Here is a 56154-nt window from a genome sequence, read left to right as displayed (position 1 = left end):
CGTGGCGAGCAGGTTGTGGAGGCCGAAGTCCTCGAACGGGTTGCCGAACAGGCCGTCCCCGGCGTCCGTGCCGAACGCGATCGAGTAGCCGAAGAGGACCCACAGGACGCCGACCAGGGCGAGGGCCCCAAAGCTCATCATCATCATGTTGAGCATCGACTTCACGCGGGTCATGCCCCCGTAGAAGATGGCGAGGCCGGGTGACATGAGGAGGACGAGGGCTGCCGAGACGAGGACCCAGGCGGTGTCGCCAGCGTTCATGGGTGAGGCCTTTCGAGGGACTTTCACGGATCTCGGCCCCCGTCCGCCGTCCCCGGCGACGGTCTGCGGGACCACCTGAACCAGAATCCCGTGGCGGTGTTACCGGTCCGCTCCGTCCGTGTTGCCCCCGTGTTACAGGAATCCCCCGGGGGTTAAGCGTTCGTCACGGCCGTGTTAACGGGGTGTTTCGCGCCCCGCTCCGTGGCCCCACCGTGCCGCCCCTTTCCGCGCCGTGCGCCCGCTTCCCGGTGCTGGCGCTGGCGTCCCGGTGCCGGCCCCGTCGCCGACGCGGGCGGACGACGGCGGGTGGTCCCCGCCGTCGTCCGCCCTCCGCGGCGCTCGGTGCGCCTAGATCGCCGCTGCCCCGCGCTCCCCCGTCCGGACGCGGATCGCCTCGTGCACATCCACCGTCCACACCTTGCCGTCCCCCGCGCGGCCGGTGTTCGAGGTGGTGATGAGCACATCGAGGATGTCGTCCGTCTGGTCGTCGGTGGCGAGCACCTCGATCCGCACCTTCGGGACCAGGTCCACGCTGTACTCGGCGCCGCGGTACACCTCGGTGTACCCGCGCTGGCGGCCGTAGCCGCTGGCCGCGCTGACGGTGAGCCCCTGGACCCCGTAGGCCTCGAGCCCCTCGCGGATGGAATCGAGCTTCTCCGGGCGGACGATCGCGGTGATGAGCTTCACGCCTGGACCTTCTTCCGTGCCGCCTCGGTGAGCAGGTCGTCCGCGTTGAACGCCGCGACCTCGGCCTCGTTCTTCGCCCCGAGCGGGTGGAAGGCCGACCCGGACGAGCCGCCCATGCTGTTGCCGGAGTACGCCGTCTCGGCGTGCAGGGCGATGTCCACACCTGCTTCCTCGGCCTCGCTCGAGACCCGGAAGCCCATGGTCTTGCTGATGATCCAGCCGATGGCCAGGGAGAGGGCGAACGAGTACACGAGGACGGTGCCTGCGCCGAGCGCCTGCTTGCCCAGGAGCTCGAAGCCGCCGCCGTAGAACAGGCCGTGGCCGCCGGAGGGGGCGCCCGGGTTGGCCGCGAGCCCGATGAACAGGGTGCCGATGATGCCGCCGACGAGGTGGACGCCCACCACGTCGAGCGAGTCGTCGTAGCCGAAGCGGTACTTCAGGCCCACGGCGAGGGCGCAGGCCGCGCCGGCGAGGAGGCCGAGGACGATAGCCCACAGGGGTGAGACCGCGGCGCAGGCCGGGGTGATGGCCACGAGCCCGGCCACGGCGCCCGAGGCGGCGCCGAGCGAGGTCGCGTGGCCGTCGCGCAGCTTCTCCACCACGAGCCAGCCGAGGACCGCGGCGCACGGGGCGACGAGCGTGTTGATCCAGGCGAACGCGGCCACGCCGTTGGCGCCCAGGGCCGAGCCCGCGTTGAAGCCGAACCAGCCGAACCACAGCAGGCCCGCGCCGAGCATGACGAACGGCAGGTTGTGGGGGCGGTGGTTGGGGTCCTTGCCGAAGCCGTTGCGGCGGCCGAGGATGAGCGCGAGGGCCAGGCCAGCGGCGCCGGCGTTGATGTGGACGGCCGTGCCGCCGGCGAAGTCGATCACGCCGAGGCCGTTGAGCCAGCCGCCGATGAAGGTGCCGTTCGCGTCCTTGTTCGCGTCGAACACCCAGTGCGCGACCGGGAAGTAGACCAGGATCGAGAAGAAGAACGCGAAGACCATCCAGGCGCCGAACTTGGCCCGGTCCGCGATGGAGCCGGAGATGAGCGCGACCGTGATGATCGCGAACACGCCCTGGAAGCCCACGAAGGCGAGCTCGGGGATGGTGCCGGCCAGAGCCGTGCCGTCGCCCGTGGCGAGGATGCCGTGCAGGGCGAACTTGTCCAGGTTGCCGACGAGGCCGCCGAACCAGTCGGTGCCGAAGGACATCGAGTAGCCGACGAGGATCCAGAGCACGCCCACGAGGGCGATGGCGCCGAAGCTCATCATCATCATGTTCAGGACCGACTTGGCGCGCGTCATGCCGCCGTAGAAGAACGCGAGCCCGGGCGTCATGAGCAGCACGAGCGCTGCCGAGGCGAGCACCCAGGCGGTGTCTCCCGCGCTGAGGGTGGGGGTCATGGTGTGCCTTTCAGGGATGGAACGGGACCTGCCCGGCCCGGCGCCGTTCCCGGCGCCCGAGGGCCGCTGAGAAAAGATTCCTCCCGCGGTGTTTCCGCCGCTGTCGGCCCACATTGCGCGCCCGTTACATCTTGCTCCTGCGCGTTAAGGGGGCGTCACGCACGCGTTTCGACGATGTTTCGCCCGTCCCCCGTGCGGTAGAGCGCGGGCGGTACCGCCGCGCCGCCGCCGTCGTGCCGCTGCCGTGCCGCCGTCGCTAAGGTGGTCCCATGCCCCGCACCTCCCCGCGGACGCCGGTGCCCCGCGACGTCTGGGTCCTCGTCGCCGCCGCGTTCGTCATCGCCGTCGGCTTCGGTCTCGTGGCCCCCGTCCTGCCGCAGCTGGCCACGAGCTTCGGCGTGGGGGCCACGGCGGCCTCCGTGATCGTGAGCGCGTTCGCGCTCGCCCGGCTCGTCCTCGCGCCCGCGGCGGGGTCCCTCGTCGACCGGCTCGGCGAACGGCCCGTGTACGTCACGGGCCTGCTCCTCGTCGCCGCGTCCAGCGCGGCGTGCGCGTTCGCCCCCGACTACTGGACGCTGCTGGCCGTGCGGGGGCTGGGCGGCATCGGGTCCACGATGTTCACGATCTCGGCCTCGGGCCTGATCGTGCGCCTCGCCCCGCCGGATGCGCGGGGCAGGGTCAGCGGCCTCTACGCCGCCTCGTTCCTCCTCGGCAATATCGCCGGGCCGGTGATCGGCGGACTCCTGGCGGCCTTCGGCCTGCGCGTGCCGTTCCTCGTCTACGCGGGGGCGCTCGTGGTCGCCGCGGCCGTCGTGCACTCGTTCCTCGGGCGCCGGTCCGCCGCCCCCGCGCGCACGGGCGCCGGGGCCCGGCCGCAGCTCCTGCTCGCGGAGGCCCTCGCCCACGCGCCCTATCGGGCGGCCGTGGGCTCGAACTTCGCCAATGGCTGGGCCGCGCTGGGGATCCGGATGGCCCTCGTGCCCCTGTTCGCCACAGCGGCCCTCGGTGCGGGGCCCCAGGCGGCCGGGCTCGCCCTGGCCCTGTACGCCGGGGGGACCGCGGCGGCCCTGAGCTTCACCGGGCGGCTCGTGGACCTCTGGGGCCGGCGTCCCGTGGCCATCGTGGGCCTCGTGGGCACCGCGCTCCCGACGGCGTTCCTCGGCGTGAGCGGCTCCGAGCCGGTCTTCCTCGCGCTGTCCGTCGCCGCGGGCTTCGGAGCGGGGTTCCTCGGCCCGTCGCTGCAGGCGACGGTGGCGGACACCATCGGCTCCGGCCGCAGCGGCGGGCGGCCGCTGGCCGTGTTCCAGATGGCCTCCGACGTGGGCAGCATCCTCGGCCCGCTGGCCGCTGGCGCACTCGCGGACAGCCTCGGGTACGGGTGGGCGTTCGCCGTCTCCGGGGCGTGCCTCCTCGCCGCGGTGCCGCTGTGGGCCACGCGCACCCCGGCCAGCGCGCCAGCGGCCGGGACCTCGGAGGCAGACCCGGAGGACCTGGCGGCGGAGCGTCCCGACGCCCCCTGAGGCTGCCCAGCCGCCCGATGCGCGACGGCGCCCGTCCCCGGGAAGGAGGCGGGCGCCGTCGTGCATCCGCTGCACCCGCCTGCCTCGTGTACCCGCAACGCCGCAGAGGCGACGAGATGCGTACCCGAAACGGTGCTGGGTGGGCGGGGTGGCGGGGTGGGGCGGGTTGGTGGGCGCGGGGGTCAGGCGAGGATGGCGTCCACGAAGCCCTCGGCGTCGAACGGCGCGAGGTCGTCCGGGCCCTCACCGAGGCCGACGAGCTTGACGGGCACGCCGAGCTGCTTCTGGATCGCGACGACGATGCCGCCCTTCGCGGTGCCGTCGAGCTTGGTCAGCACGATGCCGGTGATGTCGACGACCTCGCCGAACACCTTGGCCTGGTTCAGGCCGTTCTGCCCGGTTGTGGCGTCGAGGACGAGGAGGACCTCGTCCACCTCGGCCTGCTTCTCGATGACGCGCTTGACCTTGCCGAGCTCGTCCATGAGCCCGACCTTGTTCTGCAGCCGCCCGGCGGTGTCGACCATGACGACGTCGACCTCCTGCTCGATGCCGGCCTTGACCGCCTCGAACGCCACCGACGCGGGGTCCGCCCCCTCGACGTCGGAGGTGACCGTGGGCACGCCGACGCGGGCGCCCCACGTGGCCAGCTGCTGGGCCGCGGCGGCCCGGAAGGTGTCCGCGGCGCCGAGCAGGACGTCCTTGTCCTCGGCCACGAGGACGCGGGCGAGCTTGCCCACCGTGGTGGTCTTGCCCACCCCGTTGACGCCGACCACGAGCACGACGGCGGGCTTGCCGTCGGCCCGGGCGACCTTGAGCGAGCGGTCCATGGAGGGGTCGACGAGCTTGACGAGCTCCTCCCGGAGCATGGCCTTGACGTGCTCGGGGCTGCGGGTGCCCATGACCTTCACGCGGTCGCGGAGTGTGTCGACGAGCTCGAGGCTCGGCTCGGTGCCGATGTCGGCGAGCAGGAGGGTCTCCTCGACCTCGTCCCACACGTTCTCGTCGATGCTGTCGCTCGAGAGCAGGGCTAGCAGTCCCTTGCCGAAGAGGTTGTTGCTCTTGACGAGCCGCTCGCGCAGGCGCTGGAGCCGGCCGGCCACCGGAGCGGGGGTCTCGGTCGGGACGCGTTCGATGACCGCCTCGTCGAGGACATCCTCGGTGGGCGCCGCTCCCTCGGGCTCGGCCGGCGCGGGCAGCGTGCCGACTCCCCCGGGCGGGGCCTCCTCGGCCTCGGAGGTGCCGGGCCGGGGCGGGGCGACGACCTGGTCGTTGGCGTCTCGGGGGCCGGTGTAGGTGATCTTCTTCCGGCGGCCGCTGACGAGGCCGATGACGACCCCGGCGACGACGAGGATCACGATCGCGACGATGATGATGACGGGCAGCAGGGCGGAAAGGTCTGTCACGGTTCCTAGCTTCTCACAGGGCGGCCCACCGCCCGGGGCGGCCGCGGCGCCGCCCCGGCGCCCGGTGCCTAGGCCTCGACGCGGTCGAGCTTCTGGCTGATCACCGTCGAGACCCCGTCGCCGCGCATCGAGACGCCGTAGAGCGCGTCCGCGACCTCCATGGTGCGCTTCTGGTGCGTGATGACGATGAGCTGGCTCGACTCGCGCAGCTCCTCGAAGATCGTGATGAGCCGGCCGAGGTTCGTGTCGTCGAGCGCTGCCTCGACCTCGTCCATGACGTAGAACGGGGAGGGCCTGGCCTTGAAGATCGCCACGAGGAGTGCCACCGCGGTGAGCGAGCGCTCCCCGCCGGAGAGGAGCGAGAGCCGCTTGATCTTCTTGCCCGCGGGGCGCGCCTCCACCTCGATCCCGGTGGTGAGGAGGTCCTCGGGGTCGGTGAGCACGAGCCGTCCCTCGCCGCCGGGGAAGAGACGGCCGAAGACGCGCTCGAACTGGACCGCAGTGTCCGCGTACGCCTCGGCGAAGACCCGCTGCACGCGCTCGTCCACCTCGGCGATGATCTGGAGGAGGTCCTTGCGGCTCTTCTGCAGGTCCTCGAGCTGGGTCGCGAGGAAGCGGTGGCGCTCCTCGAGGGCCGCGAACTCCTCGAGGGCGAGCGGATTGACCTTGCCGAGCGCGGCGAGGTCGCGCTCGGCCTTCCTCAGCCGCTTCTCCTGCTCGGCACGGACGAACGGCACGCCGTCCTGGAGGGGGTTGCCGTCGTCGTCGACCTGCATGCGGAGCGCGGCCCACTTGTCCCCGCCCTCCTCGGGCGGCACCGGGACGGGCCGGTGCGGGCCGAAGTCGCGCACGAGCTCCTCGGCGGCCATGCCCAGCTCGTCCACGACGCGTTCCTCGAGCGCCTCGAGCCGGAGGCGCTGCTCGGCGCGCGCGAGCTCGTCGCGGTGCGCGGCGTCGTTGAGGTCGGCGAGTTCACGGGCGAGCTCGTCGTTGCGGTGGCGCAGCGCGCCGAGGCGCTCGTCCAGCTCGGCGCGCCGCTCCTCGGCGGCGTCACGCTCGCCGGCGGCGCGGTCGACGGCTCCGTCAAGCCGGGACAGGCCCTCGCGGGCGGTGGCCGCGACGGCGCCGGCGCGTGCGGCCTCGCGGGCGCGGCGCTCGGCCCGGCGGCGGGCCGCCTCGGCGGCGCGCCGCTCCGATTCCGCGGCGCGCTCGAGGGACTGGGCGCGCGCCTCGAGCGTGCGGTGCTGCTCCTCGGCCGCGCGGAGGGCGAGCCTGGCCTCGAGCTCGCGGGCCCGGGCGGCGGCGGCCTCGGCCTGGAGCCGGTCACGGTCGGAGGAATCCGGCTCCTCGGCGTCCGGCGCCTCCTCCGCGAGCTCAAGCCGCTCGGCCGCCGCCTCGAGCGAGACCTGCTCCGCCTCGAGCTGGGTGCGCGCTGCCTCGAGGGCGGCGCGCTGGCGCTCCTCCTCTGCCTTGGCGCCGCGCAGCTGGGTGCCCAGGGCCGCGAGCTTCTCGGCCACCGCGGCGAAGCGCGCGTCCGAGTCGTGCAGCGCGGCAAGGGCCGCCTCCGCGCGCCCGCGGGCCTCACGCTCGCGCTCCTGCGCGCCGGCCAGGGCGAAGCCGCACCGCTCGTGCTCCGCCTGGGCGGCCGCGAGGCGATCCCGGGCGGCGTCGAGGAGTCCTTGCAGCTCGATGGTCGAGGGCGCCCCGGCAGAGCCGCCGAGCAGTCCCGCGGCGGTGACCACATCGCCGTGCGGCGTGGCGGCGGCGAGCTGCGGGTGGTCGGCGACGAGCGCGACGGCGGCCTCGAGCGTCGGAACGGCCGCGGCGTCCCGCAGCAGGCGGGAGACGGCGGCGGCCACCGGCGGCTCAGGCTCGGCGACGTCCGCGAGCCACCGGGCGCCCTGCGGCAGCGCGAGTACGGATCTCGCCCCAGATTCCCCGTCTCGGGTACGCATCTCGTCGCCGATCCGCGGTTCCGGGTACGAGGGGCCCCCCTCGGGCGAGCCGACGAGCAGGGCCGCCTGCCCGGCGTCGTCCGCCTTGAGACCCGCGAGGGCCTCCGCCGCCGCGGCCGTCCCCGCCATCGCGAGGCCCTCGGCGAAGGGCCCGAGGACAGCCGCAACGGCGGCCTCGTACCCCGGTTCGACGCGGACCAGGTCCGCCACCCGGCCGAGCACCCCGACGGCGGAAGCGGCGACGGATGCCGTGGCGTCGCGGTCCTTGAAGCCCGTCAGGAGCGCCTCGATCCGCGCCTCCTGGGCCTGCCGGTCCGATGCGGCGCGCCGCCGGCGCTCGAGGAGGGACTCGCGCTCCGCCTCTGCCTCCTCGAGCTCTGCGGCGGCCTCCTCATAGGCCGTGTCGAGGTCCTCCTCGCCGGCCTCTACCCCGGCGATCTGCGACTCGAGGGCCGTGAACTCGGCGGCCGCGGAGCGCTGCCGCTCGGCGGCACCTGCCAGCGTGTCGCGGAGGCGCCCGACCTCGCCCTCGGCCGACTCGACGCGGCTGCGGGCCGCCGCGACTTGGCCTGCGAGCCGGGCGAGGCCCTCGCGCCGGTCGGCCTGGGCGCGCAGGAGTGCGGTGTGGCGGCGGTCCTCCGCAGAGGCCGCCTCCTCGGCCGCCGCGCGCGCGTCCTCTGCCTCGGCGAGGGCCTCCACCCGGATCTCGACGCCGTCCGTGACGGTCTCGAGCTCGTCGCGCAGCTGGCGTGCCTGCCGTTCGAGGGCCTCCGGGTCCCGCCCCCGGACCGGGGGCTCCGAGGACCCGAGCAGGCGCCGGCGCTCGTCCGCGAGCGATCCGAGGGCCCGGAGCCGCTCCCGGCTCTGGGAGAGCCTGTACCACGTGTCGCGCGCGGCGTTCACGCGCGGGGTGGCCGCGGCCGCGGACCGCTCGACGTCCGCCTGGGCGCGGCGCCCGGCGTCGAGCTCGCCCTGCGCTGCCGCGCGCCGGGCGTCGAGCGCCCCCTGGTCCGCCTCCTCCTGCTCCATCGCGGCCCGCAGCGTGGCGATGTCGTCCGCGAGGAGGCGTGCACGGGCGTCGCGGACGTCAGCCTGGATGGTCTGCGCGCGGCGTGCGACCTGCGCCTGCCGGCCCAGGGGACCGAGCTGCCGCCGCAGCTCCGCGGTGAGATCGCCGAGCCGGGAGAGGTTGGCCTGCATCGCCTCGAGCTTGCGGACGGTGCGTTCCTTGCGCCGGCGGTGCTTGAGGATGCCGGCGGCCTCCTCGATGAACCCACGCCGGTCCTCGGGGGTCGCGTGCAGGACCCGGTCGAGCTGGCCCTGCCCGACGATCACGTGCATCTCGCGCCCGAGCCCCGAGTCGGAGAGTAGCTCCTGGATGTCGAGCAGCCGGCACTGGCTGCCGTTGATCGCGTACTCGGACCCGCCTGAGCGGAAGAGCGTCCGCGAGATCGTCACCTCGGCGTACTCGATGGGGAGCGCGCCGTCGGCGTTGTCGATCGTGAGCGAGACGTGCGCCCTGCCCAGAGGGGGGCGCCCTGCCGTGCCGGCGAAGATGACGTCCTCCATCTTGCCGCCGCGCAGGGTCTTGGCGCCCTGCTCCCCCATGACCCAGGCCAGGGCGTCGACGACGTTCGACTTGCCCGAGCCGTTGGGCCCGACGACGGCCGTCACGCCGGGCTCGAACTCGAACGTCGTGGCCGAGGCGAACGACTTGAAGCCTCGGATCGTCAGGGTCTTGAGGTGCAAGGGACTGCGGGTCTCCTCTGGGCTGGCCGGAACGGCAGTGGCGGGCGGGGGCGGTTGTCCGTCATTGTGCCACCGGACACCGACGGAACCGGGCCTACCAGCGGGCGTTGCGCGGAACCGGCTGGCAGCGCGTGCAGCGGTAGGAGGAGCGGTTCATGAACGGTTCCCGGACGATCACGCCGCTCTCCCCCGCCGCCGCGCACCGCCGGCACGCGCGCCCGGCGCGGCCGTAGGCGTCCAGCGAGCGGGAGAAGTAGCCCGAGGCTCCGTTGACGTTGACGTAGAGCGAGTCGAAGCTCGTGCCGCCGGCCACGAGGGCCCGGCCCATGACGTCCCGGACGGCGTGCACGAGCCGGTCCGTCTCGGGCCGGCGGAGGGTGTCGGTCGACCGGGCGTAGTGCAGGCGCGCGCCCCAGAGGGCCTCGTCGGCATAGATGTTCCCGATACCGGACACGAGGCGCTGGTCCAGGAGGGCCCGCTTGATGCCCGTGCGCCGCGCCCGCAGGCGCCGGTGGAACGCCTCGGGATCGAACAGCGGATCGAGCGGGTCGCGCCCGATGTGGGCGGCCTCACCCGGGATGAGCGCGAGGTCGGAGTCGCCGCGGCCGCCGGGCCCGCCGTCGTGCGTCGCCACGAGGGGCACCACGGCGAGGCCGCCGAAGATCCGCTGGTCCACGAAGCGCAGCTCACGGGGCATGCCGGGGGCGTCGCTGAGGGTGAGCCGGACCTTGAGGTGCTTCTCGTCGGGCGCGTCGGGCTCCTCGACGAGCAGCTGGCCGCTCATGCCCAGGTGCGCGAGGAGCGCGGTGTGCGGCGGCGCGCCAGAGTCCGGTGCGGCGGGGTCCGACAGCGGCAGCCAGAGGTACTTGCCGCGGCGGACGGCGTCGAGCACCCGGGCTCCCCCGAGCTGGCCGCGGAAGTCCTCGGCGCCGAGCGCATGGCGCCGCACGGAGCGGGCGTCCACCACGTCCACCGCCTGGACGGTCCGCCCCGCGACCCAGGAGGCGAGGCCGCGGCGGACCACCTCGACTTCGGGCAGTTCGGGCATTGCGGCTCAGGCCTGCGCGGAGGCGGCGGAGTCGGTCCCGAGGACCTTCCAGGCGTTCGCCGCCGACTGCTGCTCGGCTTCCTTCTTGGAGTTGCCCGTTCCGGTGCCGTACTCGGTGCCGCCGATGAGGAGGGTGGCCGTGTAGGTGCGCGCGTGGTCCGGGCCGTCCCCGACCACCGCGTAGTGGATCGGGCCGAGCTGCCGGCTCGCGGCGAGCTCCTGGATGTGCGTCTTCCAATCCGTGCCCGCCCCGAGCACCGCGGCGTCCGCGAGGAGCGGCTCGATGAGGCCGACGACGAAGCGGCGCGCCGGCTCGAGCCCGTTGGAGATGTAGGTCGCCCCGATGAGGGCCTCCATCGTGTCCGCGAGGATCGAGGACTTGTTCTTCCCGCCGGTGACCTTCTCGCCCTGGCCGAGGTAGATGAACTCCCCCACGCCGAGGCGCCGGGCAATCGAGGCGAGGGCACGGGTGCTCACGACGGCGGCACGCCGCTTCGCGAGGTCGCCCTCGCTCAGGTCGGGGTACTCCCTGTAGAGGTGCTCCGTGACGGAGAAGCCGAGGACCGAGTCGCCGAGGAACTCGAGGCGCTCGTTGGTCGGAATGCCGCCGTTCTCGTACGCGAACGAACGGTGTGTGAGGGCAAGACGAAGCGTCTCGGCGTCGATGTCGACGCCGAGACGCTTCAAAAGCTCGTCATGAGGGCTCATGCGCGAGATTCCGCCGGATCAGACGTCGGCGACCTTGCGGCCCTTGTACTCAAGGAACAGCTCGGTCCCGGCCGAGTCGGTGACGACCTTGGCCTGGTGGGGGAGGCTGTACGTCACGCGGCCGTTCTCAACGGTCTTGACCAGCGTGGGGACGGAGGCCTTCCACTGCGAGCGGCGGGCGCGGGTATTCGAGCGAGACATCTTCCGCTTGGGAACAGCCACGGCTAACTCATTTCTCTCTTAGTGCCAACACTTACTCATCGTCGTGCCGGTCTGGCTTCGCCAGATCTGCCAAGGCAGCCCACCGGGGGTCGACGACCTCATGGTGGTGCCCCGGCTCGTCCGCGAGACGCACTCCGCATTGGGAGCACAGGCCCTCGCAGTCTTCCCGGCACACCGGCTGGAACGGCAGCAGCGGTACCACTGCGTCCCGCAACACCGGCTCAAGATCGATGGAATCGTGCTCGACTCGACGTTGCTCTTCATCGTCTTCTCCGTCCGAGAGCCCGAGGGCCTCGAAGAAGAAAAGCTCTTGCACCTCGGCGTCGAGTCCGTACTCGATGGGATCCAGGCAGCGGCCGCACTCGCCCGTTACCGTGACGTGCGCGGTCCCCGAAACCAGGATCCCCTCGTGCACTGACTCGAAGGTCAGGTCCAGGTCCACGGGGGATCCTTCCCTGACGCCGATGAGCGCCACGCCGAGTTCACCCGGCGCGGGTACATGCTCCTCAAGGGTCCGCATACTCCCCGGGCTGCGCCCGAGGTCCTTGACGTCGAACATCAAAGGCGAACGTGCTTCCCGCTTAATGAGAACTCCTGTAGAACATAGACCGACACACTATCCTAGCCGCTGCGGCATCGAGGCCCAAAACGAGCGGTGCCGCTGCGCACCGGGACAGTGTCCAGCGTGCGGTGCCCGTTCATTCTAGCCGCTCACGCGGCATCCTCAGTGCTGCGGGCGGGTCTCGGCGAGCCGTGCGAGCACCGATCGGGGCACGTAGTCCGCGACGTTGCCGCCCAGATCGTGGACTTCCTTGACGAGGGTCGAGGACAGGTGGACGTAGTGGGCCTCGGCGGGCAGGAAGACGGTCTCGACCCCGGTGAGCTGCCGGTTCATGATGGCCATCGGCAGCTCGTAGTCGAAGTCGGAGGACGAGCGGAGCCCCTTCACGATGGCGCTCGCTCCCCGTTCTCGGCAGAAGTCGGCCAGGAGGCCCTCGCCCATCGGCTCGACGAGGATCCCACTGATGGCCCCGAGGGTCCGGCGCGCCATCGTGAGGCGCTCCTCGAGGGCGAAGCGGTACTTCTTGGCGTAGTTGGTCGACACCGCGACGATGACCTCGTCGAAGAGGTTCGCGGCCCTGGCGATGACCTCAAGATGCCCGTTGTGGATCGGGTCGAAGGAGCCAGGGCACACCGCGCGTCGCATAGCGCCAACATACTGCATGGCCCCTCCCCCGCCGCCCGCGCGCAGCCACCGGCGTGGCCTGCGCCGATAGCATGGGCGGGTGACTTCCTCAGGGCAGGGACCAGCAGGACAGCACGCCTCGGCGTGGCAGCGCACGGCGGCCGGGGCGAACCTCCTCGGCGCCGACGGCAGGCTCGGTGTGACGATCTTCGAGGAGATGACGGGCCTCGCCGTCCGGCACGGCGCGATCAACCTGGGCCAGGGATTCCCCGACGAGGACGGCCCGGCCGAGATGGCGGAGGCCGCCCGGTCCGCGATCCTCTCGGGCGCGAACCAGTACGCCCCGGGGCAGGGCATCCCGCGGCTGCGCGAGGCGGTCGCGGCGCACCAGGCGCGCTTCTACGGGATCGGGCTCGACCCCTGGCGCGAGGTCATCGTCACCACCGGCGCCACGGAGGGCATCGCGGCGGCCGTCCTCGCGCTCGCCGGCCCGGGCGACGAGGTCCTCACCTTCGAGCCGTTCTACGACTCGTACGGGGCCATGATCGCCCTCGCCGGCGCCGAGCACGTCACCGTCCCGCTCGGCGCTCCCTCGTTCCAGCCCGACCTGGCCGAGCTCGAGGCCGCCTTCGGCCCGCGGACGCGGGTCGTCGTGGTGAACAACCCGCACAACCCGACCGGCGCCGTGTTCGGCCGCGACGTGCTGGCCCGGATCGTTGAGCTGGCGGCGGAGCACGACGCCGTGATCGTCACCGACGAGGTCTACGAGCACCTCGTCTTCGGCCCCCGCCACGTGCCGGTGGCGTCCCTCCCGGGCGCAGCAGAGCGCACCCTGACGATCTCCTCGGCCGGGAAGACGTTCTCCTTCACCGGCTGGAAGGTGGGCTGGGTCACCGGGCCTGAGGAGCTCGTGGCGCGCGTCCGCACGATCAAGCAGTTCCTCACCTACAGCTCCGGGACGCCGTTCCAGGAGGCGGTGGCCCTCGGCCTGGGCTACCCGGACAGCTTCTTCGAAGGAATCGCCGCGGCGCTGAGGGCCAAGCGGGACATCCTCGCCGAAGGCCTGGAGGCGGCCGGCCTGGAGGTCTTCCGCCCCGAGGGCACGTACTTCATCACGGCGGACACGGCGGGGCTCGGGTTCGACAGCGCGGTGGACCTCGCGCGCCGGCTCCCTGAGCTGGTGGGGGTCGCGGCCATTCCGGTCTCCGTCTTCTGCCATCCCGAGGGCGCCGAGCGCACCCGGTCGCTCCTGCGCTTCGCCTTCTGCAAGAAGGAGCCGCTCCTGCAGGAGGCTGCCAGCCGGCTCTCACGGCTCGCGGAGCTCGTATGACGGCCGGCCCCGGCCCGAGCCGGTACCTCCGCGGGATCGGAGCGCACGCTTCCGTGGAGCCGGACCCACTCGTGCCGGGGGCGTACGTGCTCTCGATCGGCGGCGCGGAGCAGTCCCATGTGGACCTCGCGCGCCCGGGCCACGTCTTCTATGCCTACCTGCGCCGCATCGCGAACGTAGTCGACGCCATCGCCCCGCCCGGAGTGCCGATCCGGGCCCTGCATCTGGGCGCCGGCGCGCTCACCCTCGCCCGGTATATCGCGGCGACCCGGCCGGGATCGGTCCAGGCCGCGGTCGAGCTGGAGCGCGAGCTGCTCGACTTCGTGCTCGAGCGCCTCCCGCTGGCACCGGGGACCGATCTGAGCATCCACCTGGGCGATGCCCGGTGGCAGCTTCCGCAGGCCGCCGCGCGGGGGCCGTTCGACGTGATCGTGCTGGACATCTTCTCCGGGCCCGAGGCACCGGGGCACCTCGCAGAGCCCGGCTTCTATGCCGAGGCGGCGGAGCTCCTCGCCCCGGGAGGCGCCCTCCTGGTCAATATCGGCGATGATCCTCCGCTGACCCTCGTGCGCTCGCAGCTGGCGGCCCTGCGGTCGGTGTTCGGGGAGGTCGCGGCCCTGGCCGAGCCGGCGATGTTCACGGCCAGGTTCCCGGGCAATATCGTTGCGATCGGGCTCCGGGGCCCGTGGCCGGAATCGTGGACGGCCCAGCTGGCCGCCGCCGGGCCGCACCCGACGCGCCTGGTCCGCGGGGTCGACCTCGACCCGCTCGCGGGATGACCGTCAGCTCGCGAGCTTCTGCTCGGCGAGGCGCTTGACCCACTCGGGGGTCGGCCGGTTGAGCCGTTCGTCGAGGACGACCCGGAGCTTGGCCGCGGCGATCTGGACCCGGCGGTCCGAGGCGCCCGGACGCCGCTCGCCGGCCTTCTCGCCGGTGTGCCGCCCCGTGTCCTCGCCGGGAAGCGCCTCGTGTTTGCTCACGGCTCCTCCTTCTCGTGCCTGACCGTCCCCGCCGCGGAGGGCCCGCAGGGCAGGGCCTGCGCCGCAGGCTCCCTTCAAGTATCGCCTCAGCAGGCCCCGACCGTCCACGGCCCCCGGCGGCCCGCGCCGCGGCCGTCGACCCCCGGTCCGGGTCGCCTAGGGCCTGTCGGGGCCTCGCTCGTGTTCGGAACCGTCGTCCTCGCCGTCGCCGAGCTCCTCGTCGAGGCCCGCCTCCTCGGCCTCTGCGATCGGGTCGATCCACACGGCATCGAGCAGCTGCAGCTCCTCGTCGCTGGCGATGAGGTCGCTCTTGGCGAGACTCGCCAGGACCATGGTGCCCATGGCCGCGAGCTGCGGGTCCTGGGACGTCGAGGCCTCGAGCGCCCATTCGGTCCGCCGCCAGAACTCGGCGCGGCGGTCCGAGTAGGAGCGTTGGCGGATGGTCCCGAGCCCGACGACGGCCGCAACGAGCGCGGCCGCGAGCGTGCCCACGGGGGCCAGCGCGGCGACGATCTCCCACCACTGCGGTGCGGCGGCGAGGTCGGCGGAGGGCACGAGCGCGGGCAGGGCGGCGGCGAGCTGGGCGCTCATGGCGACACGGCCTCCGGGGACCCTGGCGGTGCCGCCGCCCCGTCGGCCGCCGGCTCCGCGAACCACAGGCGCGTCTCCCCGTACTTGCGTTCCCCGAAGTGCTCCAGCCCGTGCGGCCAGTCGGGCTCGGGCGAGCGGGAGGAGCGTTCGACGACGACGAGGGCGTCCTCGGCCAAGTGGGGCGCGAGCGCCTCGAGGACGCGCGCGAGCTGGTCCTCCGCGAGCGGATACGGCGGGTCCATGAAGACGAGGTCCCAGTGCCGGCCGGGCCCGGTCGCGTCGAGGAAGGATCCCACCTTGCCCCGGTGCACGGTGACGGCGCGGCGGCCCACGGCGTCGTTGACGAGCCGCGCATTGCGCTGGCACACGCCCACGGCCTTGGCGTCCGCCTCGACGAGCTCGGCGGTGGAGGCCCCTCGGCTCACGGCCTCCACCCCGAGGGCGCCGGAGCCGGCGTAGAGGTCGAGGACGCGGGCCCGCGAGACCATGCCCAGCGCGTCGAGGCGCGAGAAGAGCGCCTCCTTGACGCGGTCGGTCGTGGGGCGCGTCGCCGATCCCGGCACGGAGGCCAGGGGCGTGCCGCCGATGATGCCGGCGATGATCCTGCTCATCGGGCGGCCCGAGTCGTCTCAGCCACGCTCGAGGAACACCTCCTTCTCCGGTTCCAGGTAGGCGTCGATGGCGGTCTTCAGCGCGGGGTGCGCATCGAGCCCGGGGTCCTCGGCCACGATGCCGAGGGCGTCCGCGCGGGCCCGCTCGATGACGTCGGCGTCCCGCAGGACGCGCAGGAGCCGCAGGGTCGAGCGGCGCCCGGACTGGGACGCCCCCAGGATGTCGCCCTCCCGGCGGTGCTCGAGGTCCTTCTGGGCCAGGACGAACCCGTCCGTGCTCGCGGCCACGGCATCGAGGCGTGCCCGGCTCGGGTGCCCCGGCTCGAGCGAGGTCACGAGGAGGCACGTCCCGGCGTGCCCGCCGCGGCCCACGCGCCCGCGCAGCTGGTGCAGCTGGGCGATGCCGAAGCGGTCCGCGTCGAGGATCACCATGAGTGTCGCGTTCGGGACGTCGACCCCGACCTCGATCACGGTGGTCGCGACGAGCAGGTCGGTGGCTCCGGCGGCGAAGCCCTCCATCGCTGCGGCCTTCTCGGCGCCGTCGAGCCGGCCGTGGAGGGCGGCGATCCGGGTGCCGCCGAGGGCGGGCTCCCCGGCCAGCTGCTCCAGAGTGGCCGTGACGGAGGCCGCTGGGGTGCGTTCTGCGGGCGCTCCGAGCGCGCTCCCTCCCCAGGTCGCCTCGTCGAGCGCCTCGAGGTCGCCCTCGTCCTCTCCCGACTCCCCGATGGTCGGGCAGACAACGTAGACCTGGCGTCCGGCATCGATCTCCTCGCGGGCGCGCGCCCAGATGCGCCGCCCCCACGACGGGTTCTCGGCGAGGCCCACCACATGGGTCGCGATCGGCGAGCGACCGGCGGGCAGCTCGCGCAGCATCGAGGTCTCGAGGTCGCCGAACACGGTCATGGCCACGGTCCGCGGGATGGGGGTCGCCGTCATGACGAGCAGGTGCGGGGTGGCGAGGCTCTTGGCACGCAGGGCGTCCCGCTGCTCGACGCCGAAGCGGTGCTGCTCGTCCACCACGACGAGGCCGAGGTCGGCGAACTGCACCTGCTCGGAGAGCAGGGCGTGGGTGCCCACCACGATCCCGGCCTCACCGCTGGCCGCGGCGAGGAGGGACCTCTTGCGCTCGGCACCGCTTTGGCTGCCGGTGAGCAGGACCACCTCGACGCCCTCGGCCGATCCGAGGAGCCCGTCCCGGGCGAGCGGTCCGAGCGTGCGGCGGATCGACTCGTAGTGCTGCGCGGCGAGCACCTCGGTCGGGGCCAGGAGCGCGGCCTGGCCGCCGTCGTCGACCACCTGGAGCATGGCCCGCAGGGCCACGACGGTCTTGCCGGAACCGACCTCGCCCTGCAGGAGCCGGTTCATCGGGTGCGCGGCGGAGAGCTCTCGGGCGAGCACCTCCCCGACCTCCCGCTGCCCCTGGGTGAGATTGAACGGCAGCGCGCCGTCGAACGCGTCGAGCAGGCCGCCCCGGCGCGCGGGGCTCGGCCGCGACGGGAGCTCGGCGTGCTGCGCCTTGCGCCGCGCCAGCGCGGTCTGGAGCACGAGGGCCTCCTCGTACTGGAACCTCCGCCGGGCGGCGGCCCACTCCTCGGCGGTGGCGGGGACGTGGATCATCCGGTAGGCCTCGGCGATCCCGGGCAGGCGGTGCTTGGCGCGCAGCTGCTGCGGGAGCGGGTCCTCGATGCTCTCGAGGTCGACCTGCCCGAGGACCGTCGCGACGGCCTGGGCGATCCGCCAGCTCGGCAGCTTGGCCGTGGCGGGGTAGACCGGGATGGGCTTGCCGGCCAGTTCCTCGGCGCTCGCGCCGTCCTCGGCCTCGCCGTCGAGCAGTACATAGTCGGGGTTGGTCAGCTGGAGGCGTCCCCGGTAGGAGCCCACACGCCCGGAGAACATCGCCACCGTCCCCGGCCTGAGCTGCCTCGAGGCCGCGAAGCTGTTGAAGAACGTCAGGCTGATCGTGTCGAGGGCGCCCTGGGCGCCGTCCGTCACCACGACGTCCGTGATCGTGCCCTTGCGCGTGGCCATCTTCCGGCTCGTGGCCTTCACCACCCGCGCCAGCAGGGTCACGTCGGAGTCGAGCGGCAGCCCGGCGATGCTGGTCAGCTCGCCGCGCTCGGCGTAGCGCCGCGGGAAGTAGTCGAGCAGGTCGCCCGCTGTGACGAGGCCGAGGTGGTCCTTGAGCTTCTTCGCCGAGGCGCCCCCGACGAGCCGGGTGAGGTCCCGGCCGCGCTCAGTGGCCACGCCGGCTGTCCTCGGCGACCTGGCCGGCCGGGTCCTCCGCCCCGGTGCCGGGGCCCTGTGAGCGGAGCTCCGTGAACGCGACGCGCTCGGGCTCGCCGATCTCGCGGATGAGGCCCACGGCGGCCTCGGGGTCTGCCACGTGGACGTGCACCCGCCAGCGGCACAGGCCCGCCTCGTCGTCGAACGCGCCGACGGGGCTCATGATCACCGACTCGCCGATCTCGTCCAGCCGCTGGCGCAGGACGGCGGCGTCGAGCGGGCTGAGCTGGATCGTGCACATGATCTCGACGCCGACCGCCTCGGGCTGGGTGCCGTGGATGTGGGGGTCCTGGACCCGGAAGCCGTGGAGCGTCTCGAGGGTGTCCTCCGGGATGCCCTCCCCCAGGACGGTGGTGCGCAGCGCGGCGAGGACGAGGAGCAGGCCCACTCCCCCGGCATCGACGACGCGGGCATTGGTCAGGACGCCCAGCTGGGCCTCGGTCTCGACCACGGCGCCGAGCGCCGCCTCGACCGCGCCGTCGAGCGCCGCCGCGAGGGCGAGGTTGCTGTCCTCATGGGCCTCGGCTCCGACAGCGGCGGCGGCCCCGCCGGCCGCGGCCTCGAGGACACTGAGCATCGTCCCGCCGACCGGCTCGCTCAGCGCGGACCACGCGCGGATCTGGGCGCGGTGCAGGGCGCGCGCCAGGAGGGGCGCACTGAGCCTCGTGTGGCCCGCGAGCGAGGCGGCGAAGGCGTCGAGGAAGACGGCGAAGAGGGTGCCCGAGTTTCCCCAGGCCTCCTCCATGGCGGCCTGGCCCGCGGAGCCCAGGAGCAGGCCGAGGTCCGTGCCCTCGGTCGCCGCCGCGGTCGTGGAGGCGGCGCGGACGGTGTGGTACAGGTTCGTGCCGGTGTCGCCGTCGGCCACGGGGAAGATGTTGATCGCGTTGAGCCGGTCGCTGTGGTTGGCGAGCGCGGTCTCCGCGTCGGCGAGCCACCGCCGCATCGCAGCGGCGTTCGAGGCGATCTTAGCGTGCAAAGTGGTCCCATCCGCTCGGTTCCGCGGGGCGCCCGCCGATGGCCACCCCACCCGGCCCGCCGGCCGGAGGCACCACCGAGCCTATCGCAGTGAATCCCTCAGGCAGCTGTGAGGACGGCGGGAACGTCGCGAGGAGGCCGTGGTCCTCTCCCCCGCCCACGACCCAGCGGAGGGGATCAGCCCCGACGGCCGCCGCGGGTCCGGCCAGGAGCGCGGCGTGGGCGGCGAGCACGGCGGCGTCGAGGTCGAGCACGACGCCGCTCGCCCGCCCCAGGCGGTCCCCGTCCTTGAGCAGGCCGTCGGAGAGGTCCATGAGAGCGGTGGCGCCGGCGCGCGCCGCGGCGGGTCCGGCCGCGAGGGGCGGTCGCGGGCGGCAGAAGGAACGGATGACGCCGCGCGCCTCCTCGCCGAGCTCGGCGTACCGGGGGCCGTGCTCGAGCAGGGCGAGTCCGGCGGCGGCGGTGCCGAGCCGTCCCGCCACGGCCACGACGTCCCCGGGCCGCCCCCCCGAGCGGAGCACGGGCGCGCGGCCCTCGAGGCTGCCGAGGACCGTGACGGTCACCGACAGCTCGCCGCCGAGGCCGAGGTCGCCTCCGGCCACCGTGCAGCCGCGGGCCCCCAGCCCGGTGATGGCCTCGACGAGGCCGTCCGCGAGGCCCTCCACCCAGGCCACCTCCGTCTCGGCGGGAAGGGTCAGGCTCACCACCATGCCGGTCGCGACCGCTCCCATGGCGTTGATGTCGCTGAGGTTCTGCGCCGCGGCCTTCCAGCCCACGTCCGCGCCGGTGGTGCGGTACCCGTCGGGCCAGGCGAGCCGGAAGTCCTGTCCCTCGGTCTGGGTGTCCGTGCTCACCACGACCCGCCCGTCCGGGGCCGCGAGCACCGCGGCGTCGTCGCCCGGGCCGAGGATCGGCGATCCGAGCACCGCCAGCCGCGGGAAGATCCGCTCGAGCAGCTCACGCTCGCTCACCTCGCGCACACGCGCCGCCAGACGCTGGGAATCCGTCACGGTCCCAGCCTATCGGCGCAGGCGGCCCCGTCGGCGGCGGTAGTCTGGAGGCACCCCCTCGGCCCCCCGGATGGAGAAGCATGTCCGCACGAAGCCACGCCCGCGCAGCCCGGTACGGCGTCCCGGTGGCCCTCCTGGGCCTCGTCGCCGCGCTGGCCGGATGCTCCGCCCCGGTCTCCGTGCAGCCCGCCGCGGACGCGGCCGATCCCGCGTGCGCACCGCTCATGCTCGCCCTCCCGGACACGATCGGCGACGCCAAGCTGCGCACCACCACGAGCCAGGCCACGGCGGCGTGGGGCGACCCGGCCGCCGTCGTGCTCCGCTGCGGCGTCCCCTCGCCGGGCCCGACCACGGACCGGTGTGTGAGCGTCAACGGCGTCGACTGGGTGATCAGGCAGGACTCGGCCGCGAGTGCCGGCACGCCGTCGCCCGCCGCGAGTGCGGGAGCGCCGTCGCCTGCCGCGAGCGGGAGCGCGCCCGGGCCGGGCGACGGGGGGACTTACACGCTCACCACGTTCGGGCGCCAGCCCGCCACGGAGCTGCTGCTGGACACGGCCCGGGCGAGCTCCGCGACCGTCCTGGCCAGCCTCTCCCCGGCCGTGGCGAAGATCCCGGCCACCCGCCACTGCGTGGGCCAGGAGGACCTGGCCACGCTGCCGGCGAACGGCTGAGCCCGCTCGCCCGCTACCGCAGGCCGGTGGGGCGGTCGAGGGCGAGCTGGATGAGCTCGTCGATCAGCTCCCGGTAGCCCAGGCCGGTCGCGGCCCACATCGCCGGATACATGCTGATCGGCGTGAACCCGGGCATGGTGTTGATCTCGTTGATGACGAACTCGCCCTCGGGCGTGTAGAAGAAGTCGACCCGGCTGAGCCCCTCGGCGGAGACGGCGTCGAACGCGGTCGCGGCGAGCCCGCGGACCCGCTCGATCGCCTCCGGCGGCAGGTCGGCCGGGCACGAGAGCGACGCCGCATCGTTCTCGACGTACTTCGCGGCGAAGTCGTAGAACGTGTGCGCGCCGCCCTGGACCACGATCTCTCCCGGGAGCGACGTGCGGGGCGCCTCGCAGCCGCGGCCCTCGAGCACCCCGCACTCGATTTCGCGGCCCGCGATCGCGGCCTCGATCACGAGGCGCAGGTCGTGCCGGCGCGCCTCGGCGATCGCAGCGTCGAGATCCTCCGGGCGGTCCACCTTGGAGATGCCCACGGAGGAGCCGGCCCGGCACGGCTTGACGAAGACGGGGTAGCCCAGGCGGTCGACGGCGTCGCGCACCCCCTCCGGGTCCCGGCGCCACTGCTTGTCGGTCACCGTGGTGTAGGGGCCGACGGCGAGGCCCGCCGCCGCGAAGGCGACCTTCATGAAGTGCTTGTCCATCCCGACGGCGGAGGCGAGGACGCCGGCGCCCACGTACCGGACGTCGGCGAGCTCGAGGAGGCCCTGGATCGTGCCGTCCTCGCCGAAGGCGCCGTGCAGGAGCGGGAAGACGACGTCCACGTCGCCGAGCTCGCGCGGCACCTGGCCGGGCTCGTTCACCACGAGCCTGGCCGCGCCGTCGTTCTCGGCGAGCCGGACGGTGGCCCCGCTGGCCTCGACCTCGGGCGGCGTGCCCGCATCGAGCGCCCACTGGTGCCAGTCGCTCTGGGAGAGGACCCACTGTCCGGCCCGGGTGATGCCGACGGGCACCACCTCGTACTTGTCGGTGTCAATGGCGCCCATGACGCCCGCGGCGGTCACACAGCTCACGGCATGCTCGCTCGAGCGGCCGCCGAAGAGGAGGGCAACGCGGGTCTTGCTGGTCTCTGTCACGCTTAGTCGCCTTCTGACTTGAGCTGCCGCGCCAGCAGCAGCGGTTCGAGCTTCTCCACCGGCAGCTCGCCCCGCAGGACGGCCACGACCCCGGCGGTGATGGGCATGTCCACCCCATGGCGCTGCGCGAGCTCCAGGACCGCCGGGGCCGACTTGATCCCCTCGGCGACCTGGGTCATGCGGGCGCCCACGGCCTCGGTGTCGAGGCCCTGCCCCAGGAGCCGCCCCGCGGTGTGGTTGCGCGAGAGCTTGGACGAACAGGTGGCCACGAGGTCGCCGAGCCCGGCGAGCCCGGACATGGTGGTGAGGTCCGCCCCGAGCGCCACGGCGAGCCGTGTGGTCTCGGCCAGGCCCCGGGTGATGACGGTGGCCTTCGTGTTGTCGCCCATCTCCTTGCCCTCGCAGATGCCGACGGCGAGGGCGATCACGTTCTTGACGATGCCGCCGATCTCCACGCCGGTCACGTCGGTGCTCATGTAGGGGCGGAAGTACGGCGCCGTGCAGGACTCGGCGATCCACTGGGCGGTGGCGTGGTCGGTGCACGCGACGACGGCGCCGGTGGGCTGTGACCGGGCGATCTCCATGGCGAGGTTGGGGCCGGAGAGCACGGCGATCTGCTCGGGGGGAAGCGAGGTGACCTCGGCGATGACCTCGCTCATCCGCTTGTCCGTCCCGAGTTCGAGCCCCTTCATGAGGGAGAGCACGACGGCGTCGCGCGGCACGTGCGCGCTCCACGCCGCGAGCTGGGCGCGCAGGGACTGCGCGGGGACCGCGAGGACCACGAGCTGCGCGCCCTCGAGCGCCTCGGACGGGTCGAGGGTGGCCGTGATGGCGGCAGGCAGCTCGATGTCGCCGAGGTAGCGGGCGTTGCGGTGCCGGGCCACGTCGGCGACCACTTCGGGGCTGCGGCCCCAGAGCCGGATCGACCGCGGGCTGCCGTGGTTCGCCGCGGCGTCGCCCAGGACCTTGGCGAACGTGGTCCCCCAGCTCCCGGCGCCCATGACGGCGATGCGCGCGAGCGGCCCGCGGGCCTGATGATCAGCGGCCACCCTCAGGCCCCGCCGCGCTCGACGTCGCGCCCGTGGAGTGACTGCTGGTGCTGGGCCGGGTCCCACCGCTCCGCCGGGGGCTGCTCGCCGCGCAGCTGGGCCAGCAGCCCCGTGATCGCGTCCATGATCCGCTCGGTGGCCTCGACGAGGGTCGTCTTGTCCAGCGGACGGCCGATGAGGTCGGACAGGTCCACCGGATCCCCGACGAGGACCACCGCCTTCTTGCGGGGGAAGGGGTAGAGCCGTTTGGCGTAGCGCGGGAACAGCTCGTGGTCGCCCCAGTGGGCGATCGGGACCACGGGAGCACCGGTCTTGAGGGCCAGCCGGGCGGCGCCCGTGTGGCCCTTCATGGGCCAGAGCCCGGGGTCGCGGGTGAGGGTGCCCTCGGGGTAGACGATGATCGCCCCGCCCTCGTCGATGACCTCGCGGGCCACCTCGAGGGAGGTGCCGGCGCCGGTGCCGCCGCGGTCGACGGGGATCTGCTTGGTGCCCCGCATGATCTGGCCCAGCACCGGCGGCTTGAACAGGCCGGCCTTGGCCAGGAAGTGCGGCGGGCGTCCCTGGTTGTAGAGCATGTGGCCCACCGTGAGGGGGTCGATCTCGGTGCAGTGGTTCACGCACGCGATGAAGCCCCCACGCCCGGGGAACCCCGCGAGCTTCTCCGTGCCGCGCCACTCCTTGCGCATCAGCACGTTCAGGAGGGGCCGGACCACGGCGCCGGCGATCGCGAACGCGACCCTCTCGCCGGTGCTCTCCCTCAGGGCCGTCTTCGGCGCGCGGCTCACTGGCCCTCCTCGAGGTCGAAGTCGGCGCCCAGTGCGCCGAGCTTCTCGGTGAAGTACTCGTAGCCGCGGCGGATGACGCCGACCCCGGTGGCGCGGGAGACGCCGTCGGCCGCGAGGGCGGCGATGAGGTGGCTGAAGCCGCCACGGAGGTCCGGAACGTCGAAGTCGGCCCCGTGCAGCGGTGTGGCGCCCGAGATGACGGCCGAGTGCAGGAAGTTCCGCTGGCCGAAGCGGCACGGCACGCTGCCCAGGCACTCGCGGTGCAGCTGGATGGTCGCGCCCATGCGGCCCAGGGCCTCTGTGAAGCCGAAGCGGTTCTCGTACACGGTCTCATGCACGATCGACACGCCCTCGGCCTGGGTCAGGGCGACGACCAGGGGCTGCTGCCAGTCGGTCATGAAGCCGGGGTGGACGTCTGTCTCGAGCACGAGCGGCGAGAGCTTCCCGCCCGGGTGGAAGAACCGGATGCCCTCGTCCTCGATCGACAGGCCGCCGCCGAGCTTGCGGTAGACGTTGAGGAAGGTCATCATGTCGCGCTGGCTCGCGCCCTCGACGAAGATGTCGCCGTGGGTCGCGAGGGCCGCCGAGGCCCAGGACGCGGCCTCGTTGCGGTCCGAGAGGGCTCGGTGCGTGTAGCCGCCGAGCTCGCGCACGCCCTCGATGCGGATGGTGCGGTCGTTGAGGACGGCGATGATCGCCCCCATCTTCTGCAGCACCGCGACGAGGTCCATGATCTCGGGCTCGATCGCCGCGCCCTTGAGCTCGGTGACGCCCTCGGCCCGCGTCGCGGTGAGGAGCACCTGCTCCGTGGCACCCACACTCGGGTACGGGAGCGTGATCTTCGCGCCCCTGAGCCCGCGCGGCGCGGAGATGCTGATGCCGCCGGGGCGCTTGTCCACGACGGCGCCGAACTGCCGCAGCACGTCGAGATGGTAGTCGATGGGGCGGTCGCCGATCCGGCAGCCGCCGAGGTCGGGGATGAACGCCTCGCCGATCGAGTGGATCAGCGGCCCGCAGAGCAGGATCGGGATGCGGGAGTCGCCGGCGTGGGCGTCGATGTCCGCGACCTTGGCGGTCTTCGCGTTGGTGGGGTCCAGCGTCAGGTCGCCGGTGGTCGCGTCCCGCTCGACCGCGACGCCGTGCAGCTGGAGCAGGCTCGTGACGATGTCCACGTCCTGGATCTCCGGCACGTTGCGCAGCCTGGACGGCTCGTTGCCGAGCAGCGCCGCGACCATGGCCTTGGGAACGAGGTTCTTCGCGCCCCGGACCGTCACCTTGCCCGAAAGGGGGATGCCGCCCCGGATGGTCAGAACACTGCTCATGCGCACCTTTTCCTCACTGGCCCCCATAGCCCTGCTGCGGCCCCGCCCGTGCGGAGACCCTGCTAAGCATAGAAGCTCGCGCCCGGGGCAGTGAAAACCCCGGGGCGAGCTCCTCGGCGCGTCGGCCCGCTCAGGCGCGCGCTGGCAGGGTGGTGGGCTTGAAAGAAGCGCGCGAGGCCTCGTAGGCCGTGATGGCGTCCTCGTGCTGCAGGGTCAGGCCGATGTCGTCGAGGCCCTCGAGCAGCCGCCAGCGCGTGTAGTCGTCGATCTCGAACGGGGCGACGATGTTCGCGCACGTGACGGTCTTGGAGGAGAGGTCGACCGTGACCTGCGTGCCGGGGTGGTTCTCGAGCTCTTTCCAGATGAGCTCGATGTCGTCCTGGGCCACGACGGCGGCGAGGAGCCCCTGCTTGCCGGAGTTGCCGCGGAAGATGTCCGCGAACCGGGACGAGAGGACCGCCTTGAAGCCGTAGTCCTTGAGGGCCCACACGGCGTGCTCGCGGGAAGAGCCGGTGCCGAAGTCGGGGCCCGCCACGAGGACCGAGCCCTGGCTGAACGGCTCCTGGTTGAGGATGAAGGACTCGTCCTTGCGCCACGAGGCGAAGAGGGCGTCCTCGAACCCGGTGCGGGTGATGCGCTTGAGGAACACCGCGGGGATGATCTGGTCGGTGTCCACGTTGGACTGGCGCAGCGGCACGCCGATGCCGGTGTGGGTGGTGAACTTCTCCATGGCTGGGTCCTTCCTTAGGCTGCCGCGCCGGCGGCGGTGTCCGCGGGGACGGGGTCGAGGTCCGACGGCGACGAGAGGGTCCCGCGGACCGCCGTGGCCGCCGCGACGACGGGCGAGACAAGGTGGGTGCGGCCGCCCTTGCCCTGGCGGCCCTCGAAGTTGCGGTTCGAGGTGGACGCGCACCGCTCCCCCGGCTGGAGCTGGTCCGGGTTCATGCCCAGGCACATCGAGCACCCGGCGAACCGCCACTCGGCCCCGAACTCGGTGAAGACCTTGTCCAGGCCCTCGGCCTCGGCTTCGAGGCGCACCCGTGCCGAGCCGGGGACCACCATCATCCGCACGTTCGGGTCCTTGGTGCGGCCCCGGACGATCTCCGCGGCCGCGCGCAGGTCCTCGAGGCGCGAGTTCGTGCAGGAGCCGAGGAACACGGTGTCGACGCGGATGTCCTTCATGGGCGTGCCCGCGGCGAGCCCCATGTAGTCGAGGGCGCGGCGGGCGTTGGCCTTGGCGTTCTCGTCCGCCATCTGGTCCGGGTCGGGGACGGACTGCGAGAGGGACACGCCCTGGCCGGGGTTGGTGCCCCAGGTGACGAACGGCTCGAGCTCGTCGGCGTCGAGGAAGACCTCGGCGTCGAACACGGCGTCGTCGTCGGTGCGGAGGGTGTCCCAGTACTCGACCGCCGCGTCCCAGTCTGCGCCCTGCGGGGCGTGGGGACGGCCCTTCATGAAGGCGTAGGTGGTCTCGTCCGGGGCAACCATCCCGGCGCGCGCGCCGGCCTCGATCGACATGTTGCAGATCGTCATGCGGGCTTCCATGGACAGGGCCCGGATGGCCGACCCCCGGTACTCGAGGACGTACCCCTGGCCCCCGCCGGTGCCGATCTTGGCGATGACGGCGAGGATGATGTCCTTGCTGCTCACACCCGGCTTGAGCGCGCCCTCCACGGTGATGGCCATCGTCTTGAACGGCTTCAGCGGCAGCGTCTGGGTCGCCATGACATGCTCGACCTCGGAGGTGCCGATGCCCATGGCGAGGGCGCCGAACGCGCCGTGGGTGGACGTGTGCGAGTCGCCGCAGACGATCGTCAGGCCCGGCTGGGTGAGCCCGAGCTGGGGCCCGACGACGTGCACGATGCCCTGCTCCCTGTCGCCGAGCGAGTGCAGGCGCACCCCGAACTCGGCGCAGTTGGCCCGCAGCGTCTCGATCTGCGTGCGGCTGGTCGGGTCCGCGATCGGCTTGTCGATGTCGATCGTGGGCGTGTTGTGGTCCTCGGTCGCGATCGTCAGGTCCGGGCGCCGGAGCCGCCGCCCAGCGAGGCGGAGGCCCTCGAATGCCTGCGGGGAGGTGACCTCGTGCACGAGGTGGAGGTCGATGTAGAGCAGATCGGGCTGCCCGTCCTCGCCCCTGCGCACCACGTGCGCGTCCCAGACCTTCTCGGCCAGTGTGCGTCCCACGGCCTGCTCCCTCCGCCTCGTGCCAGTGCTGATCGGGCCGGTGGTGATCATCCGGTCCTGATCGTCGAGTGCCGATCAGGCCGGCGCTCGCCCGGCCAGTCTTCTGGCTGCCTTGTATCCAGTGGACCAGCGAGCCGGCCACGCTGGCCACCCCGCCGACTTGCATCTCAGATATTGAGACGCCAATATCAACCTATGGACAATACTAGTGGTGTCGGCGTGATCGACAAGGCCGCCCTCGTACTCGATGCGCTGGAGGCGGGCCCCACGACGCTCGCCCAACTGGTGGCAGCCACGGGCCTGGCCCGTCCCACGGTCCACCGCCTCGCCCTCGCGCTCGTGCACCACCGCCTCGTGGCCCGGGACATGCAGGGCCGGTTCGTCCTCGGGTCCCGCCTCGTCGAGCTCGCCTCCGCAGCCGGGGAAGACCGGCTCATCGCGGCCGCCGGGCCCATCCTCATGCAGCTGCGCGACGCGACCGGGGAGAGCGCCCAGATCTTCCGCCGCCAGGGTGACTGGCGCGTGTGCGTGGCGTCCGCCGAGCGTCCCGTGGGGCTGCGCGACACGATCCCCGTGGGCACCCAGCTGAGCATGAAGGCCGGCTCCGCGGCCCAGATCCTCGTTGCCTGGGAGGACCACGACCGGCTCCTCGAGGGGCTCCACAATGCGCGGTTCACCCCCACTGTGCTCGCCGGCGTCCGACGCCGGGGCTGGGCCCAGTCGCTCGGCGAACGCGAGCCGGGGGTCGCCTCGGTCTCCGCCCCGGTGCGCGGGCCCTCCGGCCGGGTGATCGCCGCGGTGTCCATCTCCGGCCCGATCGAGCGCTTGACCCGCCAGCCGGGCCGCCAGCATGCTGAGGTCATCTGCAACGCCGGACGGCTGCTGACCGAGGCCCTGCGCAAGGGCAACGACTAGCCGGGCCGGCTCCAGCCACTGAAGCGGGCGGAGGGGCTGTGGCCGAATTCGCAGTATTCCTGCGCGGCGTGAACGTCGGCGGCATCACCATCAGGATGGCTGCGCTGCGCGAGGCCCTCGGCGCGCTGCCCGTGAGCGGCGTGAAGACGCTGCTGGCGAGCGGGAACGCCGTGCTGTCGACCGACCTCGACGGGGCCACCCTCAAGGCCCGGGTCGAGGAGGCCCTGCGTGCCTCGTTCGGGTACGACGCGTGGGTGGTCGTGCTCCCGCGCCGGGACGTCGAGGCCCTCGTCCGCTCGTGCCCGTACCCGCCGGACGATCCCCAGGTCCACGCGTACGTGACGCTGTCCTCGGATCCCGCGGCACTCGACCGGCTCGTGGCCCTCCTGGAGGGGGGCGGATCCGAGGGGGCGCAGGACGGCGGCGCCCACCTCCGCCTCAGCCCCGTGGCCCTCGCGTGGCGCTGCCCCAAGGGTGCGACCCTGGATGCGCCGCTGTCGAAGGCGACGGCCAAGCCGGTCTTCAAGGCCACCACGACGACGCGGAACCTCCGCACCCTCGAGAAGGTCCGGGCCGCCTTCGGCTGATGCCCGCGGAGGGGGAACGCGGGGGCACATGCAGAAAGGGCCCGGTCCGAAGACCGGGCCCTCCATGAGGTGACCCCAGCGGGATTCGAACCCGCGTTACCGCCGTGAGAGGGCGGCGTACTAGGCCGCTATACGATGGGGCCTCGCACTGCACACGCCGACGAGGCGTGCACTCCGGCCATCCGCAGCGGATGGCGCTGTTCGAAGGACGGCTGCTGCCGGTCCTTCAGTGACCCCAGCGGGATTCGAACCCGCGTTACCGCCGTGAGAGGGCGGCGTACTAGGCCGCTATACGATGGGGCCGTGGTACTTTACCGTGCTCAGAAGTGAGCGATCCTTCCGTGCTGCCCGAGGGCAGAACATCCGGAGCTGGGATACCAGGACTCGAACCTAGAATGACGGTACCAGAAACCGTAGTGTTGCCAATTACACCATATCCCACCGCACTGTCCGGGCCGTGCCCACCGGATCTCTCCGCTGCGCTCCGTGCCCCTCAGCACGAGTAATTACTTTACCCGAAGCTCCCGTGCGCCACAAATCGGCGGGCCGGCCGCTTCCCGGCCCTCCCCCGGCGGGTCAGGCGAGGCCGAGGAGCGCCGGGATCTGCTCGAGTCCGGTGACCTGATCGGGCACGGAGGGGGCCACGTCGGCGTCCAGGATGGCGGACCGCCGGTTGAGCCAGATGCCCCGCAGGCCGGCCCCGGCGGCGCCGATCACGTCGTGTGCGGGGTTGTCGCCGATGTACACAGTCTCGTGCGCCGCGGTCCCCAGCTGGCGCAGGCCCTCGTGGAAGATCGCGGGATCCGGCTTGGCCGCCCCCACGGCGTCGATCCCCACGAGGATGCCGATGCGCTGGAGCCCGGCCGTGTCGAGCTTGGCGCGCTGGTAGTCGTGGACGTTGTTGCTCACGGCCCCGTAGGCGATCCCGGCAGCGTCGAGCGCGTCCAGGAGCGGCACGACGTCGTCGAACGCGCGGACATAGGTGGGCTGGGCCGCCTCGTACGCCGCGAGCCACCCCGCCGATTCTGCGTCCGAGGCGAAGGCCCGCCCGAAGTGCGCGAGGCAGCGCTCGGCCCGCAGCACGCGCTGCTGCGCGAACGTGATCTCGCGCGCCATGTACCGCTCGTAGATGTCGTCCGAACCGCGGGTGAAGATCCGGCAGAACGTGGTCCACTCCGCCTCGTCGAGGCCCGGCAGCAGACGGGCGCTCACCTCGCGCAGCGCGCGGTCCATGGCGCCCTCGAGGTCCACGAGCGTCTCGTCGATGTCGAGCAGGACCCCCTTCACGAGCGCGGCGCGGTCCGCCGGAAGGCGACGCACGACGGCGGGTGCGGACCCGCCGTCGTGCGTCGCCTCCTCCTGGGCAGGCACAGCGGCTGTGAGCTCAGCCACGGAAGGCCTTGATGCGCGCGAGGGAGGACTCCTTGCCGAGGATGACCATCGACTCGAACAGGGGCGGGGAGATGCGGCGGCCGGAGATGGCCGTGCGGACCGGGCCGAAGGCGAGGCGGGGCTTGATGCCGAGCCCGTCGACGAGGGCGGCACGGAGGGCGTCCTGGATGGCCTCGGCCGTCCAGTCGGCCAGCGGCTCGAGGGCGGCCAGGGCGGCGTCGAGGACCTCGGCGAGGTTCGCCGGCATCCCCTTGAGCGCGTCGTCGGCGATCGTGATGTCCGAGTCCTCCGTGAAGAGGAAACCGAGCATCTCCGGCGCCTCGCCGAGGAGGGCGATGCGCTCCTGGACCAGGGGGGCCGCCTCGGTGAGGATCTCCTCCTGGCGCGCGGTGAGCGTCTCCCCCACGAGGCCGGCGGCGTGGAGGTAGGGCACGAGGCGGTCGCGGAAGTCCGCCGGCTCGAGCATGCGCACGTGGGTGCCGTTGATGGCCTCGGCCTTCTTCTGGTCGAACCGGGCCGGGTTGGGCAGCACGTCGGCGATGTCGAAGTGCTGCACGAGCTGGTCCACCGTGAAGATGTCCTCGTCGGCGGACAGCGACCAGCCCAGGAGCGCGAGGTAGTTCAGCAGGCCCTCGGGGATGAAGCCGCGGTCCCGGTGGTGGAAGAGGTTCGACTGCGGATCGCGCTTGGAGAGCTTCTTGTTGCCCTCCCCCATGACGTACGGCAGGTGGCCGAAGAGCGGCATGTAGCTCGCGACGCCCACGGCGTGCAGTGCGTGGTAGAGGGCCACCTGGCGGGGGGTCGAGGAGAGGAGGTCCTCGCCGCGGAGCACGTGGGTGATGCCCATGAGCGCGTCGTCCACCGGGTTCACGAGCGTGTACAGCGGCGAGCCGTCGGCGCGGACCACCACGAAGTCCGGCACCGAGCCGGCCTTGAAGCGGATCTCGCCGCGGATGAGGTCGTCGAAGACCACGTCCTCGTCCGGCATGCGGAAGCGCAGAACGGGCTCGCGGCCGTCGGCGCGGAAGGCAGCCTTCTGCTCGTCGGTGAGGTCGCGGTCCGAGTTGTCGTAGCCGAGCTTGGGGTCGCGGCCCGCGGCGCGGTGGCGGGCCTCGATCTCGTCCGGGGTCGAGAACGACTCGTAGAGGAACCCGGCGTCCTTGAGCTTGGCCGCGACGCCCTTGTAGAGGTCGAGGCGATGGGACTGGCGGTAGGGCTCGTGCGGGCCGCCCACGTCGATGCCCTCGTCCCAGGTGAGGCCGAGCCAGCGCAGGGCCTCGACGATCTGCTGGTAGCTCTCCTCCGTGTCGCGCTGCGCGTCGGTGTCCTCGATGCGGAACACGAACGTGCCGCCCGTGTGGCGCGCATACGCCCAGTTGAACAGGGCGGTGCGGACCATGCCCACGTGCGGGGTGCCCGTGGGAGACGGGCAGAAGCGCACGCGCACCGGGGTGTGGGGCATGACGGACGGGATCGAGGCGGGATCGAGCAGGGGCTCTGCGGGCGAGGAAGTCATAGTGCTCCCCATTCTAGAGGCGTCCGGAAGCCGCCTCCTGAGGAGCGCCCCGCTACCGCCGCACCACGGGGTTGGCGAGCGCGCCCAGGCCCTCGATCTCGACCTCGACCCGGTCGCCGTCGCGCACGAGGCCGACGCCGGCCGGCGTCCCCGTCATGATGACGTCGCCGGGAAGGAGGGTGAACGCGGCGGACACCGCGGCGACGAGCTCGTTGACGCCGAACACCATGTCCGCGGTGCTGCCGTCCTGCTTGGTCTGGCCGTTGACGGTGGTGGTGAGGCGGAGGTCCTCGACGTCGAGGTCCGTCTCGATCCACGGCCCGAGCGGCTTGGAGGTGTCGAAGGACTTGGCGCGCGCCCACTGGAGGTCGGTGCGCTGCTTGTCCCGGGCGGTGAAGTCGTTGCCCACCGTGTACCCGAAGATGACGTCCGCGGCCTTCTCCGCGGGCACGTCCTTGCAGATCCGGCCGATCACCACGCAGAGCTCGCCCTCGTAGGAGACCTCCTCGCTCCATTCGGGCAGCACGACGGGATCGCCGGGGCCCACCACGGCCGTGTTGGCGACGAGGAACATCGACGGCTCGGTCGGCAGGTCGTTGCCCATCTCCTTCGCGTGGTCGGCGTAGTTGCGCCCGATCCCGACCACCTTGCTCCGGGGGATGATGGGCGCCAAGAGGCGGACGTCCTCGAGCGGGTGCGTCTCGCCCGTGGGCTCGACGCCGTTGAAGAACGGATCGCCCTTGATGGCGGCGACCGTCTCGTGGCCGGGCTCTCCCTGGACCACACCGTAGAAGGGGGCCGCGTCCGCGGCCGAGATGCTGACACAACGGGCAATGCGCATGGGCCTTACCCTACCGCGGCGGCCCGGGCCGCCCGTCGGTGCGGGGACCGGGCCTGCACCGCGCCGGGACCCGGCCGGCAGGAGGGCCGTCTTGGGCGCCCAGCGCCCGCTCCCCTAGAGTCGGACGGGTGGCGACCCCGACTGACGTACCCCTCCTGATCGCCGATTCCGTCGGGAAGGAGGTCGCCGGCGAGCCGCTCCTGGGACCCGTCAGCTTCTCCGTGGGGGCTGGCGAGTGCGTGGCCGTGACCGGTCCCGACGGCTCCGGCAAGACCACCCTCCTGCGCCTCATCCTCGGCCGCGACACGCCCACCACGGGCACCCTGACCTACGGCGGCCCGCTCGCGCGGCGGCAGCGCACCCACATCGGGTCCGCCCTCGGCGCCCCGCCGTTCTACGAGGACCTCACGATCGAGGAGCACCTGGCGCTCCTGACCTTCAGCTGGGGCGGGGAGGCGGCCACCGGCCGGTTCGCCCCGGTGCTCGAGGCGCTGCGCCTGACCGGGATCCTGCACCGCTTCCCCGCGGAGCTCTCCTCCGGGGAGCGCCAGGCCGCCGGCATCACGTTCGCCCTCGTCCGGCCGGCCTCGCTGCTCGTCCTGGACGAGCCCGAGCAGAGGCTCGACGCCGAGCGGAGGCTCGCGCTCGGCCCCCTCCTCGCGCGCCGGCGCGACTCCGGCACGGCGATCGTCATGGCCTCGCACGACGCGGGCCTGGTCGCCGCGGCCGCCGGCGCCACAGTGGCCCTCGCCGACCGCTGAGGAGCGCCCGGGGCCCGCCGGGGCACGGGCGGCTGCACTCCCCCACGACGGACGGCGCGCCCCCGCCGAAGCGGGGACGCGCCGTCGTGCGCCACCGAGCCCGGGTGGGGCCGGGAGGCTCAGGCCAGCTGGGTCAGCCAGCCGTGCAGGTCCTCGACCTTGCCGGTCTGGATGCCGAGCAGCTGCTCGCGGATGCCCATGGCCACGGAGTCAGGGCCAGCCTCGGGGGTGACGAGCGAGCCGCCGGTCGTCTTGAGCTCGCCGATCGGCGTGATGACCGCGGCGGTCCCGCACGCGAACACCTCGGCGAGGGTCCCGTCCGCGACGGCCCGGCGCCACTCGTCGATCGTGATCTTGCGCTCCTCGACAGTGAGGCCCCGGTCCGCCGCAAGCTGGAGCACGGAGTCGCGGGTGACCCCGTGGAGGATGTTGCCGTTGAGCGCGGGGGTGACGAGGGTGCCGTCCTTGAAGACGAAGAAGATGTTCATCCCGCCGAGCTCCTCGACCGCGAAGTCGTTGGTCGGGTCGAGGAAGAGCACCTGCTTGCAGCCGTTTGCCTCGGCCTCGAGCTGCGCCGCGAGCGAGGCCGCGTAGTTGCCGCCGCACTTGGCCTCGCCCGTGCCGCCGTGCCCGGCCCGGGCGTAGTTCTCGGAGAGCCAGATGGAGACGGGCTTGAGCTCGCCGCCGAAGTAGTTGCCGGCCGGGGACGCGATCACCCGGTACGAGACCTCGCGGGCGGGGCGGACGCCGAGGAACGCCTCGGTCGCAATCATGAAGGGGCGCAGGTAGAGGGACTCCCCGTCGCCGGAGGGGACCCAGTCGCGGTCCACGGAGACCAGCTGGCGCAGCGACTCGAGGAAGACCTCGGTGGGGAGCTCGGGCAGGGCCAGGCGGCGGGCGGACTTGTTGAAGCGGCGCGCGTTGGCCTCGGGGCGGAACGTCCAGACGGTGCCGTCGGCGTGCCGGTAGGCCTTGAGCCCCTCGAAGATCTCCTGGCCGTAGTGCAGCACGGCGGCGGCCGGGTCCATGGAGATGGGGCCGTAGGGCTCGATCCGTGCGTTCTGCCAGCCGCCGTTGCCCTCGGCATCGACCTTCCAGTCGATGACCGCCGTGTGGTCCGTGAAGTGGTCGCCGAAGCCCGGGTTCGCCAGGACGGCCGCGCGCTCCTCGGCGCTCTTCGGGGTCGCCGAGAGCCGCCGTTCGAATTCAACGCCGAGGGCGTTCTGAGTCATGATTCCTCCACATCAATCGGGCGGATGGCGTCGCTGCCGGGGCCCGGAGCCTGTCAGTGCCACCAGCTTACGCCTGCGTACTTGCCGGAAGTCGGGCGGACGACGGCGGCCGGGCACCCGGCGTCGTCCGTCCTGGTCGCGCGGTCCAGGGGCCGCGCTTCAGCCGCGCTTCAGAGGCGCGCGGCGATCGCGTCGCCGATCTGGGCCGTGGTGCGGGTGCCGGCCTGGGCGCGGGACTCGACGTCGGCGCGGACCGCGGACTGGATGCGCGCCGCGGCCTCGGCCTGGCCGATGTTCTCGAGCAGGAGCGCGGCCGAGAGGATCGCCGCCGTGGGGTCCGCCTTCTGCTGGCCGGCGATGTCCGGGGCGGAGCCGTGGACCGGCTCGAACATGCTCGGCGCCGTGCCATCGAGGTTGATGTTGCCCGAGGCCGCGAGCCCGATGCCGCCGGTGACGGCGCCGGCGAGGTCGGTGAGGATGTCGCCGAAGAGGTTGTCGGTGACGATGACGTCGAACCGGGACGGGTCGGTGACGAGGAAGATCGTGGCGGCGTCGACGTGCAGGTAGTCGTGCTCGACGCCGGGGAACTCCGCCGCGACGGCCTCGACCGTGCGCTTCCAGAGGTAGCCCGCGTGGACCAGGACGTTGTGCTTGTGGACGAGGGTGACCTTGTTGCGGCGCGTGGTCGCGCGGCGGAAGGCCTCCCGCACCACGCGCTCGACCCCGTAGGCGGTGTTGACGGAGACCTCGGTGGCGATCTCGTGCGGAGTGCCGATGCGCAGCGCGCCGCCATTGCCGGTGTAGGGGCCCTCCGTGCCCTCGCGGACCACCACGAAGTCGATGGTTCCCGGCGCCGCGAGGGGGCTGGGCACCCCGGCGTAGAGGGTCGAGGGGCGGAGGTTGACGCAGTGGTCGAGGCTGAAGCGGAGCTTGAGGAGGACCTCGCGCTCGAGGATGCCCGAGGGGATGCGGGCGTCGCCGGGGGCCGCGCCGACCGCGCCGAACAGGATCGCGTCGCGGCCGCGGATGTCGGCGAGCGTCTCGTCGGAGAGCGTCTCGCCGGTCTCGAGCCAGTGCTGCGCGCCGAGGCTGTAGTGCGTCTCCTTGACCTCGAGGCCGGTGCCCTCGAGGGCGCGGTGGAGGACCTTGAGCGCCTCGGCCGTCACTTCGGGGCCGATGCCGTCTCCGGGGATCACTGCGAGGTCGAGCTGCGTCTGCGTCATGGTGCCAGCCTAGCGAAGCCATCCACATGCTGGGCACGCGGTCTCGCAATCCGGACACGCGCCGGTGCGAGACTACCCTGCCGCAGCACCCTGCTGGTGGTCCCCACGGATCGGGCTAGGTGGGCAGGGCCGCCGCGAGGTAGTCGGCGAAGCCGCCGCGGACCCGCCCGCGCAGCCGGCCCGAGGTGACCACGCGGCAGGCGTCGGTGGCACGCCAGCGAACGCCGAGCGCCTTCGCGGCCAGGACGAGCGCCTCATCCTCCCCGGAGGCCCGTGCTGGGAATCCCCCGGCCGCCCCGTAGACGTCCGCCCGCACACCGAGGTTCGCCCCGAATACGTGGCCGTGTCCGTCGGCGAGCCGGTGGGCCGCGTACCAGGCGGCGAGGCGTTCCGGATCGAGGTCCGCCGGGTCGGGCACGACGGTGCCGAGCACGAGTCCGACGCCGGACTCCGCGAGGGCCACGTGCTCTACGAGCCAGTCCCGCGGGACCCTGCTGTCCGCATCGGTCGAGGCAATCCAGACCCGCTCCCTGCGCGCCTCTGCCCGGGCGAGCGCGTGCCGCACGCCGAGCCGCCGCGCCGCGCCGGCGCTCCCGGCCATGCCCTCGACGGCCCGGACCTGGGGCCACCGCGCCACGACGTCCGCCGATCCGTCGCTGCAGCCGTCCAGGACCACGGTCACCCCCGCACGGACGCGGGGTGCCGCCGCCGCGAGCTCGCGCACAGCCGCCGCGACCGACCGGAGGCACCCCGGCAGGAGCTCCTCCTCGTCCTTGGCCGGGATGACCACGACGACCTCCGAGACCGCATGCCTGCCGCTCATACGAGGCCCTCGCGCTGCGCGACGGACGCGGCGGGCCGCTTCCCGAAGACCTCCAGCAGGAAGTCCCGCTCGCGGTGGTGCACCACCGCCTCGAGGTCCGCCTCGGCGCGCAGCCGCGCGTGCACGTCCTCGCCGGTGAGCTGCCACCCGTCGATGGTGCCGAGCCAGTGGCAGGCGACCAGCGCGCCGTCGTCCGTGAGGCTGCCGAGGCACCGCCGCACGAACTCCTCCAGCTCCTCGGGGCCGAAGTAGTACCCCACCTCCGAGGCGACGATGAGGTCGAAGGGGCCGTCGGGCCACTCCTGCGGCAGGCGGCGGTGCTCCCAGCTGATCGCGGCGGCGTGCGGCAGGCGTTCGGCCGCCCGCTCGAGGGCGTGCGGGCTGACGTCGGTCGCGACGACCTCGTCGGCGCGCTCCGCGAGCTCGCCGGTGAGGACCCCGATCGAGCAGCCCACCTCGAGCGCGCGCCGGTACCGCGCGGCCGGCAGGGCTGCGAGGGTGACGGCCCGTTTGCGGCGCTCGTACCAGCTCGTCGTGAAGTTCCAGGGGTCCGCGCTCGCGGCATGCACGGCATCGAAGGTCGCCCGGGCGTCGCGCCGCGGTGAGGCGAAGTAGAGCTCGAAGCCGCGCTCGAAGTGCTCCTGCATGCCGGGGCCGAGCAGGGCCTCGTCGCCGGGGTGGGCGGACAGCGGCGCGGTCTGGCTGACGTGCAGGGCGAGGGCCCGCTCCTTGGCGTCCCTGACGGCCGGGGCGAGCTCGAGCCGCCTCGCCTCGGCCCACGGAACGTGCGGGCTCCCGGGCGCGGCCCAGTGCCACATCCACACGGGGTACTCCAGCAGCCCGACGCCGGCAGCCGCCGCCACCCCCGCGGCCGCCGCTCCGGCGGCGTCGTGGTCCGGGTGGGCGTCGCGCCGCCACGGTGCCGCGAGCACGACGCCGGCCCGGTCCCCTCCGTGGGCCGCCTCGCCGAGGGCGGCGCGGACGGCCGTTCCCAGCGCCCGCTCGAGGTCCGGTCCCCGGTCGGCGAGGGCGCCGTCGGGGAGGCCGAGGCAGTCGAGGGTGGCCGACGGCGCGAGGGCCCCGACCGCGGCGCGGACCTCGCGCCGCCTGGCCTCGGCGAGCCGGGCCGGGGTGACGGTGGGCGAGTCGGGGTGGGAGGCCTCGCCGTCGGTCGCGACGATCACGTGCACCGTGGCGCCCGACCGGGCCGCGTGCGCGATCAGGCCGCCGGCGCCGAGCGTCTCGTCGTCGGGGTGGGCGGCGAGGACGATGAGGGTGCGGAGCCCCGCGAGGTCCAGCGGCGGCGCGGCCGCCAGGCTGCGGTCGCGGCGCCAGAGGGCCTCGGGAGTGCCCGCGTCGAGGTGGCTGAAGGTCACCACGGCCGCTCCCCCGCCTCGAGCAGCGACCGGCCCAGGGCCGCGGTATCGCGTTCGGCATGGTGCTGGCGGAGGTAGAGCCGCAGGTCCGCGACCCGCTGGGCGTGCTCGGCCTCGAAGGCGAGCGGGGCAGGCCCGAGCGCGTGGTCGGCGACTGTCAGGACGGCCTCGGCGGCGGCCGCGACGGTCCCCCTCGCGCGCAGCGCCCAGAGCGCGCCCGCGCCACCTTCGGCACGGCCCGCGTCGACGGCCGCGGCGGCGTCGCCCAGGACTGCCCGGGCGGTCCCCAGCGCGAGGTCGGCCGCGCCGAGGTGTGTGAGGGCGATCTGGTCGGGGGTCCGCTGCGAGGCCGCGGCCCACAGCCGCCTGGCCACGCCGAGGGCTCCGCCGTGCCAGACGGCCGCGACGCCGATCCCGCCCCAGGCGAAGCCGGGCCGCTCGAGGTACCAGCCGTCTTCGCCCACTGGCTCGGCGGGCACGCCGTCGAAGTCGACAGGGCCGCTCGGGATGCCGGGGAGGCCGAGGGCGTGCCAGCCGCCCTCGCGGACCGCCACCCCGGGGTGCCCCAGGCGGACGGCGAACGCGCGCCTGGCGTCCGGGCCGGTGTGGGCGGTCACGACCGCGTGGGTCAGGGCCCCGGCGAGCGAGCACCAGGGCTTGGTCCCATGCAGGCGCCAGCCCTCGGCCGTCCGGCGCGCCTCGAGCCGGGCTCCGGGGCCCTCCGCGGCGAAGACGCCCCACACGCTGCCGGCTTCGGGCCGGCCGAGGCCTGCCTGGTGGAGGATGGCGAGGGCGTCGAGGTGGGGCTCGACCACCCGGGCCACGGAGAGGTCGGCGGCCCCGAGGGCGGCCAGCACGTCCCACAGCTCGCCCGTGCGGCCCTCGCCGGGGAATGGGGCGGCGTCGCCCAGCCGTCGGGCGAGCCCCAGCGCACGGTCGGGCCAGCGCCCGGAGGCGGTCCCGGCGGCCCGCGCCTCCTGCTCGAGGTCCTCCCCTGCTGCGGATTCGGCGGCCGCGCCCGCTGACGGTCCCCTCGCGGGGTCGATCGACACCATGTCAGGACCGTACCCCGTCGGGCCGCGCGCGAATCGGCGGCCGGCCGGCGTCAGGCGTCAGGCGTCAGCCGCCAGTGGGCCCGGCACCCGATCCCGCCCCCGGCGCCGCCATGTGCTCTCCGGCCCGGCGCCGTCGGGCCTCACACCCCGGCCGGCTCCTCGTAGCGGGGGAAGACCGGCGTCGGGGCGGGCAGCTGGGTGCCGGGCGCGATCGGGGTGTCGAGCGCCGCGAACTGGCGCGCCTCGCCCTCGGGCTGGCCGAGGACGTCGAGCAGCCGGGCCGCGGAGGCCGGCATGACGGGCTGGACGAGCAGGCCCACCTGGCGGACCACCTCGAGCGTGACGTACAGGACCGTGGCCATCCGCGCCGCGTCGGTCTTGCGCAGCACCCACGGGGCCTGCTCGGCGAAGTAGGCGTTCGTGTCCCCCAGGACCGTCCAGACCGCCTCGAGGGCGCGGGAGAACTCCTGCCGGTCGAAGGCCGCCCGCACGGCGGGCAGCAGGGCTGCCGCGGCGTCGAGGACCGCCCGGTCCGCGGCGGTGAACTCCCCCGGCTCGGGCACCACGCCGTCGAGGTTCTTGGCGACCATCGAGAGGGAGCGCTGGGCGAGGTTGCCGAGGTTGTTGGCAAGGTCCGCGTTCATGCGCCCCACGATGGCCTCGTGGCTGTAGCTGCCGTCGGCGCCGTAGGGCACCTCCCGGAGGAAGAAGTAGCGGACCGCGTCGAGGCCGTACTGGGCGATCATGTCCGCGGGCGCCACGACGTTGCCGAGCGACTTGGACATCTTCACGCCGTTGTTCTGCAGGAAGCCGTGGATCATCACGCGCCGCGGGAGCTCGAGGCCGGCGCTCATGAGGAACGCCGGCCAGTAGATGGCGTGGAACCGGGAGATGTCCTTGCCGATGATGTGCACGTCCGCGGGCCAGAACCGCTGGAACTGCTCGGACTGCACGTCCGGGTAGCCCACGCCCGTCAGGTAGTTCGTGAGGGCGTCGACCCACACGTACATGACGTGGCCCGGCGCATCGGGGACGGGGACGCCCCAGTCGAACGAGGTGCGCGAGATGGAGAGGTCCTCGAGCCCGTGCTTGACGAAGGAGATGACCTCGTTGAAGCGGTACTGCGGCGCGCCGAACTCCGGGTGGGACTCGTAGTACGCCAGGAGCCGGTCCTGGTAGGCGGAGAGCCGGAAGAAGTAGCTCTCCTCGGCCGTCCAGGTGACCTCGGTGTCGGTCTCCTTCGAGTACCGCACGCCGTCGCGCACCTCGGTCTCGTCCTCGGTGTAGAACGCCTCGTCGCGCACCGAGTACCAGCCCTCGTACTTGTCGAGGTAGATGTCCCCGGCGTCCGCCATCCGCTTCCAGATGGACTGCGCGGCGCCGTAGTGGTCCGCGTCGGTGGTTCGGATCAGCCGGTCGTAGCTCGTGCCGAGGAGCTCGTGGACCTCGCGGTACACGTCGGCCTGGCGGTCCACGAACTGCTGGGGCGTGAGGCCCTCCCGCTCGGCGGTCTGGGCGATCTTGAGCCCGTGCTCGTCCGTGCCGGTGAGGAAGAAGACGTCGAAGCCGTCGAGGCGCTTGAACCGCGCCATGGCGTCCGCGGAGATGTACTCGTAGGCGTGCCCGATGTGCGGGGCCCCGTTGGGGTACGTGATCGCGGTAGTGATGTAGAAGGGCGTCTTCGAAGATGCGGGACTCACCCTAAGAAATTACCGGATTCGCACGGCGGACCGCCAAAGCACCGCGCAACGCGGCCAAAGTGACCACGGACGACGGCGACCCCCACCGCGGGCGGTGGGGGTCGCCGTCGTGCGTGCCCGGCATCGGCAGGGCGGTCAGTCCTCGAGGTCGACCTCGCGCAGGACTGTCGCGCCGATCTCGCTCTTGACCGTCTCGAGGACGGTGGAGGGGATCGCGGAATCGACGGTGAGGAGGGCCATGGCCTGGCCGGCCACGTCCGCTCGGGCCACCTGCATGCCGGCGATGTTGATCTGGTTCATGCCGAGGATGTGGCCGATCGTGCCGATGACACCGGGGCGGTCCGAGTAGAACATGACCACGAGGTGCTCGGAGATCGGGATCTCGACGTCGTAGCCGTTGATGCCCACGAGCTTCTGGACCTGCTTCGGGCCGGTGAGCGTGCCCGCCACCGAGACCTGGGTGCCGTCCTGGAGCAGGCCGCGGATGGTGAGGACGTTGCGGTAGTCCTCGGCCTCGGTGGTGGTCAGCAGCCGCACGGCCACGCCGCGCTGCTCCGCGAGGACCGGGGCGTTGACGTAGGAGACCTTCTCGGACACTACGTCCGTGAAGACGCCCTTGAGGGCCGCGAGCTCGAGCGACTTGACGTCCAGGTTGGCGATCTCGCCGGCCACCTCCACCTCGATCTGGGTGACCGAGTCGTGCGCGAGGGCGGTGAAGATGCGGCCGAGCTTCTCGATGAGCGGGATGCCGGGGCGGACGTCGGGGGCGATGACGCCGCCGGCCACGTTGACGGCGTCCGGCACGAGCTCGCCGGCGAGGGCGAGGCGGACGCTTTTGGCGACCGAGATGCCGGCCTTCTCCTGGGCCTCGTCGGTCGAGGCCCCGAGGTGGGGGGTGACGACGACGTTCTCGTGGCCGAAGAACGGCAGGTCGGTGCTGGGCTCCTTGGCGAACACGTCGATGCCGGCGCCGCCGATCTGGCCGTCCTCGAGCGCCTGCGCGAGGGCCTCCTCGTCGATGAGGCCGCCGCGGGCGACGTTGACGACGTAGGCGGTGCTCTTCATCTTCGCGAACGCGTCCTTGCCCAGCATGCCGACCGTCTCAGGGGTCTTGGGCATGTGGATCGTGATGAAGTCGCTCTGGGCGAGGAGCTCGTCCAGGGTCACGAGCTTGACGCCCAGCTGGGCGGCCCGCGCAGCCGTGACGTACGGGTCGTAGGCGAGGACGTCCATCTCGAACGCCTGCATGCGCGCGGCCACGAGGGCCCCAATGCGGCCGAGGCCGATCACGCCGAGCTTCTTGTCCAGCAGCTCGGTGCCGGCGTACTTGGAGCGCTTCCACGCCCCGCCCTTGAGGGAGGTGTTCGCGGCCGGGATGTTGCGCGCGAGGGAGAGGATGTGCCCGCACGTGAGCTCCGCGGCGGAGACGATGTTCGATGTCGGGGCGTTCACGACCATCACGCCGGCCTGGGTGGCCGCCTTGATGTCCACGTTGTCGAGGCCGACGCCGGCGCGGGCGATGACCTTGAGCTTGTTCGCGGCGGCGATGGCTTCGGCATCCAGCTGCGTGGCCGAGCGGACGAGGATCGCGTCGACGTCCGCGATCGCGGACAGCAGCTGGGAGCGGTCGGCGCCGTCGGTGTAGCGGATCTCGAAGTCGGGCCCGAGGGCGGCGACGGTGGCGGGCGAGAGTTCTTCGGCGAGGAGGACGACAGGCTTGGTGGTCACGGGGCGGGGGCCTCTCAAGATCAGGCAGGGGTGGGGCAGGTCGGGGCGGAACGGTGGGGCCTCTGGGCGCCGGGGGCCGCGCCCAGAGAGGAGCAGCGGCGGGCGAGGGCCTCGCCCGCCGCTGCGGGGCCGGTGGTCAGCGCGCGGCCGAGCCCTCGGTGTAGTCGGCGTCCTGCTGCTGCCACGAGAAGTGGGCCCGCAGGGCCTTGCCGGTCGCCTCGATCGGGTGCCCGGCCTCCTTCTCGCGCAGGGCCTTGAATTCTGCGGCGCCGTTGTCCTGGTCGTCGATGAAGCGCTTGGCGAAGGCGCCCGACTGGATGTCCGCGAGGACCTCCTTCATGGACTCCTTCACGGCGGGGGAGATCACGCGGGGACCCGAGACGTAGTCGCCGTACTCGGCGGTGTCGGAGATGCTCCAGCGCTGCTTGGCGATGCCGCCCTCCCACATGAGGTCCACGATGAGCTTGAGCTCGTGGAGCACCTCGAAGTAGGCGATCTCGGGCTGGTAGCCGGCCTCCGTCAGGGTCTCGAAGCCCGCCTGGACGAGGTGCGAGACGCCGCCGCAGAGCACCGCCTGCTCGCCGAAGAGGTCGGTCTCGGTCTCCTCGGTGAACGTGGTCTTGATGACGCCGGCACGCGTGCCGCCGATGCCCTTGGCGTAGGACTTGGCGAGGTCCCAGGCCTTGCCCGTGGCGTCCTGCTCGACCGCGATGATGTCCGGGATGCCGCGGCCGGCGACGAATTCGCGGCGCACGGTGTGGCCCGGGGCCTTCGGGGCGACGAGGATGACGTCGACGCCGGCCGGCGGCTGGATGTAGCCGAAGCGGATGTTGAAGCCGTGGCCGAAGACGAGGGCGTCGCCCTCCTTCAGCGCCGGGGCGATGTCGTCGGCGTAGAGGTGGCGCTGGACCTGGTCGGGGGCGAGGATGACGACGACGTCGGCCTCCTCCGCGGCCTCGCGCGGGGTCAGGACGCGCAGGCCCTGCTCCTCGGCCTTCGCGCGGCTCTTGCTGCCCTCCTTGAGGCCGACGCGGACGTCGACGCCGGAGTCACGGAGGTTGAGGGCGTGGGCGTGGCCCTGGCTGCCGTAGCCGATCACGGCGACCTTGCGGCCCTGGATGATCGAGAGGTCTGCGTCGTCGTCGTAGTACAGCTCTGTCACTTGGTTCTCCTTGATTGCGTTGTGAGGTGTGGGGCGGCCGCGGGCGCCGGGCCCGCGGCGCGGGTCAGCTCGCGCGGAGGGCGCGGTCGCTCATGGACCGGGAGCCGCGGCCGACCGCGAGCGTGCCGGACTGGACGATCTCGCGGATCCCGAAGGGCTCGAGGACGGCGAGGAGAGCCTGGATCTTCTCAGAGGTCCCGGTGGCCTCGACGACGAGGGAATCGGTCGAGACGTCCACGATCGAGGCCCGGAACAGGTCCACGGCCTGGGTGACCTGCAGGCGCGTGACGGCGTCTGCCCGCACCTTGATCAGCAGGTGGTCGCGCTGGACCGAGTTCTCCGGCAGCAGTTCGACGATCTTGATGACGTTGACCAGCTTGTTCAGCTGCTTGGTGACCTGCTCGAGGAGATCGCCCTCGGCGTCGACCACCACGGTGACGCGCGAGATGCCGTCGACCTCGGTGGGCCCCACGGCGAGCGAGTGGATGTTGAACGCGCGGCGGGCGAACAGGCCCGCGACGCGGGTCAGCACGCCGGGCTTGTCCTCGACCAGAACGGACAGGGTGTGGCGCGACATGCTCAGTCCTCCTCTTCCCAATCGGGGGTGGAATTGCGGGCCACCTGGATCAGGTCATTGCTGACCCCGGAGGGCACCATGGGCCAGACCATCGCGTTGGGGCTCACCACGAAGTCGATGACGACCGGCCGGTCGTTGATCTCGAGCGCCTGCGCGATGACCGTGTCGATGTCCTCCTCGCGCTCCACGCGGAAGGAGGCGCACCCGTAGGCCTCGCCGAGCTTGACGAAGTCCGGGATGCGCAGGGTGTCCGCGCCGGTCTGCAGGTCGGTGTTCGAGTAGCGGCCGTCATAGAAGAGCGTCTGCCACTGGCGCACCATGCCCAGGGAGGAGTTGTTGATGACCGCGACCTTGATCGGGATGTTGTTCAGCGCGCAGGTCGCGAGCTCCTGATTGGTCATCTGGAAGCAGCCGTCGCCGTCGATCGCCCAGACCGGCCGGTCCGGGTTGCCGACCTTGGCGCCCATCGCCGCCGGCACCGAGTAGCCCATCGTGCCGAGGCCGGCGGAGTTGAGCCACGCGTGGGGGCGCTCGTACTTGATGAACTGGGCCGCCCACATCTGGTGCTGCCCGACGCCCGCCACGTAGACGCCCTCCGGCCCTGTGAGCTCGCCGATGCGCGAGATGACGCGCTGCGGGGAGAGGAGCCCGTCCTCGGGCTCGGTCCACCCGAGCGGGTAGTCGTCGCGCAGCCTGTCCAGGAACGACCACCAGGCCGTGATGTCCGGGGTGCCGTCCTTCGCGTACAGGCCGGCCACCGCCTCGGTGAGTTCGGGGAGGATCTCCTTCACCGAGCCGACGATGGGGACGTCCGCGGTGCGGTTCTTGGAGATCTCGGCCGGGTCGATGTCGGCGTGGATCACCTTCGCGTTCGGCGCGAACGTGCTCAGGACGCCCGTGACGCGGTCGTCGAAGCGCGCGCCGAGGGTGATGAGCAGGTCCGCCTGCTGCAGGGCCGTGACCGCGGCGACCGAGCCGTGCATGCCGGGCATGCCCAGGTGCTGGCGGTGGGAGTCCGGGAAGGCCCCACGGGCGGTGAGGGTCGTGACGACGGGAGCGCCGGTGGCCTCCGCGAGGGCGAGCAGCTCTGCCGAGGCGTGGGCCTTGATGACGCCGCCGCCGACGTACAGCACGGGCTTGGACGAGGCAGCGATGAGGCGGGCGGCCTCGCGCACCTGCTTGCTGTGCCCGCGGGTGACGGGGCGGTAGCCCGGGAGGTCGATCCGGGGCGGCCAGCTGAACATGGTCCTGGCCTGCTGGGCGTCCTTGGTCACGTCGACGAGGACGGGCCCGGGGCGCCCGGTGGAGGCGAGGTGGAACGCCTCGGCGAGGGTGCGCGGGATGTCCTCGGCCTTCGTCACGAGGAAGGAGTGCTTCGTGATCGGCATGGTGATGCCCACGATGTCCGCTTCCTGGAACGCGTCCGAGCCGATGACCGAGCTCGAGACCTGCCCGGTGATGGCGACGAGGGGAACGGAGTCCATGTGGGCGTCGGCGATCGCGGTCACCAGATTGGTGGCTCCCGGACCCGACGTCGCGATACAGACTCCTACACGGCCGGTGACCATCGCGTACCCCTGGGCAGCGTGGCCGGCGCCCTGCTCGTGGCGCACCAGCACGTGGTTGATCTTCGAAGCCATCAGAGGGTCATAGGTCGGCAGGATCGCGCCGCCCGGGAGACCAAAGACATCGTCCACGCCCAGTTCCTCGAGCGAGCGGACAATTGCTTCAGATCCAGTCATCTCTGTGGGCTCAACAACACGGTTGGGCCCCAGGACGGCAGAGGCAGAGTCGACGGTGTCGACAGGATCCGCGGCCTTGGCCGCGGACGGCTTCGAAGCCATCAGCGATGGGCTGATCGGCGTTCCTTTGCTCATCAGTCTCTTCCTTAGGATCTTCGTGGCGAAGGTGTGCTCCAACGAAAACAACCCCTCGGCCGCCTGGCGTTTCGAGGGGTTGCGCGTGACAGATCGTGCCAGACGGGCTCAGTGAGCCACGCGCTGGGCAAGGACGACATCGAGCACCATGCTCGTCGGGGCGATCTGCATGCCCACAGTCTCGCGAATTGAGGTTTTGAGTGTCAATTTGGTCGGAGGCCGTCTCACGATGCGGACATCCATCCACACCGTGAGACATACCGCGGCTGCGGGGCGGCCCTCCGGCTCATCCCGCTCATCCCAGGACGGCCCCCTCGCTCGCGGAGTGCACAAGCTTGGCGTACTTGGCCAGGACGCCGCGGGTGAACTTCGCTGGGATCGGCGACCAGCCCTCGCGGCGTGCCGCGAGCTCGGCCTCGTCCACGAGGAGGTCGAGTCGGCGGTTCGGGATGTCGACGCGGATGCGGTCGCCGTCGCGCACGAAGGCGACCGGGCCGGCGTCGACCGCCTCCGGCGCCACGTGGCCGATGCACAGCCCGGTGGTGCCGCCCGAGAAGCGCCCGTCGGTGAGCAGGAGCACGTCCTTGCCGAGACCGGCACCCTTGATGGCACCGGTGATCGCCAGCATCTCGCGCATGCCGGGGCCGCCCTTGGGCCCCTCGTAGCGGATGACGACGACGTCCCCGGGCGTGATCCGGCCCTGGTCGAGCGCCTCGAGCGCCGCCTGCTCCCGCTCGAACACCCGGGCTGTGCCCTCGAAGGCGTCGGCGTCGAAGCCGGCGGTCTTGACGACGGCGCCCTGCGGCGCGAGCGAGCCGTGGAGGATCGAGAGGCCGCCGGTGGCGTGGATCGGGTTGTCCATGGCGCGCACGATCTTCCCGTCCAGGTCGGGCGGCGAGATCTCGGCGAGGTTCTCCGCGACCGTCCTGCCGGTCACGGTCAGTGCGTCGCCGTGCAGCAGCCCGGCATCGAGGAGCGCGCGCATGACGACGGGCACGCCCCCGACGCGGTCGAGGTCGTACATGACGTAGCGGCCGAACGGCTTGAGGTCCCCCAGGTGCGGGACCCTGTTCCCGATCCGGTTGAAGTCCTCGAGCTCGAGCCGGACCTCGGCCTCCCGGGCGATCGCGAGCAGGTGCAGCACGGAGTTCGTCGAGCCGCCGAAGGCCATGACCACGGCGATCGCGTTCTCGAACGCCTCGCGGGTGAGGATGTCCCGCGCGGTGATCCCGCGCCGGAGCAGGTTCACCACGGCCTCCCCCGAGCGGTGGGCGAACATGTCGCGGCGCCGGTCGGCCGACGGCGGCGCGGCGGAACCGGGCAGCGACATGCCGAGCGCCTCGGCCGCCGAGGCCATCGTGTTGGCGGTGTACATCCCGCCGCACGCGCCCTCGCCCGGGCAGATGGCCCGCTCGATCCGGTCCAGGTCGCCGCGGGACATCTTCCCGGCGGCGCACGCCCCGACGGCCTCGAAGGCATCGATGAGCGTGACGTCCTTCTCGGTGCCGTCCTCGAGCTTGACCCACCCGGGCATGATCGAGCCCGCGTAGAGGAAGACGCTCGCAACGTCGAGGCGGGCCGCGGCCATGAGCATCCCCGGCAGGGACTTGTCGCAGCCCGCGAGCAGGACCTGCCCGTCGATGCGCTCGGCCTGCATGACGGTCTCGACCGAGTCGGCGATGATCTCGCGGGAGACAAGGGAGAAGTGCATGCCCTCGTGGCCCATGGAAATCCCGTCCGAGACCGAGATGGTGCCGAACTGCATCGGGAAGCCGCCCGCCGCGTGCACCCCCTCCTTGGCGGCCTTCGCGAGGCGGTCGAGCGAGAGGTTGCACGGGGTGATCTCGTTCCACGAGCTCGCGATTCCGACCTGCGGCTTGGCGAAGTCCTCGTCACCGAATCCGACCGCCCGCAGCATCCCGCGCGCCGGGGCTGCGTGGATGCCGTCCGTCACGACCCGGCTGCGGGGCTTGGCGTCTGCATCCGCGGGTGCCGCGCCCGTCTGCGACGTGCCTGTCTGCGACGTGCCGGTCTGTGCCGTGCCTGTCTGTGCCGGCCGGGCCTGGCTCTGCTCAGTCATGGCCCACAGTCTAGGGCGCAGGTGTTGCGGGGATCACCCCTCGGCGGCATCCTCGCGGACGATCCTCTCGGCCTCCGCGTGCACCATGTCCATGACGGAGCGCACGGTGGGCCGTGCCGCGACGTCGGCGCGGGCCAGGAGCACCACGCTGCGGCGCGCCTGCACCCCCGTCAGCGGGCGCAGGACCAGGCCGCTGCGCAGGGCCCCGCGGGACGTGAAGCGCGGCAGCAGGCTCAGCCCATGGCCGCCCCGGACGAGGGCCTCCATGGCCCGCAGGTCCGGCATGAGCTGGACGCGGTCGACCACGCGCCCGGCCTGCAGCTCGATCTGGCGCAGCACCGTGTCGAAAGGGAAGCCCGCCGGCACGCCGATCCAGGGCCAGGACGCGACGTCGTCGGGCACGAGGACGTCCTGCGCGGCCAGCGGGTGGTCGCCCGGCAGCGCGACGTCGAGTGGCTCCTCGAGCAGGGGCTCGACCACGAGCCCGGCGCGGAGGAACTCCTCCGGCCCGTTGACGGAGTGTCCCAGGACGAGGTCGGCGTCTGCGGCGAGGTCCACGAACCCCTGCGCGTTCGGGTCCTCGAGGCGGGCCTCGAGGCGCAGCCCCTCGCACTCGGCCACGCGGTCGAGCAGGCCGGGGAGGAACATCTCGGCCGCGCTGGGGAAGAACACCGCGCGCACCCTGGCCTGCTCACCCCTGCGGTAGCCGTCGGCGGTGGCCTCGGCTCGGGCCATCGCGACGGCGACACCGGCGGCCGCGGCCGCCATCGCCTCTCCTGCCTCGGTGAGGCGGACGCCCCTCCCCTGCCGCTGGATGAGGACGACGCCGAGCTCCTCCTGCAGGAGCTTGAGCTGCTGGGAGACGGCAGAGGCGGTGATGCCGAGCGCATCGGCCGTCGCACCGATGGTGCGGCGGTCGGCGAGCTCCCTCAGGAGCAGCAGTCGGCGGAAGTCCATGCGCACAGGGTACTGGCGCGGGCGCCGCCGGAAGGTGCTCGGGCACGGCACCGGGCGCGCGGCCGTCCGCGCTGCGTGGCCACGCGCCCTGCAGGCGCCGAGTACGTAGACTGGCCTTCGGCGAGAGGAGAACCGTGAGCAGCACTGCCCCGACCGGGCGGGCCCCCGAGCCCGACGGCGCCCTGAAGGCCGCGCTCCATTACGTCTTCGACAGCCAGATCCCCAACTACGGGGACTACAACCTCGTGTGCGTGACGGAGTGCGGCGGCTCGGTCTCCGGGCCCCGGCCGGGAGCCCCGGTCCCCACCGGCCTGGTGGTGGGCTACCGCCGCCGGCCGGTGGAGCTCGTCCTCGCCCCGTTCGACCGCGGGACGCTCTCGGGCACCGCGCAGCCGACGACGATCGACCTCACCAATCTGGCCTATGTCTCCGAGCCGTTCCCGGGCGCCTTCGACGTCGCCACGAGCACCGGCAGGGTCGTCACCTTCACGCTGCGGCCGGTCTGCGAGCTTGGAACCGACTCCGCCGTCGCCCTGGCCCAGGAGGACGATGCCGCTGACCTTGAGACCTTCCTGCGCGACCTGGTCGGTCTGTAGTCCGCCGGCCGGGGATCTGCACTGGGTGAGCGTCCGCCGTAAGTCTCTGGACGGGCAGGCTGGAGCGAGGGTCTAATGGCCTCAGCCGTTGCCGACTACTCTCGCAGGGAGGCTGCCGTGGACTGGGTCGTCATCGCCGTCTCGGGTGTGATCCTGCTCGCGCTCGCCGTGTGGACGGTCCTGCGCGAGGACCGCTCGACCGCCCGCCGAGGCCGCCACCGGGGCCGCGCGCCCCTCGTGCGGCCGGTCCCGGCGCCGCCCTCTGCGCCGGCGCCGCCGCGCCCGGCCCCGGGCGCCTGAGGCCATGCGGGCAACCCAGCGGAGGCTGGCCGGTGTTGCTGTGGCCCTGCTCGCCGCAACCAGCTGTTCCGGCTCCCCCGGCCCCGGGCCGGTCCCGGCCCCCGGTTCCCCGTCCGCTTCCGCCTCGGCCGCCCGCACCGTCTCGCCGCAGGAGTCCGGCAAGGTGATCGCCACCGCGTACATCACCGGATACGGATACTGGGACAACACGCCGCCCGGATCCACCATCATCTCCAATCCCGTCCTGCATCAGAGCGCGGGGGGCACCGGGACGTGGCAGGATCCCGTCACCATCGCCGTGGGCCACTCGATCAGCAACGGCGCGGACACCCTGGATTTCCCCGCTGGGACCCGCATGTACATCCCGAACCTCGAGAAGTACTTCATCGTCGAGGATGCGTGCGGCGACGGGGACACGCCGCAGGACATCCCCTGCCACAACATCTCGCGGGGCGCCGCCCGTGGAGCCACGGTGTGGTTCGACGTCTGGATCGGCGGCTCCTCGGGCAGCAACTCGGACTCCAGGCACTGCCAGGCGACGCTGACGGGCCTCCACACCGTCATCCTCGACCCCAGCATCCACGACTACGAGGTGACTGCCGGCGACGTCCTCTCGGGCCAGGTGTGCCACGCGAACTACGGGGAGAACCCGGCGCTGCGGTGACCACCGGGGGCAGACTCTCGGTTTCGCCTCGCGGCGCAGCCCGACTACGCTCGAGGACTTGGCGCACCGGGGGGCCGTGCGCCACCCTCGAGTACAAGAGCCAGAAAGAACCCTGCATGAAGCACGCCAGAACACTGTCCACCGCCGCGGCCGCCCTCCTGCTCACCTTGACCGGGTGCGCGGGTGCCGCCCAGCACGGGACCGCCCTGCCGAGCTCCGCCGGAGCGAGTGCCACCCCCGACGCGACGCCCACGGCGACGAAGTCGCCCGCGGCGGAGCACACCGCCAAGCCCACGACGCCGCCCTCGGCGAGCGCCCCTGCCACCGTCTCCGCCCCGGCGCCGCCTCCGGCTGCCCAGGCTGCCGCCGGTGCGGCGAACCGGCCCGCGGCCCCGGCCCCTGCGGCCGTCCCCGCTGCGCGGATCCCCGCACCCGCTCCCAAGGCTCCGGCAGCCGTCCACGAGACGGGGACCCTCGTCACCACCGCGTACACGACCGGATACGGCTACTGGGACAACACCCCCGCGGGCTCGGCCACGGTCTCCCACCCCGTCCTGCACCGGACGGCCGGCGGCACCGGGACCTGGGCGGATCCGGTGACGGTCGCCGTCGGACACTCCATCACCGGGGGCGTCGACACCCTCGACTACCCGGCCGGGACACGCCTCTACGTCCCCAACCTGCAGAAGTACCTCATCGTCGAGGACACCTGCGGTGACGGGGACACGCCGCAGAACGGCCCCTGCCACACCGGCGCCCCTGCCGGCACCACTGTCTGGCTCGACGTGTGGATCGGCGGCTCCTCCGGGACCCAGGCTGCCGCCGACGCGTGCGGCTCGGAGCTCACCGACGCCAACGGTGCGGCCCATACCGTGATCGTCAACCCGTCCGTCCACAACTACAGGGTGACCCCCGGGGAGGTGCTCTCCGGCGGTGCGTGCCACGCCAACTACGGCAACACGCCCCTGACCCAGTAGTCCCGTCGGGCTTCGTAGGCCCGTCCAGCCCCGCAGCCCGCTCCTGCCCGGCAAGCCATGTGCCGGCCGGGCGGGCGCCGGGGCACGCGCCGTCATGAGCCGGCAGCGGGGGCGACACGGCGCCGCAGGCGGCGTCACGGGCCTGCAGCGCCCTAGAGTGTGACCCATGCCACGCACACCTGTGGCATCGACGCGCCATCAGAAGGCAGTGGCCCGGACCACGGGCCACCCGGACGGAATGGACACTCTGTGACGGAATCAATGACCCTCCCGGAGGGCCAGCGCTGCACCTACGAGGCCGAGCTCGACGTGCACCAGACGAGCTTCATGTCCAGGTGCCAGCTCCGCCTCGGGCACCGGGGAGGGCACCTCGCCGAGCTGCCGGGCCGCCTGGCTCTCCCCGCCGGCCCGGCGAGGAAGCCCCGTGCGGCCCTCTACCCGGCGTCGGGAACGCGCGAGGACCTGCCGGTCCGGCACGACGCGTCCCGCTCGGACGCCGTCCAGCACGAGAAGGAAGAAATCCACTGATATCGATCGTCAAGGCCCTCGCCGTCGCCGCCGGCGGGGTCCTCCTGCTGGGTGCCACGGTCGCCTGGCCGCTGCTTATCCTCGGCTACCACCTGTGGAGGGGCCAGTGACGCCAGGCGCCTCTGAGCGAGCGCTTCCGGACGGCGGGGCCCCGAGCCGCGCTGCTGTCTGACGGCGTCGAGCGTCAGACCGTGGTCGCGACCAGTGCGAGGGGTCCGGCGTCCGATGCCTCCAAGGTCAGCAGCACGCCCGAGAGTGCGACCTCGCCAGCCGTCAGAAGCGCCAGATACTTCGCCAGCCGCTCCCGCGCGGGAATCGGGGCCAGCCACGGCCCGGCATGGTGGAAGAAGGCGTCACGTCCCAAGAGGCCGGCGAGGGCGCCGTCCTGTCTGGCCTCCCAGGCCCGGTGGAAGCGCGCGAGCAGGTCGGGCGTGACCAGCAGTGCTAGGGCCAGAAGCGCCGCGGCCACGGGGGCGATCCGGTCGGTGACGACGAGGAGCCCGAGCCCGAGTCCCAGAACCACCACGGCCGCCCTTCCTGTGGTGTAGACCGCCCGGGCTGCGCGGCGCCCCGCCTCGAGCCCCGCCGCCAGCTTCCGATCCGCTGCGAAGGCCGCCGACTGCACGCTGTCGAAGAGCGCGCGTCGTACGAGCCTCCGACCGTCCGGCAGGTTCTGACCGTTCATCCCATAGCGCCCACCAAGGGGCCGGTTGCCGTGTCCCATCTGTGTCCCCATCATGTCCTGAACTACCAATGCCGGGAATTAAGCTACAGGCCGAAGCTGTGCACCGGCCGTGTCCCGTCGCGCTGACCACCGTGCACGCCCCATACGGGGCCGGCCGCGGCACACCGGACCGCCGCGCCTCCGCCCTTTGGGCCGTAACACCGGTAGCTTCAGGATCACCCGCACTCGCACTCCTCCCGGGCACCCGGGAGGGGCCCTCCGTGGAAGGACCATCATGGGGATCACCCTCGACAAGGTCGAGAAGAAGGCACCGGAGCTTCTCAGCCTCGCGAAGTCCGCTGCGTCCGCGATCGACACCGCCCGACTCAGAGGGCAGCGGGCCAAGGTCGCCCTCGTCCTCGACTACTCCGGTTCCATGCGCAAGGAGTACAAGTCCGGGGCCATGCAGCGGCTCACGGAAACCATCCTCGCGCTCGGCCTGCACCTGGACGACGACGGCGAGATCGACCTGTTCACGTTCGACTCCTCCGCCCGCCATGAGGGCACCGTCACCTTGGACAACTTCCGCGACGTCATCGCCAAGATCGTCGCCAAGCGCCACATGGGCACCACCAACTACGCCGCCGCATTCCGCGCCGTCCTCGACTACTTCAAGCTCGCGCCGAAGTCCGGAGGCGGGTTCTTCCGCAAGTCCACGGGCTACTCGGCCGTGGACGCCCGCGATGGGCAGCCGGTCCTCGCAGTGTTCCTCACCGATGGCTCCCCCGACAGCAAGGCCGAAGCGGTCGCGGAGATCACCCGTGCCTCGTACGCGCCGGTGTTCTGGCAGTTCCTCTCCATCGGAGCCGAGAACATCGCCTTCCTCCAGAAGCTCGACGACCTCGACGGCCGCTACGTGGACAACGCCGACTACAAGCCCGTCCGCGACGTCGACCGCACCAAGCCCGAGGACCTCTACGAGATGGTCCTGGACGAGTACCCCGGATGGCTGGACGACCAGCGCCGGCGCGGCCACATCCGCTGACCGCCGTCGGGCCACGTTCCATTCTCCAGACCTCACGTACCAGCAGACTTGACGGGGACTGCGGGTTCCGGAGGGTCGATGGTGAGGTGGGCCCACGTTCTTGAGGTGGGCCATGTTTGAACAGCACAGAAGGACCGATGCATGATGGCCTCTTTGGCTGGTACGCAGGGAGACGTGTCTCCTGATGCTCCTCGAACCGCAGAGCAGACGCACACTGCCGGACGGTCAGATCTTCGGCAGGCGGTTGCCGCCGTCGCACAGGTCGGTGACGCTGTCTCTGCGGTGCTGACCGGCTCAGGTGCAGTCGGAGACGTTCTGCGCCGCCTGCGTGGCATCGTGCCATTCGACGCAGCCATGCTGTCCGCCTATGACCCCGTCCGCCTCGTCCATCGGCCTCTGGCCATGGTGGGATACGACAGCCGAGTGGCAGCCTTCGCGAACAGCGGCTATCTCTCCTGCCCCAGCTACAGAGCATCGCTCGATTCCGCCGTCCCGATGCGAATGCGCGACTACCCCTTCGACTTCCGCCTCCTGCCGACCTACTCGGAGGTCCTCCAGCCGGCCGGATTCGAGGAGGGCGCGACCGCCATCCTGCGGCGCAGCGGAACCCTCTCGCAGGTGGGCATGCTGGTGATCAGCCAGCGGGACCGGCAGTGTATCGACGATGAGCAGCTCGATACCCTCGCCGCGGTGACACCGATGCTGGCGCGGATCGCCGACGACCGCGCGCGGGTGCGCCTGCTGCGGGCGACGTCCGGCTCCGCGGGACTGACCGTCGTCGTAGCGCCGGACGGAAGCACCCGCCCGATCGACGCTGACTCCGCGCGCCTGTGCCAGGATGTTCCGGCCCTGACGGAGGCGGCCGTCCAGCTGCTGTCCAGCGGCTCCCTCGCCCGCTCCGGGTACGTCTGGCACCGCAGGCAGTGGTGGCAGGTCGTGATGGCAAGGTCCGACGACGTCTCGCTGCCGGAACCCGACGTCGTGGTGGTCAGCGCAAGTCCCAGCCGGGCCCCAGCCGGGCTCACACGGCGCGAACTCCATGTCCTCACCCTGATCGCCGAAGGGGCGTCCAATGCACAGATCGCTGCGTGCCTTGGCCTGAGCGTCCGGACTGTGACCACCCACGTCGAGCACATCATGCAGAAGATGTGCCGCCCGAGCCGTGCAGCATGCGCGGCTCGGGCGGCAGCAGAGGGGATACGCCTGCTCGCATGACCGGTCTCCTTCGACACGGCCCGCGCGGACATCAGCTGGCTGAGCCGGCCACGGCTTCGTAGGCCAGGGCGATTTCGAGGAGGCGTGCCTCGCTCCACGCCGCGCCGACGAACTGGAGCCCAACCGGCATGCCGTTGTCACCCATCCCGCCGGGTACCGAGATGGCCGGGAGCCCCGCCACCGAAATGCAGAAGGTATAGCGGATGAACGTCTCGAAGGTGTCGAGGTTGCGTCCGTTGTGCTGCATCGTGACATCTTCGGCGATCGGGGCAGCGGTCGCCGGCGTCGTCGCCGTCAGGAGCACATCCACGCCCTTCAGCGCCTCGGCGAATCCCTTCCGGATCGCAGGAACGGTACGTGCCATCGCCTGCGCATAGACATGGGCCGGGACAGGCTGAGCCTGGGGGCCGACTTGGCCGCCGAGGGCCGCGCGGACATCAGCACCGAAGGACCCGAGGTTCGCCGCGATTCCGCCGTCCACGCCCGCGGAGCGCAGGGCCTCCTCAGTGAGCACGACATCTTCCGGGATGACAGTGATGAACCCGGTGTGCGTGGCCTGCTCGACATCCTTCACTGAGACGGGGACGAGGATGGCGCCCGCTTCTTCGAGGAGCCGGTAGTTCTCGGCCAGGACCCGGTCGACGTCCGGGGCGTTGTCCAGGGCGAAGTAGCCCTCGGGGATGCCGATGCGCACGCCCTCCAGGTGTGCCCGAGACGGGTCGATCGCCTCGGGGAGTGCCGCACCGGACGGGCCGTTGGAGGCGAAAGGGTCGAGAGGATCGGGGCCGCCAGAAAGGACCTTCAGCATGGCTGCGGCGTCAGCGACCGTGCGGGTGATCGGGCCCAGAGTGTCGTAGCTCCACGACAGCCCCAGCATGTTGCCCCGGCTGACACGTCCGAGGGTGGGCTTGAGCCCGACGACCCCGCAGAGCGCGGCCGGGATTCGCACCGACCCGCCGGTGTCCGTCCCCATGGCGCCCGAACACAGGCGGGCGGAGACCGCCGCCCCGGACCCGCCGCTCGAGCCGCCGGGGATCCGCAGCGGATCGTAGGGGTTGCGGACGGGGCCGAAGTGCGGATTGTTGCTCGTGATCCCGAACCCGCATTCGTGCAGATTCGTCTTGCCCAGGACGAGGGCGCCGGCCTGCTTGAGGAGCCGCACCGACGTGGCGTCCTGAGTCGGGACGAAGCCTTTCAGCGCGGCCGTGCCGCCGGTGGTGCGCGTGCCCGCGGTGAAGAGGGCGTCCTTGACGCCCAGCGGTATCCCGTGCAGCGGGCCGACGATGTCGCCCGAGGCCTGCATCTGGTCCATC

General features: G+C 72.3%; 53 protein-coding genes and 3 tRNA genes (2 of these 56 cut by a window edge). 14 read left to right on the top strand and 42 right to left on the bottom strand.

Annotation, left to right across the window (positions count from 1 at the left end; genetic code table 11):
* The 3 genes from ACYVKZ_RS02490 to ACYVKZ_RS02480 form a co-directional block, all read right to left on the bottom strand.
* A protein-coding gene (locus ACYVKZ_RS02490; protein ID WP_460990429.1) for an ammonium transporter crosses the window boundary here: on the bottom strand, positions 1-261 show its 5' end (the start). 1167 nt of this gene lie to the left of the window's left edge; 261 of the gene's 1428 nt are visible here — the first part of the coding sequence; it begins with the start codon at positions 259-261; its stop codon lies beyond the left edge, outside the window.
* Between the two features lie 348 nt (positions 262-609).
* Positions 610-948, bottom strand: coding sequence for a P-II family nitrogen regulator (locus ACYVKZ_RS02485; RefSeq protein ID WP_066498288.1), 339 nt, complete (start codon positions 946-948; stop codon positions 610-612).
* The gene (locus tag ACYVKZ_RS02480) at positions 945-2336 is read right to left on the bottom strand and encodes an ammonium transporter (protein WP_460990428.1); all 1392 of its coding nucleotides are present in this window, start codon (positions 2334-2336) and stop codon (positions 945-947) included. Before ACYVKZ_RS02480 ends, ACYVKZ_RS02485 begins: the two co-directional genes overlap by 4 nt.
* Positions 2337-2605: 269 nt before the next feature.
* Between ACYVKZ_RS02480 and ACYVKZ_RS02475 the strand changes: the two genes are divergently transcribed.
* Positions 2606-3856: an MFS transporter gene (locus tag ACYVKZ_RS02475; RefSeq protein WP_460990427.1), complete on the top strand. Its 1251-nt coding sequence runs from the start codon at positions 2606-2608 to the stop codon at positions 3854-3856.
* Between the two features lie 182 nt (positions 3857-4038).
* On the opposite strand, the gene ftsY is transcribed toward ACYVKZ_RS02475, so the two are convergent.
* The 7 genes from ftsY to coaD form a co-directional block, all read right to left on the bottom strand.
* Positions 4039-5259 carry a signal recognition particle-docking protein FtsY gene (gene ftsY / locus ACYVKZ_RS02470; RefSeq protein WP_460990426.1) on the bottom strand — a complete coding sequence of 407 codons (1221 nt, stop codon included), beginning with the start codon at positions 5257-5259 and terminating at the stop codon, positions 4039-4041.
* A gap of 68 nt (positions 5260-5327) precedes the next feature.
* Positions 5328-8963 carry a chromosome segregation protein SMC gene (smc, locus tag ACYVKZ_RS02465; RefSeq protein WP_460990425.1) on the bottom strand — a complete coding sequence of 1212 codons (3636 nt, stop codon included), beginning with the start codon at positions 8961-8963 and terminating at the stop codon, positions 5328-5330.
* 94 nt (positions 8964-9057) lie between these two features.
* The gene (mutM, locus tag ACYVKZ_RS02460) at positions 9058-10011 is read right to left on the bottom strand and encodes a bifunctional DNA-formamidopyrimidine glycosylase/DNA-(apurinic or apyrimidinic site) lyase (RefSeq protein ID WP_460990424.1); all 954 of its coding nucleotides are present in this window, start codon (positions 10009-10011) and stop codon (positions 9058-9060) included.
* A 6-nt stretch (positions 10012-10017) separates the two neighbouring features.
* Positions 10018-10719, bottom strand: a complete 702-nt coding sequence (gene rnc, locus ACYVKZ_RS02455) for a ribonuclease III (RefSeq protein WP_460990423.1) — start codon at positions 10717-10719, stop codon at positions 10018-10020.
* 18 nt (positions 10720-10737) lie between these two features.
* Positions 10738-10941: a 50S ribosomal protein L32 gene (gene rpmF / locus ACYVKZ_RS02450; protein WP_066498296.1), complete on the bottom strand. Its 204-nt coding sequence runs from the start codon at positions 10939-10941 to the stop codon at positions 10738-10740.
* 31 nt (positions 10942-10972) lie between these two features.
* Complete coding sequence (locus ACYVKZ_RS02445) at positions 10973-11503, bottom strand: YceD family protein (protein ID WP_460990422.1); 531 nt, start codon at positions 11501-11503, stop codon at positions 10973-10975.
* A gap of 162 nt (positions 11504-11665) precedes the next feature.
* The gene (gene coaD, locus ACYVKZ_RS02440; protein WP_307003557.1) at positions 11666-12148 is read right to left on the bottom strand and encodes a pantetheine-phosphate adenylyltransferase; all 483 of its coding nucleotides are present in this window, start codon (positions 12146-12148) and stop codon (positions 11666-11668) included.
* Positions 12149-12227: 79 nt separating this feature from the next.
* Between coaD and ACYVKZ_RS02435 the strand changes: the two genes are divergently transcribed.
* Complete coding sequence (locus ACYVKZ_RS02435; RefSeq protein WP_460990421.1) at positions 12228-13457, top strand: aminotransferase class I/II-fold pyridoxal phosphate-dependent enzyme; 1230 nt, start codon at positions 12228-12230, stop codon at positions 13455-13457.
* Positions 13454-14236: a spermidine synthase gene (locus ACYVKZ_RS02430; RefSeq protein WP_460990420.1), complete on the top strand. Its 783-nt coding sequence runs from the start codon at positions 13454-13456 to the stop codon at positions 14234-14236. The genes ACYVKZ_RS02435 and ACYVKZ_RS02430 overlap by 4 nt, the downstream gene beginning before the upstream one ends.
* 3 nt (positions 14237-14239) lie before the next feature.
* Here ACYVKZ_RS02430 and ACYVKZ_RS02425 read toward each other — a convergent pair whose 3' ends face one another.
* From ACYVKZ_RS02425 to ACYVKZ_RS02400, 6 genes are all read right to left on the bottom strand, one after another.
* Positions 14240-14437 carry a hypothetical protein gene (locus tag ACYVKZ_RS02425; RefSeq protein ID WP_066498309.1) on the bottom strand — a complete coding sequence of 66 codons (198 nt, stop codon included), beginning with the start codon at positions 14435-14437 and terminating at the stop codon, positions 14240-14242.
* Between the two features lie 156 nt (positions 14438-14593).
* The gene (locus tag ACYVKZ_RS02420) at positions 14594-15028 is read right to left on the bottom strand and encodes a hypothetical protein (protein WP_460990419.1); all 435 of its coding nucleotides are present in this window, start codon (positions 15026-15028) and stop codon (positions 14594-14596) included.
* Positions 15025-15639, bottom strand: coding sequence for a 16S rRNA (guanine(966)-N(2))-methyltransferase RsmD (rsmD, locus tag ACYVKZ_RS02415; RefSeq protein ID WP_460990418.1), 615 nt, complete (start codon positions 15637-15639; stop codon positions 15025-15027). Before rsmD ends, ACYVKZ_RS02420 begins: the two co-directional genes overlap by 4 nt.
* Positions 15640-15657: 18 nt before the next feature.
* On the bottom strand, positions 15658-17883 hold the full coding sequence (locus tag ACYVKZ_RS02410) for an ATP-dependent DNA helicase RecG (protein WP_460990417.1): 2226 nt from the start codon (positions 17881-17883) through the stop codon (positions 15658-15660).
* Positions 17873-18865, bottom strand: coding sequence for a DAK2 domain-containing protein (locus tag ACYVKZ_RS02405; RefSeq protein WP_460990581.1), 993 nt, complete (start codon positions 18863-18865; stop codon positions 17873-17875). Before ACYVKZ_RS02405 ends, ACYVKZ_RS02410 begins: the two co-directional genes overlap by 11 nt.
* 22 nt (positions 18866-18887) lie before the next feature.
* Complete coding sequence (locus tag ACYVKZ_RS02400) at positions 18888-19907, bottom strand: thiamine-phosphate kinase (protein ID WP_460990416.1); 1020 nt, start codon at positions 19905-19907, stop codon at positions 18888-18890.
* Between the two features lie 80 nt (positions 19908-19987).
* On the opposite strand from ACYVKZ_RS02400, the gene ACYVKZ_RS02395 reads away from it, so the two are divergent.
* Positions 19988-20578, top strand: a complete 591-nt coding sequence (locus ACYVKZ_RS02395) for a DUF3515 family protein (RefSeq protein WP_460990415.1) — start codon at positions 19988-19990, stop codon at positions 20576-20578.
* A gap of 13 nt (positions 20579-20591) precedes the next feature.
* Here the strand turns inward: ACYVKZ_RS02395 and ACYVKZ_RS02390 are convergent, their stop codons facing one another.
* The 6 genes from ACYVKZ_RS02390 to leuC all read right to left on the bottom strand — a co-directional run bounded on the left by ACYVKZ_RS02390 (position 20592) and on the right by leuC (position 27050).
* A complete protein-coding gene (locus ACYVKZ_RS02390) occupies positions 20592-21710 on the bottom strand; it encodes a D-alanine--D-alanine ligase family protein (protein WP_460990414.1) in 1119 nt (372 codons plus the stop codon).
* Positions 21711-21712: 2 nt separating this feature from the next.
* Positions 21713-22711, bottom strand: coding sequence for an NAD(P)H-dependent glycerol-3-phosphate dehydrogenase (locus tag ACYVKZ_RS02385; protein ID WP_460990580.1), 999 nt, complete (start codon positions 22709-22711; stop codon positions 21713-21715).
* A gap of 50 nt (positions 22712-22761) precedes the next feature.
* Entirely contained in the window at positions 22762-23445 is a 684-nt protein-coding gene (locus ACYVKZ_RS02380) for a lysophospholipid acyltransferase family protein (protein WP_460990579.1), read from the bottom strand.
* A gap of 95 nt (positions 23446-23540) precedes the next feature.
* Entirely contained in the window at positions 23541-24866 is a 1326-nt protein-coding gene (gene murA / locus ACYVKZ_RS02375) for a UDP-N-acetylglucosamine 1-carboxyvinyltransferase (protein WP_460990413.1), read from the bottom strand.
* A 130-nt stretch (positions 24867-24996) separates the two neighbouring features.
* Positions 24997-25596: a 3-isopropylmalate dehydratase small subunit gene (gene leuD, locus ACYVKZ_RS02370; protein ID WP_460990412.1), complete on the bottom strand. Its 600-nt coding sequence runs from the start codon at positions 25594-25596 to the stop codon at positions 24997-24999.
* Positions 25597-25610: 14 nt separating this feature from the next.
* A complete protein-coding gene (gene leuC / locus ACYVKZ_RS02365; protein ID WP_460990411.1) occupies positions 25611-27050 on the bottom strand; it encodes a 3-isopropylmalate dehydratase large subunit in 1440 nt (479 codons plus the stop codon).
* A gap of 195 nt (positions 27051-27245) precedes the next feature.
* Here leuC and ACYVKZ_RS02360 point away from each other — a divergent pair, with 195 nt between their 5' ends.
* Positions 27246-27965 (top strand): IclR family transcriptional regulator, encoded by a 720-nt coding sequence (locus tag ACYVKZ_RS02360; protein ID WP_066498336.1) that lies wholly within the window; start codon positions 27246-27248, stop codon positions 27963-27965.
* Between the two features lie 38 nt (positions 27966-28003).
* Entirely contained in the window at positions 28004-28552 is a 549-nt protein-coding gene (locus tag ACYVKZ_RS02355; RefSeq protein ID WP_460990410.1) for a DUF1697 domain-containing protein, read from the top strand.
* A 70-nt stretch (positions 28553-28622) separates the two neighbouring features.
* Here the strand turns inward: ACYVKZ_RS02355 and ACYVKZ_RS02350 are convergent.
* From ACYVKZ_RS02350 to ACYVKZ_RS02325, 6 genes are all read right to left on the bottom strand, one after another.
* A tRNA-Glu gene (locus ACYVKZ_RS02350) sits at positions 28623-28695 on the bottom strand.
* An 87-nt stretch (positions 28696-28782) separates the two neighbouring features.
* Positions 28783-28855, bottom strand: a tRNA-Glu gene (locus ACYVKZ_RS02345).
* 66 nt (positions 28856-28921) lie between these two features.
* Positions 28922-28993, bottom strand: a tRNA-Gln gene (locus tag ACYVKZ_RS02340).
* Positions 28994-29128: 135 nt separating this feature from the next.
* A complete protein-coding gene (locus ACYVKZ_RS02335; RefSeq protein ID WP_460990409.1) occupies positions 29129-29944 on the bottom strand; it encodes an HAD family hydrolase in 816 nt (271 codons plus the stop codon).
* Positions 29937-31460 (bottom strand): glutamate--tRNA ligase, encoded by a 1524-nt coding sequence (gene gltX / locus ACYVKZ_RS02330; protein WP_460990408.1) that lies wholly within the window; start codon positions 31458-31460, stop codon positions 29937-29939. Before gltX ends, ACYVKZ_RS02335 begins: the two co-directional genes overlap by 8 nt.
* A 52-nt stretch (positions 31461-31512) precedes the next feature.
* Entirely contained in the window at positions 31513-32301 is a 789-nt protein-coding gene (locus ACYVKZ_RS02325; RefSeq protein ID WP_460990407.1) for a fumarylacetoacetate hydrolase family protein, read from the bottom strand.
* A gap of 128 nt (positions 32302-32429) precedes the next feature.
* Here ACYVKZ_RS02325 and ACYVKZ_RS02320 point away from each other — a divergent pair, with 128 nt between their 5' ends.
* The gene (locus ACYVKZ_RS02320; protein WP_460990406.1) at positions 32430-33062 is read left to right on the top strand and encodes an ABC transporter ATP-binding protein; all 633 of its coding nucleotides are present in this window, start codon (positions 32430-32432) and stop codon (positions 33060-33062) included.
* 119 nt (positions 33063-33181) lie between these two features.
* On the opposite strand, the gene ACYVKZ_RS02315 is transcribed toward ACYVKZ_RS02320, so the two are convergent.
* The 12 genes from ACYVKZ_RS02315 to ACYVKZ_RS02260 all read right to left on the bottom strand — a co-directional run bounded on the left by ACYVKZ_RS02315 (position 33182) and on the right by ACYVKZ_RS02260 (position 48852).
* On the bottom strand, positions 33182-34294 hold the full coding sequence (locus ACYVKZ_RS02315; protein ID WP_460990405.1) for a branched-chain amino acid aminotransferase: 1113 nt from the start codon (positions 34292-34294) through the stop codon (positions 33182-33184).
* A gap of 170 nt (positions 34295-34464) precedes the next feature.
* A complete protein-coding gene (locus ACYVKZ_RS02310) occupies positions 34465-35517 on the bottom strand; it encodes a 3-isopropylmalate dehydrogenase (RefSeq protein WP_460990404.1) in 1053 nt (350 codons plus the stop codon).
* 115 nt (positions 35518-35632) lie between these two features.
* Positions 35633-36340: a glycosyltransferase family 2 protein gene (locus tag ACYVKZ_RS02305; protein WP_460990403.1), complete on the bottom strand. Its 708-nt coding sequence runs from the start codon at positions 36338-36340 to the stop codon at positions 35633-35635.
* Entirely contained in the window at positions 36337-37719 is a 1383-nt protein-coding gene (locus tag ACYVKZ_RS02300) for a PIG-L family deacetylase (protein WP_460990402.1), read from the bottom strand. Before ACYVKZ_RS02300 ends, ACYVKZ_RS02305 begins: the two co-directional genes overlap by 4 nt.
* On the bottom strand, positions 37713-38771 hold the full coding sequence (locus tag ACYVKZ_RS02295) for an acyl-CoA dehydrogenase family protein (RefSeq protein ID WP_460990401.1): 1059 nt from the start codon (positions 38769-38771) through the stop codon (positions 37713-37715). Before ACYVKZ_RS02295 ends, ACYVKZ_RS02300 begins: the two co-directional genes overlap by 7 nt.
* A gap of 140 nt (positions 38772-38911) precedes the next feature.
* Entirely contained in the window at positions 38912-40471 is a 1560-nt protein-coding gene (gene metG, locus ACYVKZ_RS02290) for a methionine--tRNA ligase (RefSeq protein WP_460990400.1), read from the bottom strand.
* 135 nt (positions 40472-40606) lie between these two features.
* Entirely contained in the window at positions 40607-42199 is a 1593-nt protein-coding gene (serA, locus tag ACYVKZ_RS02285; RefSeq protein WP_460990399.1) for a phosphoglycerate dehydrogenase, read from the bottom strand.
* 136 nt (positions 42200-42335) lie between these two features.
* Positions 42336-43361: a ketol-acid reductoisomerase gene (ilvC, locus tag ACYVKZ_RS02280; RefSeq protein ID WP_460990398.1), complete on the bottom strand. Its 1026-nt coding sequence runs from the start codon at positions 43359-43361 to the stop codon at positions 42336-42338.
* A 64-nt stretch (positions 43362-43425) separates the two neighbouring features.
* Complete coding sequence (gene ilvN / locus ACYVKZ_RS02275) at positions 43426-43938, bottom strand: acetolactate synthase small subunit (RefSeq protein WP_460990397.1); 513 nt, start codon at positions 43936-43938, stop codon at positions 43426-43428.
* A 2-nt stretch (positions 43939-43940) separates the two neighbouring features.
* Entirely contained in the window at positions 43941-45815 is a 1875-nt protein-coding gene (locus ACYVKZ_RS02270; protein ID WP_460990396.1) for an acetolactate synthase large subunit, read from the bottom strand.
* Positions 45816-46110: 295 nt separating this feature from the next.
* Complete coding sequence (ilvD, locus tag ACYVKZ_RS02265; protein ID WP_460990395.1) at positions 46111-47895, bottom strand: dihydroxy-acid dehydratase; 1785 nt, start codon at positions 47893-47895, stop codon at positions 46111-46113.
* A gap of 33 nt (positions 47896-47928) precedes the next feature.
* A complete protein-coding gene (locus ACYVKZ_RS02260; RefSeq protein ID WP_460990394.1) occupies positions 47929-48852 on the bottom strand; it encodes a LysR family transcriptional regulator in 924 nt (307 codons plus the stop codon).
* A gap of 134 nt (positions 48853-48986) precedes the next feature.
* On the opposite strand from ACYVKZ_RS02260, the gene ACYVKZ_RS02255 reads away from it, so the two are divergent.
* The 5 genes from ACYVKZ_RS02255 (at position 48987) to ACYVKZ_RS02235 (ending at position 51917) form a co-directional block, all read left to right on the top strand.
* Positions 48987-49448, top strand: coding sequence for a hypothetical protein (locus ACYVKZ_RS02255; protein ID WP_460990393.1), 462 nt, complete (start codon positions 48987-48989; stop codon positions 49446-49448).
* 117 nt (positions 49449-49565) lie between these two features.
* On the top strand, positions 49566-49748 hold the full coding sequence (locus ACYVKZ_RS02250) for a hypothetical protein (protein ID WP_460990392.1): 183 nt from the start codon (positions 49566-49568) through the stop codon (positions 49746-49748).
* Between the two features lie 4 nt (positions 49749-49752).
* Positions 49753-50412, top strand: a complete 660-nt coding sequence (locus tag ACYVKZ_RS02245; protein WP_460990391.1) for a hypothetical protein — start codon at positions 49753-49755, stop codon at positions 50410-50412.
* A gap of 116 nt (positions 50413-50528) precedes the next feature.
* On the top strand, positions 50529-51389 hold the full coding sequence (locus ACYVKZ_RS02240) for a hypothetical protein (RefSeq protein WP_460990390.1): 861 nt from the start codon (positions 50529-50531) through the stop codon (positions 51387-51389).
* A gap of 249 nt (positions 51390-51638) precedes the next feature.
* Positions 51639-51917: a hypothetical protein gene (locus ACYVKZ_RS02235; protein ID WP_460990389.1), complete on the top strand. Its 279-nt coding sequence runs from the start codon at positions 51639-51641 to the stop codon at positions 51915-51917.
* A gap of 184 nt (positions 51918-52101) precedes the next feature.
* Here the strand turns inward: ACYVKZ_RS02235 and ACYVKZ_RS02230 are convergent, their stop codons facing one another.
* Positions 52102-52641, bottom strand: a complete 540-nt coding sequence (locus ACYVKZ_RS02230) for a hypothetical protein (RefSeq protein WP_460990388.1) — start codon at positions 52639-52641, stop codon at positions 52102-52104.
* A 235-nt stretch (positions 52642-52876) separates the two neighbouring features.
* On the opposite strand from ACYVKZ_RS02230, the gene ACYVKZ_RS02225 reads away from it, so the two are divergent.
* Both ACYVKZ_RS02225 and ACYVKZ_RS02220 read left to right on the top strand, forming a co-directional pair.
* Entirely contained in the window at positions 52877-53626 is a 750-nt protein-coding gene (locus ACYVKZ_RS02225; RefSeq protein WP_460990387.1) for a VWA domain-containing protein, read from the top strand.
* A 336-nt stretch (positions 53627-53962) separates the two neighbouring features.
* A complete protein-coding gene (locus ACYVKZ_RS02220; protein ID WP_460990386.1) occupies positions 53963-54841 on the top strand; it encodes a helix-turn-helix transcriptional regulator in 879 nt (292 codons plus the stop codon).
* Positions 54842-54872: 31 nt separating this feature from the next.
* Here ACYVKZ_RS02220 and ACYVKZ_RS02215 read toward each other — a convergent pair whose 3' ends face one another.
* Positions 54873-56154, bottom strand: partial view of an amidase gene (locus tag ACYVKZ_RS02215; RefSeq protein ID WP_460990385.1) — the 3' portion only. Its footprint extends 236 nt past the window's final position; the window shows 1282 of its 1518 coding nt (coding positions 237-1518); the start codon falls outside the window, past its right edge; the stop codon is at positions 54873-54875.

This window comes from Sinomonas soli, assembly GCF_054782415.1.
Note: the sequence above shows the minus strand (reverse complement) of the source record. Positions and strands in the feature narration are given on the sequence as shown.

Excerpts from the sequence above, each read along its gene's own strand:
- ACYVKZ_RS02270 (WP_460990396.1), bottom strand. The coding sequence starts at position 45,815 with ATGAGCAAAGGAACGCCGATCAGCCCATCGCTGATGGCTTCGAAGCCG.
- ACYVKZ_RS02360 (WP_066498336.1), top strand. The coding sequence starts at position 27,246 with ATGGACAATACTAGTGGTGTCGGCGTGATCGACAAGGCCGCCCTCGTA.
- leuD (WP_460990412.1), bottom strand. The coding sequence starts at position 25,596 with ATGGAGAAGTTCACCACCCACACCGGCATCGGCGTGCCGCTGCGCCAG.
- rnc (WP_460990423.1), bottom strand. The coding sequence starts at position 10,719 with ATGAGCCCTCATGACGAGCTTTTGAAGCGTCTCGGCGTCGACATCGAC.
- ACYVKZ_RS02225 (WP_460990387.1), top strand. The coding sequence starts at position 52,877 with ATGGGGATCACCCTCGACAAGGTCGAGAAGAAGGCACCGGAGCTTCTC.
- ACYVKZ_RS02315 (WP_460990405.1), bottom strand. The coding sequence starts at position 34,294 with ATGACTCAGAACGCCCTCGGCGTTGAATTCGAACGGCGGCTCTCGGCG.
- mutM (WP_460990424.1), bottom strand. The coding sequence starts at position 10,011 with ATGCCCGAACTGCCCGAAGTCGAGGTGGTCCGCCGCGGCCTCGCCTCC.
- ACYVKZ_RS02380 (WP_460990579.1), bottom strand. The coding sequence starts at position 23,445 with ATGCGCAAGGAGTGGCGCGGCACGGAGAAGCTCGCGGGGTTCCCCGGG.
- ACYVKZ_RS02260 (WP_460990394.1), bottom strand. The coding sequence starts at position 48,852 with ATGGACTTCCGCCGACTGCTGCTCCTGAGGGAGCTCGCCGACCGCCGC.
- ACYVKZ_RS02305 (WP_460990403.1), bottom strand. The coding sequence starts at position 36,340 with ATGAGCGGCAGGCATGCGGTCTCGGAGGTCGTCGTGGTCATCCCGGCC.
- ACYVKZ_RS02310 (WP_460990404.1), bottom strand. The coding sequence starts at position 35,517 with ATGACGCAGACGCAGCTCGACCTCGCAGTGATCCCCGGAGACGGCATC.
- ACYVKZ_RS02420 (WP_460990419.1), bottom strand. The coding sequence starts at position 15,028 with ATGAGCGCCCAGCTCGCCGCCGCCCTGCCCGCGCTCGTGCCCTCCGCC.
- ACYVKZ_RS02430 (WP_460990420.1), top strand. The coding sequence starts at position 13,454 with ATGACGGCCGGCCCCGGCCCGAGCCGGTACCTCCGCGGGATCGGAGCG.
- ACYVKZ_RS02395 (WP_460990415.1), top strand. The coding sequence starts at position 19,988 with ATGTCCGCACGAAGCCACGCCCGCGCAGCCCGGTACGGCGTCCCGGTG.
- rsmD (WP_460990418.1), bottom strand. The coding sequence starts at position 15,639 with ATGAGCAGGATCATCGCCGGCATCATCGGCGGCACGCCCCTGGCCTCC.
- ACYVKZ_RS02480 (WP_460990428.1), bottom strand. The coding sequence starts at position 2,336 with ATGACCCCCACCCTCAGCGCGGGAGACACCGCCTGGGTGCTCGCCTCG.
- ilvD (WP_460990395.1), bottom strand. The coding sequence starts at position 47,895 with ATGACTGAGCAGAGCCAGGCCCGGCCGGCACAGACAGGCACGGCACAG.
- murA (WP_460990413.1), bottom strand. The coding sequence starts at position 24,866 with ATGAGCAGTGTTCTGACCATCCGGGGCGGCATCCCCCTTTCGGGCAAG.
- ACYVKZ_RS02245 (WP_460990391.1), top strand. The coding sequence starts at position 49,753 with ATGCGGGCAACCCAGCGGAGGCTGGCCGGTGTTGCTGTGGCCCTGCTC.
- ACYVKZ_RS02405 (WP_460990581.1), bottom strand. The coding sequence starts at position 18,865 with ATGCGGCGGTGGCTCGCCGACGCGGAGACCGCGCTCGCCAACCACAGC.
- ilvN (WP_460990397.1), bottom strand. The coding sequence starts at position 43,938 with ATGTCGCGCCACACCCTGTCCGTTCTGGTCGAGGACAAGCCCGGCGTG.
- ACYVKZ_RS02240 (WP_460990390.1), top strand. The coding sequence starts at position 50,529 with ATGAAGCACGCCAGAACACTGTCCACCGCCGCGGCCGCCCTCCTGCTC.
- ACYVKZ_RS02325 (WP_460990407.1), bottom strand. The coding sequence starts at position 32,301 with ATGCGCATTGCCCGTTGTGTCAGCATCTCGGCCGCGGACGCGGCCCCC.
- gltX (WP_460990408.1), bottom strand. The coding sequence starts at position 31,460 with ATGACTTCCTCGCCCGCAGAGCCCCTGCTCGATCCCGCCTCGATCCCG.
- ACYVKZ_RS02475 (WP_460990427.1), top strand. The coding sequence starts at position 2,606 with ATGCCCCGCACCTCCCCGCGGACGCCGGTGCCCCGCGACGTCTGGGTC.
- coaD (WP_307003557.1), bottom strand. The coding sequence starts at position 12,148 with ATGCGACGCGCGGTGTGCCCTGGCTCCTTCGACCCGATCCACAACGGG.
- ACYVKZ_RS02385 (WP_460990580.1), bottom strand. The coding sequence starts at position 22,711 with ATGGGCGCCGGGAGCTGGGGGACCACGTTCGCCAAGGTCCTGGGCGAC.
- ACYVKZ_RS02230 (WP_460990388.1), bottom strand. The coding sequence starts at position 52,641 with ATGGGACACGGCAACCGGCCCCTTGGTGGGCGCTATGGGATGAACGGT.
- ACYVKZ_RS02295 (WP_460990401.1), bottom strand. The coding sequence starts at position 38,771 with ATGGTGTCGATCGACCCCGCGAGGGGACCGTCAGCGGGCGCGGCCGCC.